The following is a 55,635-nucleotide window of genomic DNA, read 5'->3' as shown; positions in this document are numbered from 1 at the left end:
TGGGACGAGTGCGAGCCCGACAGGCACGTCACCCACGAGGCCCACGACCACCGGCACGGCGACGGCTGCGGCCACACCGGCGTGCTGCACGGCGACCACATCGACTATCTGCACGACGGCCACCGGCACGCCGAGCACAACGGCCACTGGGACGACCACTGAGTCGGTCCCGCCCCGGACGACGGCTCCTCGCTCTGCGCGCGCGAGGAGCCGTCACTCTCAGGCCGGGTCCCAGGGTGGTCCCGGTCACGTTTGGCTCACCGACTGGACGACATACCGACTGGTCGGCATCATGAGTCGGGTCCTGTTCACTCGTTCGTAGGAGCGATGCATGAGCCCCGACCACCCGCCCGGACTGGATCTCGACCGGCTGCGCGGGCTGCTCGACCGCGAGCGCCCCGGCCTGGTGACCGGTCCACTGACCGGAAGGCTGATCGAGGGCGGACGGTCGAACCTCACCTACGCGGTCTCCGACGGCGCCTCGAAGTGGGTCGTACGACGGCCGCCGCTGGGCCACGTCCTGGCCACCGCGCACGACATGAAGCGCGAGCACCGGGTGATCAGCGCGCTGTACCCGACCGAGGTGCCGGTCCCCCGGCCGGTGCTGCTGTGCGAGGACGAGGAGGTCCTCGGCGCGCCGTTCTACGTGATGGAGTTCGTGGCGGGCACCCCCTACCGCACCTCCGGCCAGCTCGTGCCGCTCGGCCCCGAGCGCACCCGGAACGCCGTGCTGTCCCTCGTCGACACGCTCGTCGAGCTGCACTCCGTGGACCCGGAGCAGGTCGGCCTCGCCGACTTCGGGCGCCCCGAGGGCTTCCTGGACCGGCAGCTGCGCCGCTGGGGCAAGCAGCTGGACGCCTCCCGCAACCGTGAGCTGGCCGGCATCGACGAGCTGCACGCCACCCTGGGCCGCCGGCTGCCCGACTCCCCCGCGCCCACCGTGATCCACGGCGACTACCGGCTCGACAACGTCCTGATCGGCGACGACGACCAGATCAAGGCGATCCTCGACTGGGAGATGTCCACGCTCGGCGACCCGCTGACCGACCTGGGCCTGCTGGTGATGTACAGCCAGCCGCTGGGCGCGCCCGACTCGCCGGTGTCGACGACCGCCGAGGCACCCGGCCACCCGGACCCGCGCGAGCTGGTCGAGCGCTACGCGGCCCGCTCGGGGCGGGACGTCACGCACATCTCCTGGTACACGGCGTTCGCCTGGTTCAAGCTCGCCGTGATCCTGGAGGGCATCCACTACCGGTACACGCAGGGCCAGACGCTCGGACAGGGCTTCGACCGCATCGGCGAACTCGTCCCCGTCTTCATCGACCACGGACTGACCACTCTTCAGGAAGGCTGACCGGCCATGGACTTCGCGTTCGACGCGCGCACCGAGGAACTGCGCGCCAAGCTGCTCGCCTTCATGGACGAGTACGTCTACCCGGCCGAGGCGGTCGCCGAGGAGCAGCGCGCCGCGCTCGCCTCGCCGTGGGACACCCCGGCCGTGGTCGGGGAACTGAAGGCGGAGGCGCGCAGGCAGGGCCTGTGGAACCTCTTCCTCCCCGACGCCGAGTACGGCGCGGGGCTCACCAACCTCCAGTACGCGCCGCTCGCCGAGATCACGGGCCGTTCCCCGCACCTGGCGCCCACCGCGCTGAACTGCGCGGCACCGGACACCGGCAACATGGAGGTGCTGGCCCAGTTCGCCGACGAGGCGCAGCGCAAGCAGTGGCTGGAGCCGCTGCTGGCCGGTGAGATCCGCTCCGCGTTCGCCATGACCGAGCCGGAGGTGGCCTCCTCCGACGCCACCAACATCACCACGCACATCGAGCGGGACGGCGACGACTACCTCGTCACCGGCCGCAAGTGGTACATCTCCGGGGCGATGAACCCGGACTGCAAGATCTTCATCGTGATGGGCAAGACCGACCCGGACGGCGCCGACATCCGGCGCCAGCAGTCCATGGTCCTGGTCCCGCGCGACACCCCGGGCGTCACCGTGAAGCGGGCGATGCAGGTCTTCGGCTACGAGGACCACTCGCACGGCGGCCACGCGGAGGTGGTCTTCGACCACGCGCGCGTGCCGGTGTCGAACCTGGTCGGCGAGGAGGGCGGCGGCTTCGCCATCGCCCAGGCCCGGCTCGGCCCCGGCCGGATCCACCACTGCATGCGGTTGATCGGCATGGCCGAGCGGGCGATCGAGCTGATGTGCCGGCGGGCCGTGTCCCGGACGGCCTTCGGGAAGGCGCTGGCGCAGCAGGGCGTGGTCCACAACTGGATCGCGGACGCCCGGGTGACCGTCGAACAGCTGCGGCTGCTGGTCCTGAAGACGGCCTGGCTGATGGACACCGTCGGCAACCGGGGCGCCCACACCGAGATCCAGTCCATCAAGATCGCCACCCCGCGCGCGGTCGTCGGCATCATCGACCGCGCGATCCAGCTGCACGGCGCGGGCGGTGTCAGCCAGGACTTCCCGCTGGCCGACCTGTACGCCGGGGCCCGGACGCTGATGATCGCCGACGGCCCGGACGAGGTGCACCAGCGCTCGCTGGCCCGCCGGGAGCTGAAGAAGTACCTGTAGGCGACGGGCCGTCAGGGCCGGTGCGGGCCTCCTCATGCCCGCACCGGCCTCTCGCCGTCCACCTCAGGCCGTCCGGCCCACCAGGAGCTGGTAGAAGATCGGCTCGCCGGTCGTCGTCACCCGGTGCTGGAACCGGGTTCGTTCCAGCAGTGCAAGACCTCCGTCGGCGGTCAGCCGCTCGACGGCGGCGCCGAACCCGTCCGGGTCCGATGCGTCCATCCACCGCTCGTCGATCGTGAAGGCCACGGGCGCCCCGGGCGGCAGGATCGCGAGCGCGTTCTCGAGCGCCCGCGGTGTGGCGTGCGTGCCGCCGAACGCACCGGCTGACACCAACCCGCCGAACGCATACGGGCGTAGTGCCGCGCGGAGTCCGTCGCCGCGCTGGAAGTCGCCGACCACGTAGTCGGCGTAGACCCCCGGCCGGTCGCGCAGACTCGCCTCGCGTGCCGCCGGCAGCGCGTCGACCCCGACGACCCGGGCCACGCCTCCGTGCCGCACGAGTTCGCCGACCAGTCCGGTGCCGGCGCCGACGTCGAGCACCGTCATCGATCCCGGCTCCAGCCCGAGGCTCGCCGCCGCGCGCAGGAAACCCTCCGCCGCGACCTGCGGCGACCTGCACCGGAGCCGGTCCTGGACGACATGCTCGTAGAGGCCGGGCACGGCGTAGATCCGCGTGTACTCGTGCAGGTGCACCGTCTCGTGCTCACTCAGCGCGATGTACTCGCCGTCGGTCACCGGCGGGCCGAGCAGTCGGACGCCCGCAAACGCATCTGCCATGCGGGCGAGACTATGCGCCCGTGTCCGTGCGCCGCCACCAGGAGGAGCAACGGCGGGAGAGCTCAGGGGCGCAGTGCTCGCAGCAGCAGGTCGGCCAGGTGGTCGGCGACCTCCTGGGGGGCCATGGGGCCGTCGGGGCGGTACCAGGTCGACAAGTGGTGCACCGAGCCGAAGTGGTAGTCGACGACGAGGTCGGCCGGGGTCGCGGTGGAGAAGACGCCCTCGCGCTGGCCCTCCTCGACGAGCGCGCGGAAGCGTTCGTGGTAGCGCCGGCGCTCGGCGCGCACCTGCTTGTTCTTCTCCGGGCTCAGGTGGTGCATGGACCGGAAGAAGATCGACGCGTCGTCGAGGTTCTCGATCGTGGTCACGACGACGTCGGCGGCCGCGCCCCGCAGCCGCTTCTCGATCGGCTCGTCCGCGTTCGCGAAGGCGTCGAGCCGTTCCTGCTGAACGCGCAGCACGCGCGCGTACACCTCGTGCAGCAGGTCGTCCTTGGAGCCGAAGTAGTGGTACAGGGCCCCCTTCGTGACGCCGGCCGCCTCCACGATCTCCTGCACGGAGGTGCGGTCATACCCCTGCTCCGCGAAGAGCCGGGTGGCGGCGGCAAGAAGCCGCTGCGGAACAGGAGCCCCGTCTCCGTCCGTCGTCCTGGGCACTGCCGCCACCTGCCTTTCTCGTATGTCCGCTAACTCTGTTGCGGCCGGGAACGAAGTTCCCGTCGGAGGATCTTCCCACTTGCCGTCTTCGGCAGGTCGGGCAGGATCTCCACCTGACGCGGATATTTGTAAGCGGCCAGTCTCTCCTTGCAATAGAGGGCGAGATCGTCCGGATCGGTTGCACTACCCGGGCGAAGACTGATGTAGGCCTTGACGGTCTCCCCGCGGTACCCGTCGGGCACCCCGACGACGGCCGCCTCACGCACCGCCGGGTGGGTGTACAGCACGTCCTCGACCTCGCGCGGCCAGACCTTGAAGCCGGACGCGTTGATCATGTCCTTCTTGCGGTCGACGACGTACAGCCAGCCCTGCGGGTCCATGAAGCCGATGTCGCCGGTGCGCAGTTCGCCGTCCGGGAAGGTCTCGGCGGTGGCCTCGGGCCGCCGCCAGTACCCGGGCACCACCTGCGGCCCGCGTACGGTGATCTCGCCCTGCTCGCCGAAGGGCACCTCGTTGCCCTCGTCGTCGACGATGCGCACGACCGTGTCGGGGCCGGGCACCCCGACGGCGAGGGTCCCGGAGACGGGGTCCACCGGCGCTTCGAGGCTCGGCGGCACGGAGGCGCACGGCGCGGTGCACTCGGTCAGGCCGTAGCCGTTCCTGATGTAGGGCCCGTAGCCCGCCCGGAACTTCTCCACCAGGGCCGGCGGCAGCGGTGCGCCACCGGACGAGATGTTGACGAAGGAGGCGAAGTGCTCCGGGGTGACGTCCGGGTGGGCGGCCAGGGCCATGAAGGCGGTGGAGGGGCCCACGGTGTACTGCGGGCGGTGCTCGGTGAACGCCTCCAGGACCAGGCTCGGCTCGAAGCGGTACGTCAGCACGAGCGTGCCCACACTGGTGAGGCAGGCGCAGAGCTGACAGACCATGCCGGTGATGTGGAAGAGGGGCGCGAGGGCGTAGTAGACCGGCGCCTCGGGCAGCGCCAGCCCGGTCCGCTGCCGTTCCGCGTTGTACATGATGTTGCTGTGCAGGTTGGTGGCGCCCTTGGGAGCGCCGCTCGTCCCCGAGGTGTAGCTGATCAGCGCGATGTCGGACGGTACCGGGTCGCGCCCCTCGGGAGCCTTGCCCCCGCGGCGGGCGACGGCCACCAGGTCCTCGGCGTCGGCGGCCTGCGGCAGCCGCTCGAAGGTCAGCACGCGCGCGTCGTCGCGCGTCTGGAAGTCCAGTTCGCTCGCGGTGAGCACGATCCGCACCGGCGAGTCGGCGGCCGTGTCGCGCAGATACGACTCCCAGGCCCGCTGCGAGCAGACCAGCGCGGTCACCTCGCCGTCCCGCAGGACGTGGGAGACCTCCCCCGACTTGTACATCGGGTTGACCGGCACGACGGTCGCGCCCGCCTTCCAGGCGCCGAGCAGCGCGAGCACGAAGTGCGGCGAGTTCTGCAGGATCACGGCGACCCGGTCGCCGCGCTCCAGGCCGCGCTCGGCGAGATGGGCGGCGACCGAGTCGCTCAGCTCGTCGACCTCGCGGAAGCTGAGCCGGGCGTCGAAGTAGGCGAGGCAGGTGCGGTCGGGCGCCTCGGCCACGGCGGCCCGCAGGGCGTGCACCAGCGAGGCGGGCGGATCGACCGGCCCGCGCTGGGCGTCGTTGAGCAGCGCCACCCAGGGCCGGGCGGCGTAAACGGACTCGGTCACCGACTCGCTCACCGGGTGGCCTCCCACTTCTGCTGGATGTGGTTCATGTTCGTCAGCCAGCGGTCCGGGTCGGTGGCCCGCGCCTGGTAGAAGTCGCCGACCTCGGGATGCGGCAGGATCAGGAACCGGTCTTCCGCCATCCCCTTGAACAGCGCGTCCGCGACGGCGTCCGGCTCGATCGCGGTCGGCTGGAGCACCAGGTCGCCCGCGCTGCCGGTGGCGGCGAGCATGTCGGTCCGCACGCCCTGCGGGCAGATGGCGTGCACCTTGAGCCCGCGGTGCCGGTAGGTGAGCGACAGCCACTCGGCGAAGGCGTACGCGGCGTGCTTGGTGACGCTGTACGGCGCGGCCCCGATCATGGTGAGCAGCCCGGCGGCGGACACGGTGGACACGAACCGCCCGCTCCCCCGCTCCAGCCAGTCCGGCACCAGCTCCTGGGCTGCCCGTACGTGAGCCATGACGTTGACGTCCCAGGCGGAGGCCCAGACGGCGTCCTCGGCCGCCTCGGACCCGCCGGAGCCGAGCCCGGCGTTGGCGCAGTAGACGTCGACGCTCCCGCCGAGCGCGTCCCGGGCGGCGCCGACGACGCCGGACGCGTCACCCGGCACGGCGATCCCGCCGATCTCCCCGGCGACGGCGGCCGCCTTGTCCCCGTCCAGGTCGTTCACGACGACGCGGGCGCCTTCGGCGGCGAACCGCCGGGCCAGGGCGGCCCCGATGCCGCCTCCCGCCCCGGTGACGACGACTCGGGCATCTTGCACGGCTCCCACCATCGGTCTCCTTCGACACGACGCGACCAGACTCGGCTCAGCACGGACACACTAACCGGTCGGTATGTTTGAGAAAAGGGCGACCGTCACACCCCCTAAGGGCGCGGGACCACTGTCGAACACGCGACGACTGCAACCCCCCAGGGGCGCGGGCCCACTGTCCGACACGCGACGACTGCACCCCCTAGGGGCGCGGGGAACTGCGCGACCAGCCACGCACGACCCGCACCCGGACGACCACGGAGGCCACCCCCATGCGCCCGTCCAGACGAAGTCTGCTCACCGCGGCCACGGCAGCGGCCGTTTCCCCCGTACCCACGGCGTCCCCGGCCGACGCCCCCGGCCGCTTCGAGACCGGCTTCGACCGCCTCTCCGCCGACGGCTACTCCCTCCTCGGCCGTCAGAAGGTCGGCATCGTCACCAACCCCACCGGCATCACCACCGACGTCCGCCACATCGTCGACGTCATGCACGCCGATCCCCGCGTACACCTCACCGCCGTCTTCGGCCCGGAACACGGTTTCCGCGGCACCGCCCAGGCCGGCGGCTCCGAGGGCCGCTACGACGACCCGGCGACCGGCCTCCCCGTCTACGACACCTACCTCAAGAGCGGCCGGCCCCTCGCCGACGTCTTCACCGCCTCCGGCGTGGACACGGTCGTCTTCGACATCCAGGACGTCGGCGCCCGCTTCTACACGTACATCTGGACGCTGTACGACTGCATGGAGGCCGCCCAGCTGGCGGGCCGGCGCTTCGTCGTGCTCGACCGCCCGAACCCGGTGACCGGCCGTACGGCCCTGGGCCCGGTCCTGCACAGGGAGTTCGCCAGTTTCGTCGGCCGGCAGCCGATCGCGCAGGCGCACGGGATGACGGTCGCCGAGCTGGCGAAGCTGTTCAACGCGGAGTTCCTGACCACCCCGGTCGAGCTGGACGTCGTGACGATGACGGGCTGGCGGCGCAACCGCTTCCACGACGCCTACGGACTGCCGTGGGTGCCGCCGAGCCCCAACATGCCCACCCCGGACACCGCCCTCGTGTACTCGGGAACCTGTCTCTTCGAGGGCACGAACCTGTCCGAGGGGCGCGGCACGACCCGCCCCTTCGAACTGCTGGGCGCGGAGGGCATCGACGCCCGGTGGGCGGCCGCCGTCAACGGACTCGGGCTGCCGGGCGTGCGGTTCCGGGAGGCGTACTTCGCGCCCACGTTCTCCAAGTTCCAGGGCAGGACGGTCGGCGGGGTGCAGCTCCATGTGCACGACCGGGCCGCCTACGACCCCGTACGCACCGGGATCGCACTCCTGGTGACCGCCAAGAAGGTGTGGGGCGACTTCGCCTGGCGGCCGGACGACTGGATCGACAAGCTCACCGGATCCACGACCGTGCGCACGATGACCGACGCGGGCGCGGGCACGGACGAGATCGTCGGCGCCTGGCAGGACGAACTCGCCGCGTTCCGCCGGATCCGAAAGGAATTTCTGCTCTACAGGTGAGGCGCGTTGTATGGCCAACCTTGCCCGGCGGCGGGACGATGCGCGCACATCGCACCGTTTCGGGGGACGAGGAGCCCGGTATGGCGGATCCTGGGATGAGCGTGGCTCCCTACTGGGAGCTGACCTTCGACGCCGACGGCGACCCGGACGGCGCCGAACGCGATCGGCTGCTGCGCGAGGTCACGGCTCATGGTGTCCATGACCTGATCGTCTTCGCGCACGGCTGGAACAACGACCGTTCGGGCGCGACCTCCCTGTACCGGCGGTTCTTCGCGCCGATCCCGAAGCTCGCGCCGAAGGCGAGGATCGGGTACGTCGGGGTGGTGTGGCCGTCGATGCGGTTCTGCGACGAGCCGATCCCGGACTTCCCGAAGTCCGTGGTGGCCATGGAGGCGGAGGAGAGACCGGCCCCCGTCCTCGACAAGGACACCCGGCACGCGCTTTTCGAGACGTTCCCGGGTCGGGCCACCGTGGTCGACCAGATCGCCCGGATGCTGGACCAGCGCCCGGGTGGCGAGTTGGAGGAGTTCGGCCGCCTTGTACGGCTGCTCGTCGAGGTCCTGCCGGGCGGGCCCCAGCCCCTGTTCGCGGCGGACACGCTCGCGGAGGGCGTCCCGCAGAGCGAGCCGGTGCTGTTCACCGGGGACACGACGGCCCTGTGCGAGGAGTTCGCGCAGCCGCCGGGCTCCCTCCGGCAGAATCCCGGCACGGCGGAGTTCGCGCTGCCCAACCCCTGGGACGGCGCGAAGGAACTGCTGCGGCAGGCGACGTACTACGCGATGAAGCGGCGGGCCGGGACCGTCGGGGAGCGTGGGCTCGGGCCGGTGATCGGGCAGCTGGCCGAGGCGGCCCCGGGGGTGCGGGTGCATCTGGTCGGGCACAGCTTCGGCGGCCGGCTGGTGTCGTTCGCGCTGCGCGGGCTGCCGGACGGGGTGCGCACGGTGAAGTCCGTGACGCTGCTGCAAGGGGCCTTCTCGCACTACGCGTTCGCCGCCCGGCTGCCCCACGACCCGCGCGCGGGCGGGGTGCTGCAGGGCCAGGAGAACCGGATCGACGGTCCCCTGGTGTGCTGCTACTCCCGGTTCGACGGGGCGCTCGGCACGATGTATCCGCTGGCCTCGCGGATGGCGGACGACTGCGAGTCGGTGCTGGGCGTGGACGTGGGCGGGGCGCTGGGCGTCAGGTGGGGTGCGATGGGGCACGACGGGGTGCAGGCGGTGCCGGGCACCCGGTCGCTGGACCTGGCGGCGGCCCTGCGCGGCCCGCTCGCCGCGTCGGGTTGCGTGAACGTCGACGCGGCGGCGGTCGTGAAGAGGGGTGACCCGCCGGCCGGGGCGCACAGCGACATCGTGCACCCCGAACTGGCGAGGGTGGTACTGGCGGCGGGGCGTATCGCGTGACCCCGCCGCCGTGGGGCATCAGCTCACCGGTGTGACGTGAACTCCACGACCTGCTGGAAGGTCGGCCGGTTCTGCCAGCTGATGTTGTAGTGCTTGATGCCGCCGAGGGTGCGCTGGACGATCGAGTCGGCGCACCACTGGTCGCCGGCCGAGCACAGGGAGTCCCCGGGGTAGACCGTGGACGCACTCGTACCGGCCGCCGTCTTCAGCGTGCTGATCAGGATGTCCCGGCAGGCGCTGAGGCTGCCGCCGCCGCAGTACTGCTGGGCGAGCGGCCCGGACACGGTCTGCCCGAGCACCGACCGGATGTCCTTGTCGACATAGCTCCACCAGCCGTACTGGAAGGAGCTTCCGGCGTGCGAGCCGGTCGGTCCGTGGGCGGCCGACGGGGTCTCGTCGATGTACAGGTTGTTGGTGAACGCGGTGTACAGGTCGTCACCGAGGCCGGGCTGGAACTCGGCCTTCACCAGCAGTGGCCACCAGGCGTCCAGGATCCGGACGGCGTCGGCGTTGGCGTAGGTCTTCGAACCGGCCGAGGTCTCGGTGCGCTTGCCGCCCGCGGTCAGCCAGGTCTGGAGCTTGGTGACGGCCGCGGCGGCCGTGGAGTCGGTCACCGTACTGCTGTTGATCACCTTCAGCAGGTCCGGCAGCACGTCCTCGGCCCGCAGGTCGGTGAGCGACGCGTCTGCCATGGCCTTGACAAGCGAAGAGCGGGTGACTCCCCCGGCCGCGACGAGTTTCTTCACCCGGTCGTCGAGCAGGTTGCCGCGGTGGACGGACCCGTCGCCCCAGCTCGCCGTCGTGTAGTTCAGCGCCTGTTTGTTGTTCCAGGAGATGTAGTAGTCCTGGTCGATGGAGTTGGGGTGCGCGGAGGCCGCGGTGTAGTCGGAAGTGTTGGTGGCCGGGTTCCAGTTCTGCCACTCGTAGGCCGCCTGGCCCCAGACCGGGAACTCGGGGTCGACCCCGCTCGCCCGCACCGGGTTGTTACCGCTGTTGTAGTACGCGGTGTGCGAGGAGTCGGCGTAGAACCAGTTGAAGGTGAAGTTGATGTGCTGCACCGCGCTCTGGAAGGTCTGGGGGCTCTTCACGTAGTCGGGGTCGTTGAGCATCTGGAAGCCGATGATCGAGTCGGCCTCGTGCATGTAGGAGGAGCGCAGGGTGGTGTAGGCGACCTTCTTCCCGCCGACGGTCGCGCGGTATTCGACGGGTCCGTACTTCGTCTTCCACACGCGCATGGTGTACGACCCGGCGGCGGTGCCGTCGGCGGTCGTCGGCTTCCAGGAGTTCTTCTGCTCGACCTCGTCCATGGCCGTGCAGGTGCCGTGGAACAGGTAGTGGTAGTCGTCCTGGCAGAGTTCGACGGCGTAGCTGTCGATGATGTCCTGGCCGGAGGTGGTGGCGGACCAGGCGTAGTCCTGGCCGCGGCCGAGTTCGACGTACATGCTCAGGCCCGCGAAGGAGGCGCCGCGGGCGCTGATGCCCGGGCCCTGGATCTCCTGGAGCATGAGCAGCTGCGGGGCGAAGTAGCCGGTCTGCGGTCCGAACACGGCGATCGGGTGGCCGCTCGCGGTGTACTTGCCGCTGACGACGAGGGCGTTGGACATCCCGCGCTTGGCCGAGCTGAGGGCGGTCGCCGTCGCCGCGGCGGAGGCTGCGGAGGCGCTCTGGTCGGCGCCGGTGCCGGTGGCGTCGTAGACCAGTGGCTCGGTCGTCACCGTACCGGCGTCCGGCAGCGCCTCGCCCTGCGGGTCGGACGGCTTGGTGCCGTACGGGAAGCTCTCGCCGTTGTGGACGGTGAGCGCGGCCTCGGGGTCGTTGCGCTCACGGAACGACTCCCAGACCTTGGTGCCCTCGGTCACCCCGTACTTCTCCTGGGCGGCGAGCAGCGAGATCGCGTTGTTGACCTCGCCGCCGCCGCCGGAGCCGAACAGCGTGCCGATCACGGAGGCCAGCGCCACCAGGTCGGTGATCTTGAAGTGGTCGATGGTGCCGGCGTTGGTGATCGAGTCCTTGTGACCGGTCAGGACGTACTCGCCGGGGAAGTAACGGCCGCTGTCGGAGGCGTCGATGTAGGAGTTGATGCCGGCGAGGTAGGCGTTGGCGTCGGCGAGGGCCTGCTGGCCGCGGGTGCCGTTGTTGGCCACGGCGTTGTCGATCTGCGCCTGGAGGTCGGCCTCGGTGTACGGGGCGTTGCGGTAGAACTCCTGCTCAAGGCCCTGGTTGGAGGCGACGCCACCGGCGAAGGTGGTGAGCTGGCCGCGCCCGACATGACGGAAGACGTCCATCAGCCACAGCCGGTCCTCAGCGGCGGCATACCCCGCGCCGAACTCGGTGCCGTATCTGGTGGTACCGGTGATGTGCGGTACGCCCGTCTTCTTGTCGCGGACGATCGTCACGTCGCTGCGACCCGCCGGACTCTCCGTGGAGGCGACTTGATCGGAAGCGACCCCGAACGACGAGTCGTTGAAGAACGTGTTGATCTTCGCGTCGGTGAGGCTGGAGTAACCCGTGGCCAGGTTGTTGTAGGGGCCGAGCTGGTCCTCGGCGTGGTCGGGCTGGATGCCGAAGGCCTGGTTGAGCAGGACCTGGGCGAGCGTGGCGTTGCCGTTCTCACCGGGCGGCAGGATGTCCGAACACTGGCCGCCGCAGTAGTCGTTGGAGGCCGTGGCCGCCGCGGCCGGGGTCGCCTGGGCCAGCGGGGAGAGCAGGCCGGCGATGAGCACGCATACGGATGCCGCTTTCAGGAACCCGGGGAGCTTGCGGGGAGTTCTCAGTTTGTCGAACAACGCGTGATGTCTGGTGCGCCGGGGCATGGCGACTCCTCACGACGGGGGTGGTGCCGGACGTTACCGCCGGTATCCCCGAGATTGAAGATGAACATGCGTCAAGTTTTGGAGTGGTCCCCCGCGTCGGCGGTGTCACCGGCCGTCGGTCAAGGCGGGCGGCCTTATGGACGGCATCGGAAATCGGATGGAGCCGATTCGAGTGTCGATACGTCTATACGGCAACGCCGCGCGAAGTCCGTGCGACGCCGCCGAAGTGACCGAAGTACAGGTGCAGGTGTGACGGAGGTGCAGGGCGATGGCCGGTTTCCGGAGTCTGGCGAGACAGGTGCGAGACCCACGGTGCGATCTGGCGCTACGGCGTTATTCGCTGCGCAAGTGCCTGGAGCGGTTCGCTCCCTACGGGCACCGCGCGACCTGGGACCATCTCTGCTCGCGGGCCGGGTTCGGTCCTGAGGACCGGTCCCCCGATCCAGCGCGTCTCGTGGGCGCACTGGAGGAGTTGGAAGAGGCGCGGGCGGTCTGGCTGGCCTACGAGGTCGAGTTCGCCGAGCGCCGCAAGAAGGAGAAGCACGACGGGCTGCGCCGCCCGGGCAGCGTGGACGACTGGCACCGGCTGACCTGGGGCGGATTCGGAGTGGCCTGGTGCGACGACCCACGGGTCCACCCCGACGAACCACTGGCCGAGGTGCTGCGACGGCTGATCGCCGGCCTGGAGCGCGAACCGGGCGCGGTCTGCCCGGTGTGCGCGGGGGAGCGCCTCATCTGGAAGTACGACCTGGACCACGAGCCCTCCGCCGGTCCGGTCTGCGCGGACTGCGGGATTCTGGTGCCGCGTCCGGTGCTCACGCCCGAGGCCCTGGCCTACGCCAGGCGCGGGCGACTGCTCATGTCGGCCTGACCACGTGGGGGTGCGCCGGGGATGCCGCACCCCCCAACTGCCGCAGAGACCGGCCGCCGTCAGTGACGACCGCCACCCTCACCAATGCCGTCGCCCGCCAGGTTCAGGGACGTTCCGGCAAGAGACGTGAACCCGCCCGGCGTTGGCCGAAGGCGTCGTCCGGGTTGGACAGCACGCAGGTGTCCAGCGAGAGGCAGCCGCAGCCGATGCAGTCGGTGAGGTGATCGCGCAGGCGGTTGAGCTGCTTGATGCGTTCGTCCAGTTCGGCCCGCCACGCCTGCGAGAGCCGGGCCCAGTCCTCCCGGGTCGGGGTGCGTTCCTCGGGGAGTTCGCTGAGGGCCTCGCGGATGGTGGCCAGGGGGATGCCGACGCGTTGTGCCGCCCGGACGAAGGCAACCCGGCGCAGCGTGTCGCGGGTGTAGCGGCGCTGGTTGCCGGTGGTCCGCCGACTGCTGATGAGCCCCTTGGCCTCGTAGAAGTGGAGTGCGGAGACGGCGGCGCCGCTGCGCGCGGACAGCTGGCCGACGCTCAGCTCTTGGATCTTCTCGGGAATCTGCGGCACCCCGCAGAGCCTACCGACCCACGGGGGCCGCGCTCCGTTGACAGGGAGCCCGCACCCGACCATGCTAAGCAGTTGCTTAGGTATGGACGCGCGACCGCGAGAGGGCCGGGAACATGGCAGAACCGAGGATCTTCACCTCCCCCGACGAGCTGAAGGCGGCCGTGGGCGAGCAGCTGGGCCACACCGACTGGCTGGAGGTCGACCAGAAGCGGATCGATCTGTTCGCCGAGGCGACGGGCGACCACCAGTGGATCCATGTCGACCCGGAGAAGGCGGCCGCGGGACCGTTCGGGACGACCATCGCGCACGGCTATCTGACCCTGTCGCTGCTCCCGCTCTTCGGCCCCCAGCTGATCAGCGTCGAGGGCGTGAAGATGGGCGTGAACTACGGCACCAACAAGGTCCGTTTCCCCGCCCCGGTCCCGGTCGGCTCCCGGCTGCGCGCCACCGCCACGATCACCGACGTGACGGACGTCACAGGCGGCGTCCAGGTGAGCGTCGCCTTCACCGTGGAGCGCGAGGGCGGCGACAAGCCGGTCTGCGTGGCGGAGTCGGTGTCCCGGTACTACCTGTAGGACGACCCGGCCCGCAGGGCTACTTGCCGGCTCCCACCATCCGCAGCACGAGGTCGGCGTAGAGCGCGCCGACCTGCTCGGGTGTGCGGGGGCCGTGCACGTTGAACCAGCGGGCGACGTCGATGCAGAGGGAGAGCACCGCGAGGGTGGTGCCGTGGATGTCGATGACGTCGAACTCCCCGGACTCGACGCCCTCCTGGATGATCCCGCGCACCTCGGCGTCGACCTGGCGGCGCAGCCCGAGGATCTCGGCGCGGGCGTCGGGGCCGAGGGCGTCCAGTTCGTACTGCACGACCCGGGCGGTGGTGCGCCGCCCGGCGTGCCAGCGGACGAAGGAGCTGACGCCGTCCGCGAGCCGCTCGGCGGCGGTGCCCTCGCGCCGGGCCGCCGTCTGGAGAATCTCCAGGGCCTTGTCGTGACCGATGCGGCTGATCCGGTGGAGCAGCTCTTCCTTGGTCTTGTAGTGGATGTAGAGGGCGGCGGGGCTCATACCGGCGCGGCCGGCGATGTCGCGGGTGGTGGTGGCGTGGTAGCCGCGCTCGGCGAAGGCCTCCACGGCGGCGACCAGCAGTCGCCGGGCCGCGTCAGGGGTGACCTCTTCCCACGGCTCGACCTCGCCGCCGGTCGTCTCCTCCGCCGTACTCATCGCTCGCTCGCCCCTCTCGATACCGGAGCTCCACCATACCGCCGAAGCTGAGCGAGCGCTTAGTGTGCCCGCTCAGAGCTTGTCACTCGACTCAGAGCTTCTCGAAGGGGTCGTGTTCGGCGAGCAGCTTCTCCAGCCGGGCCTGGTCGACGCGGCTGACGATCTGTCCGGCCTCCTGGCGGTCGCGGATGACCTTCGCGAGTGTGAAGGCGGAGGTGACGAGGTAGAGGACGGCGATACCGAGGAAGCCGCGCACCCAGGCGTCGGCGTGCAGCCGGAAGATGCCGATGACGGTGGCCGTCATGGCGATGGCGAAGGAGGCGACGGCCTGACCGTAGAAGGCGGCCGTGTTCTGTTGTCTGACCGGTGTGTCACTCATGGGTCGAGGATCGCCGAATGTGGGCCGCGCCACATCCGCCGAAGTACTCACCAGGTACTCAGACCGGCCGCGGGCGTATCCCGCTCAGAACGCCGAAACGCCTGTCAGCGCCCGCCCGATGAGCAGTTTCTGGATCTGGCTGGTGCCCTCGTAGAGGGTCATCACCCGGGCGTCGCGCAGGAGTTTGCCGACCGGGTACTCGTCGATGTAGCCGTAGCCGCCGAAGACCTGGAGGGCGTTGTTGGCGGCGCGCACGGCGGCCTCGGAGGCGAAGAGCTTGGCCTTCGAGGACTCGGTGGCGAACGGCAGGCCGCGGTCGATCAGATCGGCGACCCGCCAGGTCAGCAGCCGGGCCGCGTCCACGTCGACGGCGATGTCACTGATGAGCTCCTGGACCAGCTGGTGGCCGGCGATCGGCGTGCCGAACTGCTCGCGCTCCCCCGCGTACGCCACGGCCGCGTCCAGCGCCGCCTGGGCTATGCCGACACAGCCGGCGGCGACCGACATCCGCCCCTTGGCCAGCGCCGACATGGCGACCGAGAAGCCCTTGCCCTCGGGCCCGAGCATCGCGGCGGCGGGGACGCGGACGTCTTCCAGGACGAGTTCCGCGGTGGCCTGGCCGCGCAGGCCGAGCTTGCCGTGGACGGCGCGGCGGGTCAGGCCGGGCGTGTCGGTCGGCACCAGGAAGGCGGAGACGCCCTTGTGGCCGGGCGCGTCGGTGGAGCGGGCGAAGAGGAGGACCACGTCGGCCCAGGTGCCGTTGGTGATGAACATCTTGGAGCCGTTGACGACATAGTGGTCACCCTCGCGAACGGCGCGGGTGGTGAGGTTGCCGGCGTCGGAGCCGGTGCCGGGTTCGGTGAGGCCGAAGCAGCCGAGGTACCCGCCGGAGGTCAGCCCCGGCAGCCAGCGCCGCTTCTGCTCCTCGCTCCCCCAGGCGGCGACGGACTTGGCGACGAGGCCCAGGGAGACCGACACGATTCCGCGCACGGAGGAGTCCCCGCGGCCGAGTTCCTCGGTGACCAGGCAGTACGACAGGTGGTCGCCGCCGGAGCCCCCGTACTCCTCGTCGACGGTCAGACCGAGGAAGCCGACCTCGCCGAGCTTCTTCACGATCCCCCGGTCCACCTCCTCGGCGCGGTCCCAGGCGATCACGTGCGGGGCGATCTCGCGCTCGACGAAGTCCCGCGCGAGCTGCCGTACGGCGGCCTGCTCCTCGCTGAGTCCCAGGTCCACCATGCGATCACCCCACATTTAAATTAGCACTGCTAGTTTCTTGTTCCAGCCCTACTATGTGCGCCATGGCCCGACCGCGCAAGCCCCTCCTCAGCACCGACCGGATCGTCCGGGTGGCACGGGAACTCGTGGACGCGGAGGGTCTGGCGGCCGTGTCCACCCGCCGGCTCGCGGCCGAACTGGGGGTGAGCGGGCCCTCGCTCTACAACCACTTCGCCACCAAGGACGAGATCCTGGAGGCGGTCGCGGACTCGGTGAGCGCGCAGGTCGACCTGTCGATGTTCGAGGGCGGGGACGGGCGGGACTGGCGGACCGCGCTGCACGACTGGGCGGTGTCGTACCGGGCCGCGCTCCGCGACCACCCGAACATCGTCCCGGTCCTGGCCCGGGGCCCCGGCCGCCGGCCCGCCGGACTCCGGCTCGCGGACGCGGTCTACGGCGGGATGGTGGACGCGGGGTGGCCGCCGGCGCAGGCGACGTCGATCGGGGCGCTGATGCGGTACTTCGTCATGGGGTCGGCGCTGGGGTCGTTCGCCGGAGGGTTCGTGGACGACGCGAGTGCCTACGATCCGGCCGACTACCCCCATCTCGGGCAGGCGCATCTGCTGGCGGAACAGCAGGAGAAGATCGACGAGCGGGCGTTCGAGACGGGGTTGCGGGCGTTGCTGGACGGACTGGCCCAACAGTTCGCGGGAGCAAAAGAGACGGCGTAGCGAGCGACGGGACGTCCTGCGACCGCCCGCAGCCACCACGTGCCGCGTAAGGGGAGCGGGGGGCTGCGCGACCCGCCACCCACCCAGCCGTCCGAAATCCGCCAGCCCCGCCCCGTCCCTCCTCTCTAACCTCGGTGCCATGACGAATCCCGCGCCCCGCCCGCTGCCCGCTCTCGCCGCCGCCGTCACCGTCGTGCTGTGGGCCTCCGCCTTCGTGGCCATCCGGAGTGCGGGTGACTCCTACTCCCCCGGCGCCCTCGCGCTCGGCCGGCTGCTCTCCGGGTCCCTCGCGCTCGGGCTGCTCTGTCTCGTGCGGCGCGAAGGGCTGCCGCCCAGGTCCGCCTGGCGGGGTATCGGGATATCCGGCGTGCTGTGGTTCGGCTTCTACATGGTCGCCCTGAACTGGGGCGAGCAGCGGGTGGACGCGGGGACGGCCGCCCTCGTGGTGAACGTCGGCCCCTTGCTGATCGCCCTGCTCGGGGCCCGGCTGCTCGGTGATCCGATGCCACCCCGGCTGCTCGCGGGGATGGCGGTGTCGTTCGCGGGTGCCGTGACCGTGGGGCTGTCGATGGCCGGCGGGGGCGGCTCCTCGGTGCTGGGCGTGGTGCTGTGCCTGCTCGCGGCCGTCGCCTACGCGGCCGGCGTGGTCTCCCAGAAGCCCGCTCTGGCCCGGGCGAGCGCGCTCCAGGTGACGACGTACGGGTGTCTCGTCGGCACCGTGGCCTGCCTGCCGTTCACCGGGCAGCTGGTGCACCAGGTCGCCGGCGCACCACTGTCCGCGACCCTCGACATGGTGTACCTCGGGGTCTTCCCGACCGCGCTCGCCTTCACCACCTGGGCGTACGCCCTCGCCCGGACCACCGCGAGCCGGATGGGCGCGACGACATACGCCGTGCCGGCGCTGGTCGTGCTGATGTCCTGGCTGGCCCTCGGCGAGGTGCCGGGGCCGGTCACCCTGGTGGGCGGGGTGCTGTGCCTGGCCGGTGTGGCGGTCTCCCGGTCCCGGGCGCGAGCACGGACGCGGGCCCCCCGCACCGCGCCGGCGGCCGGGGAGCCGCGCTCCGAACAGGTGCCGTGAGGGTCAGAAGACGACCAGCGCCCGGCCGCCCTTGCCCGCCAGCATGTTCTCGAACGCCGCGGGGATGCCGTCCAGGGCGATCCGCTCCGTCACCAGCATGCCCAGGTCCAGGCGGCCGGCCCGGACGTGTTCGGCGAGCACCGGCAGGTCGCGGGCCGGGTCCGAGTTGCCGTAGACGCAGCCGGAGAGGGTGCGGCCCCAGTGGAAGAGCTCCAGGGCGTTGAAGGTGACCTGCTCACTCTTGCCGCCGATACCGACCACCGTCGTACGGCCGCCCCGGCGGGTGGACTCCCAGGCCGTGCGGATGCTGACCGCGCGGCCGGCGCACTCCACGGAGACGTCGACGCCCTGTTTGCCGGTGAGGGCGCGGATCGCGCGGGGTGTGGTGTCGGAGGCGACCACGTAGTCGGTGGCACCGGCGGCCCGGGCCAGCTCCTCCTTCGCCGCGGAGACGTCCACCGCGACGATCCGGGCCGCTCCCGCGATCCGGGCCGCCTGGACGGCGGCCAGGCCCACCCCGCCGACGCCGAACACCGCGACGGTCTCGCCCTCGCGGACCCGCGCCGAGTTGTGGACCGCACCGTAGCCCGTGAGCACCGCGCAGCCGAGGAGGGCCGCGTCGGTGAGCGGGATGCCGTCGGGAAGGGGGAGGACGCAGGACTCGGCGACCACCGTCTGCTCGGCGAACGCGGCGACGTTCAGGCCGGGGTGCAGGTCGGTGCCGTCCGCGGTACGGGCGTAGACGTCGGCGGCGCCGGCCAGCGCGTCGGCGCACAGCCAGACCTCGCCGAGGGAGCAGGCGTGGCACCTTCCGCAGGAGGGCGCCCAGTTGAGGACGACCGGGTCACCGGGTGACAGCCGGGTGACGCCCTCCCCCACGGCGACCACCGTGCCCGCGCCCTCGTGGCCGAGGACCGCCGGGACCGGCACCCGCATGGTGCCGTCGGACAGGGAGAGGTCGGAGTGACAGACACCGGCGGCGGCGAGTCGGACCCGGACCTGGCCGGGGCCGGGATCCGGGAGGTCGATCTCGGTGACCGCGAGCGGGGCGCCCACGGCGGGCAGTACGGCGGCTCGGACTGTGGCAGCCATCAGAGCGACCTCCTCAGAACTGAAGGGACTTGGTCTGGAGGTACTCGGCGAGGCCGTGCGCGCCGAGTTCGCGGCCGACGCCCGACTGCTTGTAACCGCCGAACGGCGCCAGGGGGTTGAAGCGGCCGCCGTTGATGTCGACCTGTCCGGTCTCCATGTGCCGGGCGAAGGCCACCGCCTCCGCCTCGTCCCCGGCCCAGACGGCGCCCGCGAGCCCGTAGACCGTGCCGTTGGCGATCCGGAGCGCGTCCTCCTCGTCCACGTACCGCAGGATCGACAGCACCGGGCCGAAGATCTCCTCCTGCGCGATCGTCATCTCGGGTGTGACGTCGGCGAACACGGTCGGGCTGACGAAGTAACCCTGCTCGCGCGGGGATTCGGGCCCGCCGGCGACCAGCCGGGCGCCCTCCGCGAGGCCCTTCTCGATGTAACCGCGCACCCGCGCCCGCTGCCTGGCGCTGACGACCGGGCCGATCCGGTCGCCGTACTTGGCGGCGGCCGTCGCCGCCAGCTCCACCGCCTCCTCGTACTGGTCGGTGTGGACCAGCATCCGCGTCCAGGCGCTGCACGTCTGGCCGGAGTTGGACATCACGTTGGCCACCCCGACGTTGACGGCCTTGGCGAGGTCGGCGCTCGGCAGGATGACGTTGGCGGATTTACCGCCCAGTTCGAGGGCCACCTTCTTCACGGCCGCGCCGGCCACCGCGCCGATCTGCCTGCCGACGGCCGTGGAGCCGGTGAAGGAGACCAGGTCGACACCCGGGTGCTCGGCGAGGGCCTGCCCGGCGACCGGGCCGAGGCCGGTGACCAGGTTGAACACACCGGCCGGGAAGCCCGCCTCGGCCACCGTCTCGGCGAACAGCTGGGCGGTGAGCGGGGTGTCCTCGGCGGGTTTCAGGACGACCGTGCAGCCGGCGGCGAGCGCCGGGGCGACCTTGGCGACGATCTGGTGCAGCGGGTAGTTCCAGGGCGTGATCGCGCCGACCACGCCGACCGGCTCCTGGTGGACGGTCGAGTTGCCGACCTTCTCCTCGAAGGGATGGGTCGCGGCCAGCTCGGCGTACGAGCCGGCGACCGCGATCGGCACTCCCGCGTGCACGGCCTGCGAGAACTGCGGCGGCGAGCCCAGCTCCGCGGTGACCGTCTCGGCGATCTCGTCCTTGCGGGCCGCCAGGACGTCGCGGAGCGCGCCGAGCCGGGCGGCCCGCTCGGCGGGCGGGGTGGCGGCCCAGGCCGGGAGGGCGGCACGGGCGGCACGCACGGCGGTGTCGACGTCGAGCGCGCCGCCCGCCGGGACCCGGCCGATGACCTGCTCGTCGACCGGGTTCACGACCTCGATCACGTCCTGGCTCTCGGCGGCGCGCCAGGCGCCGTCGATGTACAGGCCGTCGTGTGCCTTCATGCTGCTTCCTCCCGGCGGGGCTGGGTCTCCGGTCTCACAAACTAGCGGCGATAGTTTTTCGGCGCCAGAGATCGGCGCCGGAGACGCGTGCGTGGCAGGACCATCAGAAGTCCACCTGGGCGCGTTCGTCCACCCGCCCCACACTCTCCTGCGCGAAGGCCTTCTCGTAGGCCCGCCGGATCTCCTCGATCTTCCGGTCGCCGCCCTTCGCCGCCGACTCCGGATACAGCAGGGTCAGCTCGTACGACCGTTCCTTCTCGATCATGCCGTGCGCGTCCCGCCACTGCCCGCGCCCGCTCTGCACGGTGAGCCCGTCGGGGAAGTCGGGGGTGACCTCCTTGTCGACGAAGGCCGTGAACTGGCGGTCGGTGACGGCGGGTCCGCCGTCCGGCCGCGCGGTGCCGAAGAACAGCCGGGTCTCGACGTAGGCCTTTCCGCGCGTCGGTACGGCCGAGGGCCGGTCGTCGGCCAGCGCGGTGTACGCGGCAGGGGTGCCGGCGAGCAGAACTCCGGCCAGCGCAAGGGCCGACCGGTTACGGAGCGAATGAGTACGCATGCCCCCTTCTTAGGGGTTTTGCCCCTCCACGGTCCCGGATTCCCGACGGGATTCACTCGTCCAGGTCGGACAGCAGCGCCCCCTCAGGGGCGCGGGGAACTGCGCGACCAGCCACGACGGCGCGGCGGCCGCACACCACACGTCGGCGGTGCGGGCCACCGCCCGGTCACTCCGTCGCGGTCAGGTGGGCGAAGACCACCACGTTGCTGGTGTAGCCCGTCTTCCGGCTGAAGAGGCCACCGCAGGTGATGACGCGGAGTTCGGGACGCCGGGTCCGGCCGTACACCTCTTCGCTCGGGAAACCGGCCTTGTCATAGACCTTCACCCGGTCCACGGTGTACACGGCGGTACGGCCGTCCGCACGCCCGGCCTCGATGCGTTTGCCGGGCTTCACCTGGGCGAGCGCCGCGAAGACGGCGGGCCCCGTCCTGGTGTCACGGTGGCCGACGGCGACCGCGAGGCCGGACTCGCCCGGCGTGGCGCCGCCCTGGAACCAGCCGATCAGCTTCGGGTCGTCGACCGGCGGTGTCTCCAACTGCCGTGCCCGGTCGAGCCGGACCCCGATCACCGGCGCGTCGACGCCCAGGAACGGGATGCGCATCGACGTCGGCCGGGACCGGGGCAGCGGGCGGGGCGGGGGCCCGGGCCGGGCTCTGTCGGACCCGTCCCGGCCCGCGCCGGCGGCCGCCGAGGCGTCCGACCCGCCGGGGCCCCCGCACCGGACCACTGTCACCAGGACGATCGCCAGCAGGGCCGTCCTGGCGAGGCGGTAGGCGCGGGTCCGGTACCAGGGCCTGCGTCTGCGCCTACGCGGCGCCATGGGGCCGACGGCGGATCAGCCGGACGTACACCACGCCGCTGGCCGCGACCAGGCCCACGGCCGTGGCCGCGGCCACCGGCGAGAACGCGGCCGCCGTGTCGGCGAGGCCGCCGCCGCCCGCGTGCACACCGCCCTGCGGGCCGCTGTGATCGCCGCCCTGCCCCCAGCCCGCGTCACCGCGCTGGTTGTCCTCGATCTGCCCGTTCGGACCGCCCTGCCCGTTCGGACCGCCCTGCCCGTTCGGACCGCCCTGCTCGTTCTGCCCGTTCGGACCGCCCTGCTCGTTGTGGCCGTTCTGGTCGTTCTGCCCGTTCGGACCGCCCTGGCCCTGCGCCCCGTCCTGCTTGCCGTCATGGCAGTTGAGCCGGAAGACCTTCTCCTTCAACGCGCCGGACACGGTCCACGAGAGCTTGTACTGCCCGTCCGCCAGCCCCAGCGGGTCGGTGTGACCGGCACCTCCGGCGAGCTGGATGGTGCCGGCGACGGTGGCGGCGGTGGGCAACGGGGGCTGTGGCGTGATGGTGTAGGCGATACCGGGGAGGACGTCGAAGTTGACGGCGTCGAGATAGAACCTGCAGACCACCGGGTCGTCCTTCGACACGCCGAAGGGCACGCCCACCCGGTGGATCCTGATGTCGCCGTTCTCCCCTACGGCCGCCGCGTTCGGCGCCGCCACCCACGACGCGCCCGCCGCGGCGAGGGCGGTGAGGACGACGGTTGCGCCCGCACGGGGTCCGGCGGCGCGTGGAAGTGTGAGCGTGGGCATGCAAGCTCCTCCGAGTTAGACGATTTTCATACAAATCGACCTTTCGTCTGGACTGTCACCCATGCACTCCACGGCCCGTGGCATCAACCTCCGACGCGCCGTCAGATATCGCTCGTGCGGCGCAACGCCGGGCCCTTGCGCCGCGTCCGCGTCACCCGATCGGCCCCCTCGGGCCGCCCCACCGCCCCCGGCGAGCGCACCGCCACCCCCGCCGAGACCAGCAGCAACGCGCCCAGCATCACGAACGGCGCGGCCACCCCGGCCACTCCCGCCACCAGCCCCGCCCCGGCCGGCGCGGCCACCTGGCCCAGCCGGTTGCCGGTCAGCCGCAGGGCGAGCGCCGTGGACCGGGCGCCCTCGGGTGCGGCCTGGACGACCGTCGTCATCGACAGCGGCTGCCCGACCCCCAGACAGAAGCCGAGCGCGGCGAGCATCAGGGCCAGCGCCCACACCGGCACCGGCAGCGCGATCCCCGCGCACAGCACGGCCGCCAGGAAGCACGTCACGGTCAGCAGCACCGGCCGGCCGAGCAGGCGCAGCAACGGCGTGAGGACCAGCCGGCAGGCGATCGTCGCCCCCGCCCGGACGCTGAGCAGGACGCCGATCACCGCCGGTGCGATACCCCGGTGCTCGCCGACCACCGGGAGGTACGCGGTGAGGATGTCGGTCGCGGACAGGACCGAGAGGCTGACCAGCATGCCCGCCGGGACACCCCGGGCGCGCAGGATGCCGCCCACCGGGACGCGGTCGCCCTGCCCGGGACGGGACGCCACCGCCGTACGGTCCTCGATGCGCCACAGCGAACTGAACGCGACCGCCGCCCCCGCACCCGCCACCACGAGGGCGAGCGCGCTGCTGCCCGCCATGTCGGGGCCGCCGATCAGCGCACCCGCGGCGATCGGGCCGACCAGCTGGCCCAGCGACGCGCCGATCGTGAAGTGACCGAAGTTGCGGTCCTGTTCGTGCGGGGCCGACCGGCGGGCCACCAGCGACTGCGCGCCGATCACGAAGCAGAGATGGCCGAGGCCCATCACCCCGCTCCACAGGGCCATCGCCCAGAGGGAGTTCGCGAGGCCGCTGAGCGCACAGCCGCCGGATATCAGCACCACGCCGACGGGCAGCAGGGGTGCGCAGCGGCCGTGGTCGGTACGGCGGCCGAGCGGTACGGCCGCGAAGAGCGGGAGCAGGGCGTAGACACCCGCGATGACGCCGACGGCCCGTTCGTCGGCGCCGAGCGCGAGAGCCCGGTAGGAGACGGCGGGCCGGGCCATCGACACCGCGCCCTGCGCGAAACCGAAGGCGATGACGAGACGGAGCAGCCAGCCGCGGTTCCTGCCGGGCGCCATGGTGAAGTCCTCCAACGGATCGGTCAGATGATTCCGAACAGGATTCCTGCCCCCAGCACGACCAGGGATGTCAGCGCGGCCCACTTGACGACGAAGCGGGTGTGGTCGCCGAACTCGACCTTGGCCATGCCGACGAGGACGTAGACGGCGGGCACCAACGGGCTGGACATGTGGAGCGGTTGGCCGACGATCGAGGCACGGGCGATCTCCAGGGAGGAGACTCCATGGGCCTGGCCGGCCTCGGCGAGGACCGGGAGGATGCCGAAGTAGAAGCCGTCGTTCGACATGAAGTACGTGAGCGGGATGCTGAGCACGCCGGTGACGAGGGCCATGTGCGGGCCCATGCCGTCGGGGATGTTGCCGACGAGCCAGGTGGCCATGTGGTCGACCATGCCGGTGCCCTGGAGGACGCCGGTGAAGACGGCGGCGGCGAAGACCATACCGGAGACGTTGAGGACGTTCTCGGCGTGGGCGGCGAGGCGGGCCCGCTGGGCGGGCATCTGCGGGAAGTTGACGGTCAGGGCCAGTGCCGCGCCGAGCAGGAACAGCACCGGGATCGGCAGCCACTCCATGATCATGGAAATGAGCAGGGCGACCGTGAGCAGCGCGTTGAACCAGTACAGCTTGGGGCGCAGGGTCTCGCGGTGCGGGTCCAGGCCCTGGAAGCCGTCGTCCTCCTCCGGCCGGTCCGCCTCGGTCCCGGAGCCGGTGCCGGAGCCGGTTCCGGTGCCGCCGCCGCGCACCGCGGAGGTGCCCGAGCCAGCACCCGCGCCCGTACCAGTACCAGCACCCGCACCCGCACCCGCACCCGCACCCGCACCGACCAGTACGGTCTCCGTCTCCCTGTCCTTCTCCTCGACCAGCGCCTCCTCCAGCGTCAGCACGCCGAGCCGCTTGCGCTCGCGGCGGCCGAGGACATAGGCGAGGGCGATCACGAAGACCAGACCGGCGGCGAGCGCGGGGATCATCGGGACGAAGATGTCGCCGGCGTCGAGCTTCAGCGCGGTCGCGGCACGGGCGGTGGGGCCGCCCCAGGGCAGCGTGTTCATCACGCCGTTGGCCATCGCGGCGACACCGGTCATCACGACCAGGCTCATCTTCAGGCGCTTGTACAGCGGGTACATCGCCGAGACGGTGATCATGAAGGTGGTGGACCCGTCGCCGTCGAGGGAGACGATCGCGGCGAGCAGGGCCGTACCGACGACGATCCGCAGCGGGTCGGCCTTGCAGAACTTCAGGATCCCCTTGACGATCGGGTCGAAGAGGCCGACGTCGATCATCACACCGAAGTAGACGATCGCGAACATGAGCATCGCCGCGGTGGGCGCGAGGCTGGTGACGCCGTCGATGACGTAGTCGCCGAGCTTGGCGCCCTTGCCGACGAACACACAGAACAGCGCGGGGATCAGCACGAGCGCCGCGATCGGCGACATCTTCTTCAGCATGATCAGGACCAGGAAGGTCGCGATCATGGTGAAGCCGAGGATGGTCAGCATGAGTGGAATACCTAACGTTCGCCCTTGAACTCCCACCAGGGCCGGCGGTTCGATGACGTTAGGTCCCGTCAAACGTCGTTAACAAGACGTTGACACGCGAGCAATAAGCGCAAAACTCCAGGTCACGAGGGTGCGGCGGCCATGGGGCGCCCGGGGGCGCTCCATCGGCGACGGGCTCGGGCTCAGTCCAGGACGCGCGCCAGGTAGGCCCGCAGCAGCTCCCGGGTCTCCGCGATGATCGTCTCGTCGCCCTCCGGGTCCATCCGGAAGGACAGGTGGACCAGGGTGTCGGCGGTCTCCACGGCCACCAGGAACGTGCGGCGCAGGGCCTCGTCCGGGGCGCGGCCGAGGTAGTCGGAGAGCATGTCGGTCAGGCGGTCGGCGACCCTGCGGTTGGGTTCGGCGTGGCGGGCGCCGACCGGGATCTGGTTGCCGAAGTCGACCAGCGAGAAGCCGGGGGCGGTGCGCTTCATGGCCAGGTACTCGTCCAGCACCGCGTCCATCGCCGCCCGCCAGTCGCCCTTCGGCGCGTCCTTCAGCCGCTCGGCGACCCGCTCGGTGTAGCGCTCCAGGTTGCGCTGGGCGAGGGCGTCGGCCATCTGCCGCTTGTTGCCGAAGAAGCGGTAGACCGAGCCGATGGGCACCCCGGCGCGCACCGCGACGGCCCGGGTGCTCAGCTCCTCGTAGCCCACCTCGTCGAGGAGGTCGGCGCAGGCGTCGAGAATCCTGGTCAGCCGTTCCGCACTGCGGCGCTGGACGGGAGCTTTGCGAAGCGAGGGCGGTGGGGGCACGGGCTTCATGATGCCTTTCCGCAGGGATCAGGTGAACCTCGCCCCCCAGTACGGAGACGGATGGCCCATGCACTCATCCGAGCGGCGTGCCGCGGTCACCGGCCACGGCATCCGTGTGCATGGGGAAGGCCCCTGCCTCCGGAGAGCCGGCCGCCGGAGTCGGCGTGCCCGTCGGGGTCGCCTTCGCCGTCTCCGCGCCCGACGCCGTGACGTCCGCCGTGCTCTCGACCGGTTTGCCGTGTACGGCCCACACCGTGCCGTCGTCCGCGTAGAGCCGGGCGGTGATGTGGTGGGTGCCGTGCGGGACGAGCCGGGCGGGGAGGTGGTACGCGGGGCTGTGCAGCCGGGTCACCAGGTGGCCGTCCACGAAGAGGTAGGCGAGGCCGTGCCCGGCGACCGCCCGGGCCGCGGTGCCGGCCCGGGAGAAACGGAAGCGGTGCACGTCGAGCCGTACGTCCCAGCCCCCGGCGCGGTCGGGCGTGACCACCGTGCCCACCTCGGGCGCCTGCTTCTTGTCGATCTCCCGGTAGTGGCGTCCGCTCTCGTCCGTGTCGTCGAGGATCTTGCCCACCGGTGAGGGCGACCCCACCGGTGAGGGCGACCCCGTCTCCCGCTGCTCGTGCGCCTCCCCGGTCCCGCAACCCGCCGCCGCGACCAGCAGCAGCACGCAGACCGCGAGCGCGCCCGGCAGTCCACGCGTCCACGACATGCCCGGGAGCGTAGAACAGCGCGCCGGAGACCGGATCCCCCTGAAGTCGGGTTCTCGCCCTACCTCGCTGGGATGATCCCGGCCCTCTTGCACCCGTCCCCACTCAATCCTACGGTGATACATAGGAATTACGGACTCACCGGCCCAGGGAGCGATCATGAGCGATGGGGGTACCTCCCGCGCGAGCGTGTCCGAGCGTGAGGAAGCGCGGAAGACCGCCGAGGGACTGACGTATCTCTCGGGGTTCGGCAACGAACACTCCTCGGAGGCGGTACCGGGCGCCCTGCCCGAGGGCCGCAACTCCCCGCAGCGCGCCCCCCTCGGCCTGTACGCGGAGCAGCTCAGCGGTACGGCCTTCACCGAGCCGCGGGCCCACAACCGCCGCTCCTGGCTGTACCGGATCCACCCCTCGGCCGCCCACCCGGCGTTCACCCGGGCCGCCGGCGACGGGGCGCTGCGCACCGGACCCTTCACGGACGTCGCCCCCGACCCGAACCGGCTGCGCTGGAACCCGCTGCCGGAGCCGGCGCCCGGCACGGACTTCCTGGCCGGCCTGTGGACCCTCGGCGGCAACGGCGACGCGACCCAGCGCACCGGCATGGCCGTGCACCTCTACCACGCCGACTCCTCGATGGAGCGGGTCTTCTCCGACGCGGACGGCGAGCTGCTGATCGTCCCGGAGCGCGGCGGACTGCTGCTGCGCACGGAGTTCGGCCTGCTGCATGTGGAGCCGGGACATGTGGCGCTGATCCCCCGTGGGGTCCGCTTCCGTGTGGACCTGCTGGAGGCCACGGCCCGGGGTTATGTGTGCGAGAACTACGGCTCGCCCTTCCGCCTGCCCGACCTGGGCCCGATCGGCGCCAACGGCCTTGCCAACGCCCGTGACTTCCAGGCCCCCGTCGCCGCCTACGAGGACGTGGAGGGCCCGGTGGAGGTGGTCAACAAGTTCTGCGGCCACCTGTGGACCGCCACATATGACCACTCCCCACTGGATGTGGTCGCCTGGCACGGCACACATGTGCCCTACCTCTACGATCTCCGCCGGTTCAATGTGATCGGCAGCATCTCCTACGACCACCCCGATCCGTCGATCTTCACGGTGCTGACGTCCCCGTCGGACACTCCCGGACTGGCGGGTGTCGACTTCGTGGTCTTCGCCCCGCGCTGGCTGGTGGGCGAGAACACCTTCCGGCCGCCGTACTTCCACCGGAACGTGATGAGCGAGTACATGGGCCTGGTCGAGGGCGCCTACGACGCGAAGGCGGAGGGCTTCGTGCCGGGCGGTGGCTCCCTGCACAACATGATGTCGGCGCACGGCCCGGACCGGGAGACGTTCGACCGGGCGAGCACGGCCGAGCTGCGTCCGCAGAAGATCGACGACGGCCTCGCCTTCATGTTCGAGTCCCGCTGGCCGGTGACGCTCACCCCGCAGGCGGCGACCGCCGAGCATCTGCAACAGCGCTACGACGACGTCTGGCTGGGCATGGAACGCCACTTCCGGCCCTTGCACTGAAGATCCCCTACCGGTACGGATGGCCCGTGACCTCCTTCGCCCCGGACTCGATCGTCCTGAACCGAAAGCTGCCGCTCTGGTATCAGGTGTCGCAGTCGCTGCGCGCCTCGATACTCGGCCGCTCGCCCCGGGACCCGCTCCGGCTGCCCACCGAGGAACAGCTGGCGGTGCACTACGGCGTGAGTGTGCTGACCATGCGGCAGGCGCTGAAGGAGCTGGAGGACGAGGGCCTGATCAGCCGGCACCGGCGCCGCGGCACCTTCATCGAACCGGACGCCCGGCGGGGCACCCCGGTACGGCTCCTCGGCTCGGTGGACGCGATCGTGGCCCAGCAGTCCGGCATGACGGCCGAGCTGCTGGACCACGGCACGGCACCCGTGACGGGCGAACTCACCGAGTACTTCCCGGATCTCGACGAGGTGGCGACGTACCACCGCCTGCGCAGTGACGCACAGACGGGCGAGCCGACCAACCACGCCCGCAACCACGTCCGCCCCGAACTGGCCGAGCGCATCGACCCGAAGGACCTGGCCCGCCAACCCATGACCAAGGTGCTCCGCGATGTGGTCGGCGCGGACATCAGCCGTATCACGGACACGGTCGAGGCCCGGCTGGCCGACCCGGAGACGGCCCGGTTGCTCCAGGTCCCCCTCCTGAGCCCGATCCTGCACTACACGGGCGTCACCTACGACACCGCCGGCCGGGTCCTGGACCTGGCGGTCATCCACTACCGGGGCGACCGTTTCTCCTTCACGGTCACCCTCGACGCCACCTGAACTCGTCGTACGATGCCGGGCGTGACGCACGACGACGCTCCGCCGCTGGCGGACCTCATGCCGTGGTCCGTCGCACCACTCCGGCTCGGCCGGGGGTGGCCGACGGCCCCCGACCCGGCGACCCTCAAGGCCCGCTGGGACGCCCTCCTCAAGGCCGAGGGCGCCGACCGCGAGACCCTGTTCGAGCCGACGCGCGCCCGTACGGTCCACTCGGCCGTGGCCCAGCTGCCGGGGCAGCCGACCGGCACGGAGCTGCTGGCCCAGGCCTCGTCCCCCTGCCCGGACCCGGTCCGGGTGCTCTCGGCCCCTTTCGACGAGCAGTGGCTGATCCCGGACCACCGTCTGATCGACACGGCCCGCCCGGAGTTGTGGCGGACGGCGGACGACCAGCAGATCTTCGCGGTGGAGTCGGCGGAGGGCATGCCGTTGCTGGCGACCTCCCTCCTGCCCACCCTGCGCGCCGGCCGCGTCCGCCCCCTCTACCGCCGCCCCGGCGCCACGGAACCGAACCTGGCACCGGGCCTGCTGAGGCACCTGGCCGACCGCCTGGACCGCGCTCTCACCCCGCCGGACGTGCTGGCCTGGACCCTGGCGACGATCCGCCCGGACCACACGGTCCCGCTCACCGAGGACCCCGTCCTCTGGGCCGAGGGCGTGGAGTTGGGCCACCGGGCTCTGTGGCTGCTCCGGCGCGACGGCGGCCGACCGAAGCTCCCGGGCGGCCGGCGCCCCTACGTCCGGGCCCCCCTCCCCTCCCGCCCGCTCACGATCCGCTACGACCCCGCGGAGGAGGCCCTGTACATCGACGAGGGCCGCATCTCCCCGGTGCCACCGGAGGCGTGGGAGTTCGCGATGGGTGAGGTGAAGATCCTGGAGGCGTGGTTCGCGGCACGGACGACCCCGGCGGAACCGGGAACCCTGGCGGCGATCGTGCCGCGGACCTGGCCCCAGTCATGGACGTCGGACCTGCTGGAACTGATCACCGTCCTGACCCTGCTGGCGGAAGTCCGCGAGCAGCAGGCCGGCTTGGAGATCAAGGCACCGATCACCGCGGCGGAGCTGACGGCGGCGGGCGTACTCCCACCGTCGAAAACAGCCCGCCGACCGGCGTCGGTCCTGGACCACCACGAGGAAGGCCCAGCAGGTCAGTTCACGCTGCTGTGACCACCCTTCTCGGGCGCGCGGGCAGCCCCCGCGACCCGCACTCTACGACGACGCGAACCCGTCCAGAACCCTGTCCAGCGCCCGCCGGAAGACCGCCTCCAGATCAATCGGCCCCGCATCCTCGGCAAACGCCGCGGCCATCCGCGGATACGCCCCCGAGGCGATCTGCCCCCCGAGATAGGCGATCCGCACCGCGTTCTCCTGCTGCTCCGACCACGGCAGGCTCCGGACCCGCTCGGCCGTGTCGAGTTCGTTCCGCACATAGGTGGTCACCACGCCGTTCACCATGGCGATCAGCTCCAGCTTCGTCCCGTACGCCGCGTCCAGCGGATCCAGGCAGGCCAGACAGTGCTCCAGATACCGCAGCGCATGGGGGCTGAACCCATAGACCGGTGACATGAGACGTGGCATCCAGGGATGCCGGTACATCAACTCCCGCGTCTGCCCGGCGACCCGCACCATGTCGGCCCGCCAGTCCCCCGTCGGCTCCCACAGCTCGTGCTCCGCGCCGACCGCGTCAACCATCAGCTCGTACAAGTCCTCCTTGCGGGGGACGTAGTTGTACAGGGACATCGTCCCGCACCCCAACGCGGCCGCCACATGCCGCATCGACACGGCGTCCAGCCCCTCCGCGTCGGCGATCCGCACCGCGGCCGCCGCGACGTCGGCGCGCGTGAACGCGGGCCTCGGCCCCCGCCCCGCCCGTTCGGGGCGGGCCCAGATCACCTCGGGTTCGGCCCCTCGGACTGACATCGGTCATCACCTCGCCCACCATGCTAGTTACGTACACCGTACGTAGTGCGCTATGGTCGACCCATGGATACTACGTACGCTGTACTTAGTGAAGGTCTGGAGAAGCGCTTCGGCGCTGTGCACGCCCTGCGCGGCCTCGATCTGGCCGTCCGGCAGGGCTCGGTCTGCGGACTGCTCGGGCCGAACGGGGCGGGGAAGACGACGGCAGTACGGCTGTTGACCACGCTCCTCCGGCCGGACGCGGGCTCCGCCCGCGTCGCGGGGCACGACCTCGTCCGGGAGGCGGCGGCGGTGCGCCGCAGCATCGGCGTCACGGGGCAGTACGCCTCGGTCGACGGCGATCTCACCGGACGCGAGAACCTGCGTCTGTTCGCCCGGCTGCACCGGGTGCGGGGGCCGAACGACCGGGCGGCCGAACTGCTCGACCGCTTCGGCCTCGACGAGGCCGCCGACCGCAAGGCCGCCACCTACTCGGGCGGTATGCGCCGACGTCTCGACCTCGCGGCGAGCCTGGTCCGCCGGCCCGAGGTGCTGTTCCTCGACGAGCCCACCACCGGCCTCGACCCGGTCAGCAGGAACGGCATCTGGGACGCGGTGCGGGAACTGACCGCGGACGGTACGACCGTGCTGCTGACCACGCAGTACCTGGAGGAGGCCGACCGGCTCGCCGACGACATCGTGCTGATGGACGAGGGCCGGGTGGCGCAGACCGGCACCCCCGCCGAGCTCAAGGCACTCATCGGCTGGTACGCGGAGGCGGCGGTCGCAGATCCGGACGCGCTGGCGAAGGCCGCCGCCGTTCTCGACCACCTCACCGGAACCGAGCCGCGGTTCGACCACGACCGGCGCACCGTCGGCGCTCTCACCACCGACCCGACGCTCACCCTCCCCCGGCTGGTACGCGAACTCGACGCGGCGGAGGTGCCGTTGCTCGACGCGAGCCTCAGACCGCCGACCCTGGACGACGTCTTCCTCCGGCTGACGGGAAGTGCCGTATGAGCGCGCTCGCGTACGACGGTGCGGCGATGGTGGGCCGGCAGCTGCGCCGGGTCCGCAACAGCCCGGGCCTGGCGGTCCTCACCCAGATGATGCCGGTCAACATGCTGCTGTTCTTCGGCTATGTCTTCGGCAGCGCGCTGACGATGCCGGGCCCGGAGTACCGCTCCTTCCTGGTGCCGGGGCTGCTGGTGGCGACCGCGGCCGGCGGGGTGATGACCGGGATGTTCCAGGCCGCCCAGGACACCCACCGAGGTGTGATGGACCGCTTCCGGACCATGCCGGTGAGCCGGGCCGCCGTACCGCTGGGGCAGGCCGTGGCCGATCTCGTCGTCACCGCGGCGGGTACCGTGCCCCTGCTCCTGGTGGGCCTAGCCGTGGGCTGGCGCGTGGAGGGGTCGGCGGTCGCGGCCGTCGGCGCGGTGGGGCTGCTGCTCCTGTTCCGGTTCGCCTGCACGTGCGTCGGCATCTTCCTCGGTCTGCTCAGCCGCAGCGAGGAGGCCGCGGGTCAGCTCGGCGCGGCGTCCTTCGTCCTGCCGCTGCTCTCCGACGCCTATATCCCCACCGGCAACCTCCCGGGCTGGCTGCGCACGGCGGCCGAGTGGAACCCGATCAGCGCGGTGACGACGGCCCTGCGCGACCTCTTCGGCAACGCGCCCGTCCCGGAGGGCGCCGCCTGGCCGGTGGCCCACCCGGTCGCGGGCTCGCTCGCCTGGAGCGTGCTCCTGACCGCCGTCTTCCTGCCGCTGGCCGTACACCGGTACGGCCGCAACTGACACAACCCGGGGCACCGGCGGCAGCGGCGCGGCCGACAGCCGCGGTCGTGGCGGCGCTGCTGACAGAAGCGCCGGTCGCGGGACATGATCCCGACCATGGACCGTCTCCCGCTGCCCCTGGAGGGCATCACCGTCGTCGCCGTCGAACAGGCCGTGGCCGCGCCCTTCGCCACCCGGCAGCTCGCCGATCTGGGTGCGAGGGTCGTCAAGGTCGAGCGGATCGACGGCGGCGACTTCGCGCGCGGTTACGACACCGCCGCCCAAGGGCTCGCCTCGCACTTCGTGTGGTGCAACCAGGGCAAGGAGTCCATCGCGCTGGATCTGAAGGACCCGCGCGGCCTGGATGTCGTGCGCAGGCTCGTCGCGGACGCGGACGTCTTCGTGCAGAACCTCGCGCACGGGGCCGCCGCCCGGCTCGGTCTCGACGCGGCCACGCTGTGCGCCGCGCACCCCCGCCTGGTCGCCGTGGACATCTCCGGATACGGGGCGTCAGGACCGTACGCCGGCAAACGCGCGTACGACATGCTGGTGCAGTGCGAGGCGGGCCTGGTGTCGGTGACCGGGACGCCGGAGCAGCCGGTGAAGGCCGGGATCCCGGCGGCGGACATCGCGGCGGGCATGTACGCCTTCTCGGGCGTCCTCGCGGCACTGGTGCGGCGCGGGACGACCGGCCGGGGCGGGCCGGTGGAGGTGTCGATGCTGGACGCGCTGGCCGAGTGGCTGGGGCATCCGCTGCACCACACCCTGCACGGCGGGACCCCGCCGGAGCGCACCGGTCTGGCGCATGCGGTGATCGCGCCGTACGACGCCTATCCGACCGGGGACGGCGGGCGGGTGCTGCTGTCGGTGCAGAACGACCGGGAGTGGCGGCGGCTGGCCGAACAGGTGATCGGGCGGCCGGAGTTGGGTTCGGATCCGGCGTTCGCGACGAACCCGGCGCGGGTGGCGAACCGGGCGCGGACCGACGAGCTGGTCGCGACGGCCCTCGGGACGGTCGGCACCGATGAGGCGGTGGAGCGCCTCGAAGCCGCGGGCATCGCGTGCGCGCGGCTGCGGGACCTGCACGAGGTGGCGGAGCATCCGCAGCTGGCGGCCCGGGAGCGGTGGCGGGAGGTGGGGTCGCCGGTCGGGCCGCTGCGTGCGCTGCTGCCGCCCATCACGCTGCCGGGCGGGGACGAGGCGCGGATGGGGGACGTGCCCGCGCTCGGACAGCACACCGAGGCGCTGCTGCGCGCCGTGGGGATGACGGACGCCGAGACAGCAGCGCTGCGCCGGGACGGTGTGGCTGCCTGAGCGCGAGCCTGGCGGTCAGTGCTTGTCGCTGCCGCCGAACAGCGAACGGCGCAGCCGACGCAGTGGCGCGAAGAGGGAGACGCGGCTGACCCGCGCACCCCGGTCGCTGCGCTGCGCGGGTTCACGCGCGGTCAGCTCACGCATCAGCGACGTCGCCTCGACCGCCTGCTGCTGCGGTATGGCGGGACCCGCCAGCACCGACAGATGGCGGTCGAGGCGCGAACTGGTGGCGCCAGTCCCGCAGGTGATCGCAGGAACCCTCGCCCTGCTGCGTGTTATCTGATCCATGTCACTCCCCACCCGTACGAGTCCACCCGGCCCGGGCAGGGTAACCCTATCGCCCCGATGGGGCACTCGTGTATCGCGGTCACAGGATTCACCTTCCCCGCAAGGCTGTTGACGATCCCTCTTCGACTACTCTCCGAATCCGACCGATTTCAGGGCGAGTTGGACAACCGGCTGGCTGGTGGGCTGCGCCGAGCCCCCCGCGGGCTCGACGGTTACGGCGAGTGATGTGGCGGACTTGTCGAGACCCGTGGCGACCAAGGGCGTGTCGGCCTTGAAAAGCCCGAGGGAGCGCGGTTGCACATGGGGGCGCATCAGCCAGAGCTGGTGCACGCGCCCCTTCGACAGGGCGCCGTATCCGCTGAGCGTGACGACGGCCTGCCCCTCCGATGCGGAGACCACCGCGCCGATACTTCGGCCCTGGGCGTCCTTGCCGCTGGTCGCACGGGCGTCGGTCGCGGCCAGAACGTGGGCGATCTCACGCGACTGGGCCCGCTCCGCGTCCAGTTGGTCCTGGGTCCGGCCGGCCTGCACCGCGAAAAGGGAGGCGACGACCAGCGCGGCGGCCGCGGTGGCGGTGGCGAACGGCACGAACAGGGAACGCTGCCGTCTGCGCGGCGGCGGAGGCTGCACGCCCCAGACGTGCGGCGGCAGATTGGGGACGTGCTCACGGGCGGGGGCCGGTGCCTGCGGGGTGGCGCGTACCGCGGCCAGGACCCGGTCGCGCATCGCGAGGGGCGGCGGGGCGGCCGTGGACCAGGCCAGCCGTACCGCGTCCTCGGTCAGCGCCCGGACCTCGGCGGCGCACCGGTCGCAGTCCTTGAGGTGCTTCTCGAAGCGGCGCCGTTCGCCGGGCTCCAGGGCGTCCAGGGCGTAGGGTGCGGCCAGCGAGTGCAGGTCCTCGCGGTGCAGCAGGCGGCCGACCAGGCTCATGCGGCACCTCCCAGGCAGTCGCGCAGCCGGGTGAGTCCGTCGCGCATCCGTGTCTTGACCGTGCCCAGCGGCAGTTTGAGCCGCTCGGCCACCTCACGGTACGTGTAGCCGTCGTAGTAGGCGAGGGTGACCGACTGGCGTTGGAGGGCGGTGAGGCGGTCCAGGCAGCGGCGTACCCATTCGCGCTCCAGGCCGGCCTCCACCTCCTCGGCGACCTGGTCGAAGGCGGGTTCGCCCGCGCGCAGCGCCTCGCGCTGTTCGCGTTCGCCCGCCGCGCGGGCGCTGCGCACCCGGTCGACGGCGCGGCGGTGGGCGAGGGTGAGGATCCAGGAGAGGGCGCTGCCCCGCTCGGGGTCGAACTTGGGTGCGGAGCGCCAGAGTTCGAGGAGCACCTCCTGGGACACCTCCTCGGACTGGGCGGGGTCGCGGACCACGCGTCGTACGAGCCCGAACACCGGACCGGACACCAGTCCGTAGAGGTCCTCGAACGCCTTCTGGTCGCCGGCCGCGACGAGCACCAGCAGTTCGTCCGCCTGCACCCCGTTCCCCCTTCTGTGGCCGCACCCGGCCCGTCCTCCCACACCAGGCATTCGCAACTGACACACCTCCGGCAGAAGTACGTATGCGGGAGGCAAAAACGCGGGTCGAGCAGGAAGAAAAGATTTTTTTCTTCGGACCAATCCAAACGGCCCTCCTGCTCCGTATACCCGTCCGTCAAGCAAGTTGGGACCGAGGGACGGACGGCATGACACCTCTAATCTCCAGGAGTGGCGCGGGGCGCAAGGGCCTTGTCTCGCTCATCTGTGGGGCACTGGCCACCGGCGGGATCACAGCCGCCAGCGTCGCCGCGCTGGAACCGGGAGCGGCCTCTGCCTCCTCCCACCGGGAAGCCCCGCTCATCTCGGGCACCCCCCAGTACGACAACACCGACCTGTACGCGTTCGTCAGTCCGGACAAGCCCGACACGACGACCATCGTGTCGGACTACATCCCCTTCGAGGAACCGGCCGGCGGCCCGAACTTCTACCAGTTCGCCGACGACGCCCAGTACGACATCCACATCGACAACAACGGTGACGCGCTGGACGACCTGATCTTCCGCTACACCTTCCACACCCAGATCAAGAACAAGAAGACGTTTCTCTACAACACGGGTGTGGTCAACAACCTGACCGACCCCGACCTGAACGTCACGCAGTCGTACGACCTCGACCTCATCAAGCTGAAGAAGGGGAAGCAGCAGTACAAGACGACGATCGCCGACGACATCCCGGCGGCCCCGTCGAACGTCGGCAAGGCGTCGATGCCGGACTACGCGAAGCTGCGTTCGCAGGCCATCTACAAGACGACGAACGGCGGCGCGACCTTCGCCGGGCAGGCGGACGACCCGTTCTTCGCCGACCTGCGCGTCTTCGACCTGCTGTACGGCGGCAACCTCTCCGAGGTCGGCCGGGACACCCTCAAGGGCTACAACGTCAACACGATCGCCCTCCAGGTGCCGAACTCCCTGATCCGGCAGTCGGCTTCGCGTCCGACCGTCGGCATCTACGCGACGACCCAGCGCAAGAACGCGCAGGGCTACTACGCGCAGGTCTCGCGCCTCGGCAACCCGCTGGTCAACGAGGTCGTCAACCCGCAGAAGGACAAGGACAAGTTCAACGCGTCCCAGCCCAAGGACGACGGGCAGTTCCTGAAGAACGTCACCAACCCGGAGCTCCCGAAGCTCATCGAGGCGATCTACAACATCAAGGCGCCGTCCGAGCCCCGCAACGACCTCGTCAGCGTGTTCCTCACGGGCGTCAAGGGCCTCAACACGGAGCAGCCGGAGGCGACGCCTTCGGAGATGCTCCGCCTGAACACGTCCATCAAGCCCACCGCCAAGCCCAAGCGGCTCGGTGTCCTGGACGGTGACAACGCGGGCTTCCCGAACGGGCGCCGGCTCACCGACGACGTGATCGACGAGGCGCTGCAGGTCGTCGAGGGCGAGCTGGTCGGGTCCAAGAACGACCTGGGCGACGCCGTCGACAAGAACGACAAGAGCTTCGAGAAGTACTTCCCGTACGTGGCCGAGCCGACGTCCGGTTCGCGCGGCGCGCTCGCCAAGGCCGCCGGGAGCAGCACGAAGAGCGCCCTGGGTGACGCCCTGACCGGCTCCGACAGCGGCAGCGACACGACGCTGATCGCCGGTTCCGCGGCCGCGGGTGCGGCGGGCGTGCTGCTGATCGGTACGGCGTTCGGCTGGTGGCGCCGTCGGATGCAGCGGCCGTACTGAGCGCCGTCGCGATTCAGGTAGTGGGGTGACTGCGGGCCCGGTTGTGGCTGGTCGCGCACACGCGGCGGTAGCCGCATATCCAACGCAGTCCCGCGCCCCTTACGGGGCGCTGCATGCAACCCATTGACTGGCGCGGCCCGCTCCCCACCCAATCCCCCACGGCAGCGGGCCGCGCCACCCCATGCGACATCTATGTAGGAGAGGGCATGGCCCCGGGTACGAACGACAAGCAGACCGCCGACCCGAAGGACGACGAGCGGGTCACCGCCCTGCGCCGCTTCGCCGCCGCGGGGCGGAACTGGCGGCGCGCCCAGCTCGCGGGCTCTGCGGTGCTGTTGGCGATCGCACTGACCGGCGGAGCGATCGCCTTCGGGGCGTCCGGGGACGGCGGTACGCCGATGGCCGCGTCGAGTGCCGTGTCGCCGGCGCTGCTCGCGAGCGGGGATCTCGACAGCAGCATCGCCTCCCTCCAGGCCCATCTCCGCACCCAGCCGAAGGACTCCGACAGCTGGGCCACCCTGGGCCTGGCCTATGTCGAACAGGCCCGCACCAAGGGCGATCCGTCCCGCTACCCGCAGGCCGAGAAGGCCCTCGAGCGCGCGCTCCGGATCACCCCGGGCAACGACCAGGCACTGGCCGGCCAGGCCGCGCTGGCCGCCGCCCGGCACCAGTTCGCTCAGGCGCTCACCTACGCCGACCAGGCTCTCAAGCAGAACCCGTACAACGCGGGCGCCCTGTCCTCCCGTATCGACGCCCTGGTCGAACTCGGCCGCTACGGCGATGCGGCGAAGGCCGCCGACCTGGCCGACCAACGCAAGCCGGGCGTACCGGTGTTCACCCGGTACGCGTATGTGCGGGAGCTGCGGGGTGACGTGAAGACGGCCCGGCAGGTGCTGGAACAGGCACTGTCCACGGCCACCTCGAAGGGCGACATCGCCTACGTGGCCGCGCAGCTCGGTCTGCTCGCCTGGAACCAGGGCGACTACAAGAGCGCGCTCGACTACTACGCCCGCGCGCTGGCCGCCGACGAGAACTACCTCCCCGCGCTGGAGGGCCGGGCCCGCGCCCAGGCGGCGAGCGGCGACCGGGCCGCCGCCATCAAGGGCATGGAACTGGTCGTCTCCCGCTACCCCCTGCCCCAGCCGCTCGTGGAGCTCGGTGAGTTGTACGAGGACCGGGGCGCCGAGGGCGACAAGGCGAAGGCCGAGGACCAGTACGCGCTGGTCGAGGCCTGGATCGCGCTCGCCCGCGCCAACGGCGTCAACGCCGACCTCGACACCGCCCTCGCGGCCGCCGACCACGGCGACAAGGCCGAGGCGCTGAAGGCCGCCCGCGCCGAGTGGGCCCGCCGCCACACCGTGCACACGGCGGACGCGCTGGCCTGGGCGCTGCACGTGAACGGCAAGGACAAGGAAGCGCTGCCGTACGCCCGCCGGGCCACCGCCACCGGCTACCGCAACGCCTCCTTCATCTACCACCTGGGCATGATCGAGCTGGCGAACGGCGACAAGGCGGCCGGCTGGGCCGCCCTCACCAAGGCCCTCAAGCTCAACCCCGGCTTCTCCCCGCTGGGCGCCCGTACGGCCCGCAAGGCGCTGGAGGCCTCGAAGTGAACCTCCGCCGCGCCACCGCCCTCTTCGTCATGGCCTGCGGCCTCACGCTGCTGCCGGCCACGGCCGCGAGCGCCCACCCGCTCGGCAACTTCACCGTCAACAAGTACGACGGTCTCGTCGCCGCCCCGGGACAGCTCCGCGTCGACCATGTCGAGGACCTGGCCGAGATCCCGGCGACCCAGGCCAAGCCCGACCTGAAGCGGCTGGGCACGGCCAGGTGGGCCGAGCAGCGCTGCGCTACCGCGGCGGACGGCAGCACACTCACCGTCGACGGCAGGGCGACCGCGCTGACCGTCGCGACCAGCCACGCCGAACTGCGTCCCGGCCAGGCCGGTCTGAACACCCTGCGCGTGGAGTGCCGCCTCACCGCGCCCCTCCCCAAGGGCAGCACGATCACCCTCTCCTTCCACAGCGCGGGCACCGACACCGGTCCCGGCTGGCGGGAGATCACGGCCCGCGGCGACCGGATGACGCTGACGGGGACGGACGTACCGAAGACGTCCGTCTCCCACGAACTCACCAGCTACCCCAAGGACCTGCTCTCCTCCCCGGCGGACATCACGACCGCCGCCGTACACGTACGGCCGGGCGGGCCGGCCCTCGCCGAGGAACGGCAGGACACCCCGGGCGCCGCGATCCTCCCCCGGGGCGTCGACCACTGGACCCAGGCCCTCACCGACCTGGTCGCCCGCAACCACCTCAGCGTCGGCTTCGCGGCGCTCGCGCTGTTCATCGCGATCGGCCTCGGCGCGATGCACGCGCTGGCGCCGGGCCACGGCAAGACGCTGATGGCGGCGACGGCGGCGGCCCGCGGCGGCCGCGCCCGCCTCCGCGACGTCCTCCCGCTGGCCGCGTCGGTCACGGTCACCCACACGCTGGGCGTGGTGGCCCTGGGCGTCCTGGTCACGGCGGGCTCGGCGGCCACCCCGTCGGTGATCGCCTGGCTGGGCATCGCGAGCGGCCTGATGGTCCTGGCGGCGGGCGCGAACCTGACCCGGAGGGCGTGGCGGAACCGGGCCCACGAGCAGGCGCACGCCCACGGCCACCAGCACCAAGTGGCCGAGAAGCGGGAACTCGCCCTGGTCGGAGGGCACGGGCAGGGCCATGTACACGCCCGCACGCACGACCACGGCGACAGTCACGCCCACGCACATGAGCGGGACCACACGCACGAACACGACCACGACCACGACCACGACCACGGTCATGCCCACACGCACGACCACGACCACAGCCACGCCGATGGTCACAACCATGGTGGTGACGCCCGGCCACACGCATCCGCCGCAATGGCGGCTGAGGCCGACGGAGGGTCCGGGGGCGCGGCCCACAGTCACGGCCACACCAACATGCCGCACAGTCACGGCGGGTTCACCCACACCCACGACACGGCCCCCACCCTCCGCGGCACCCTCCTCCTCGGCTTCGCCGGGGGCCTGGTCCCCAGCCCCTCCGCCGTGGTCGTGCTCGTCGGTGCCGCGGCCCTCGGGCAGGCCTGGTTCGGGCTGCTTCTGGTCGTCGCCTACGGCGTCGGTCTCGCGCTGACCCTGACCGCCGCCGGATTCGCCGTCGTCAAGCTGGGTACGGGAATGACCCGGGTGTTGGACAAACGCCCTCGCTGGACCACCCATCCCATGGCCACACTGGTCCGCAGGACCACCCCGCTCGCCTCGGCGCTCGTGGTCGTGGCCCTGGGCGCCGGATTGGTACTCAAGGGCGCCGCATCCGCACTGCTCTGAGTTACGTTTGTGATGAATAGCGCGAGCTGCCGTGGGGAGCACCCGTGACCGAAGAGCCGGGCCGTGAGCGAGTGATCGCGGGCCGCTACAGACTGCTGTCCCCGCTCGGCGAGGGCGGCATGGGCACCGTGTGGCGGGCCCGCGACGAGGTGCTGGGCCGCGAGGTCGCCGTCAAGGAGGTGCGGGCACCGGCCGGGCTGCCCGGCCCCGACGTCGAGCGGATGTACGCCCGCCTGGAGCGCGAGGCCTGGGCCGCGGCCCGGGTCGCGAACCGCAATGTGGTGACGGTGTACGACGTGGCGATGGAGGGCGGACGGCCCTGGATCGTCATGGAGTTGATCCGTGGGGTGTCCCTCGCCGACGTACTGGACACCGAGGGCCCGATGTCCCCGCAGCGGGCCGCCGGCATCGGCGCCGAGGTGCTGTCGGCGCTGCGGGCCGCGCACGCCGCCGGGGTGCTGCACCGGGATGTGAAGCCGGCCAACGTGCTGCTGTCGAACGACGGACGGGTGGTGCTCACCGACTTCGGGATCGCCACCGTCGAGGGCAGCTCGGCGCTGACCATGACCGGCGAGGTGATCGGCTCACCCGAGTTCCTCGCCCCGGAACGGGCGTTGGGGCGCGCGTTCGGCCCCGAGTCGGACCTCTGGTCGCTCGGGGTGCTGCTGTACGCGGCGGTGGAGGGCACCTCCCCGTTCCGGCTGGACACCCCGCTGAACACGCTGCGTGCCGTGGTGGACGAGGAACTGCCGCCGCCGTACCGGGCCGGCCCGCTCGCGCCCGTCATCGAGGGGCTGCTCCGCAAGAACCCGGCCGACCGGCTGTCGGCCGAACAGGCCGAGCAGGACCTGCGGTCGGTCGCGGCGGGCGGTACCCCCGCTGTCGGGGGCCCGCCCGGCACCGCCGCCACCGTGCCGGTCCCGGGGCGGTACGACGCTCCGACCCGCGTCGCCCACCAGGCTCAACCTCCGTCTCCCACACCGCCGTTGCCCACTACCACCCCCACGGACACCCGGCCGCCCGGGTCCGACCGCGACGGCAACCGCAGGGCCGGTACCGTGCTGATCATCGGGCTGGTGCTGGTCGTCCTCGCGCTCGGCGGGCTGACGTACGCCCTCCTCAACCGTGACAACGGCGATGACGGCGACACCAACGCCGGCGCCGGCCAGTCGGCCAGCAACCTCAGCTCCCCGGCGCCCAGCAAGAGCAGCAAGAGCAGCGAGGCGGAGTCCAAGACCCCGTCGCCGTCCGCGAGCAGCAGTGCACCCGCGCAGAGTGTGAAGGTCGGCGTGGCCGGATCCCGCACCGACTACTCGGGGAGCTGCCCCCCGTCGGCCGCACAGGCCCCGACCTTCACGGCGACGTTCACGGTCGGGAGCGTGCCCGCGGAGGTGCAGTACCGCTGGGTGCTGAAGAAGGGGTCGCTCGAGGACCAGGGGTGGAAGACGCTGTCCTTCCCGGACGGCGGCGGGAAGACCCGGCAGACCACGGTGACCGTGACGACCTGGTCCGAGAGCGGGAAGCTCAAAGACGCGATCGCCGTCGAGGTGCGCAGCCCGGTGACGGGCACGTCCGACTCGGTGCCGTTCTCGGTGACCTGCACCAAAACGACGGAGACCCCGACCGGCGGGGCCTCCTCTTCGCCTTCGCCTTCAAGCTCGTACTGAGTGCCCGCAGGCCGTTACCGACGTACCGAAGGTCACGCGTTGCTGGTCAGGACCGGCAGATAGCCGCCTGAGTGGCCGGCCGCGGTGGGGTGGTACGACTCGCCGATGTCCAGCCAGTTGACGCTGTGCAGCCAGGAGCTGCCGGAGCAGATCTCGTGGCCGGAGAACGTGGTGCGGACGTCGCCGAAGACGAAGCCGTGGTCGGCGGCGCGCTTGGCGATCGCGGTGTCGATGTAGTCGGCGGCGTTGTTGATGGCAGAGCGCTTGGCCGCGGAGAGGCCGAGGCAGGTGGTGCCCAGCTTGTAGAAGCGGGGGTAGCCGATGACGACGACCCTGGCGTTGGGGGCCTTGGCGCTGATGGCGTCGTACACGTCGTCGAGCTTGCCGGGGAGTGTGGAGTCGACGTAGGCCTCGGCGGTGCTGATCCGGGACAGGCAGGTGCTGTCGGAGCTGAGCACACAGGTCGTCATGACATCGGCGAAGCCCGCGTCGTTGCCGCCGATGGTGATCGAGACCAGGGCGGTCGAGGAGCTGAGCGTGCCCAGCTGGCCGGAGAGCACGTCGCCCGTGGTGGCACCCGAACAGGCCAGGAACGAGAACGAGGACGGGCTGTGGGCGGCGTTCCACAGGTACGGGTAGGCGTTCGTGCTGCGGTCGCAGCTGCCGCTCGAGCTGATGTAGCTGCCGGCACCGACACCGGACGAGTACGAGTCACCGAGCGCCACATAGCCACCGGTCGCGGCCTGCGCTTCGGTTGCGGCCCCGGCGAGAGCGAGGCCGGTGGCGAGGAGGAGTGAAGTCACGTATGCCGTAATTCGGGAACGTCTCATGGAACCTCCCTTTAGCAGGATCTCTGCCACAACTGTCGTACCAACTACGCGTGTTGACGGGAAGTGTCCATGCCAAAACTTTTCGGGCCCTCAACCAGTCCCCACCGGACCGATCCTGTGCGTTACCGGTGCGTTTGATTGCGTGTCCATGACAGCTCCGTGACAGGTCGTCAACTCCCTTGCCCTTTGCCTCGGGAAAACCGATTCTTTACTCGGTCCGGGAGCGGAACGCGACGCTCCAGGGCCGTGTGCGCGAAGCCGCACACCCCCACATCCGCGCGCGCCTGACCCGGACGCGCGCTGCCTGGAGGAGGACTCCCTCGTAATGGCACATCTGCGTACCCAGAAGCTGCGGTTCGCCGCCGTCACCACCGTGGCGGCCGCCGCCCTCGTCGGCGGACTCACCGCACTCCCCGCCCAGGCCGCACCCGCCACCGGCAGGGTGCTGCACGCCGGCTCCCCCACGGCCGTCAAGGGCAGCTACATCGTCACCCTCAAGAACAGCGCGGGCTTCAAGGCCTCCTCGACCGAGGGCAAGGGCCTGATCAAGGAGTACGGCGGGACGGTCCGCAAGACGTTCGGCAAGGCGCTGAACGGCTACTCCGCCAAGCTCTCGGCGACCCAGGCCGCGAGACTCGCCGCCGACCCATCGGTGGCCGCGGTCGAGCAGAACCAGACGGTCCACCTCACCGACACCACCCAGTCCAGCGCCCCCTGGGGCCTGGACCGCATCGACCAGGCGAGCCTTCCGCTGTCCGGCACCTACACCTACCCGGACACCGCGGGCAGTGGGGTGACCGCCTATGTGATCGACACCGGTGTGCGCATCACCCACACCCAGATCAGCGGACGTGCGTCCTACGGCTATGACGCGGTCGACGGTGACACCACCGCCTCCGACGGCAACGGCCACGGCACCCATGTGGCGACCACCATCGCGGGCTCGACCTACGGAGTGGCCAAGAAGGCGAACATCGTGGCGGTACGGGTGCTGGACAACAGCGGCTCGGGCACCACGGCCGGCGTGATCGCGGGCATCGACTGGGTGACCTCGAACCACACCACCCCGGCGGTCGCCAACATGTCGCTCGGCGGCTCGGCCTCCACCTCACTCGACACCGCGGTCGCCAACTCCATAGCCAGCGGGGTGACCTACGCGATCGCGGCCGGCAACAGCAGCGCCAACGCCTCCTCGTACTCCCCGGCCCGGGTCGCGACCGCGATCACGGTCGGCGCCACCACCAGCTCCGACGCCAAGGCCAGCTACTCCAACTACGGCTCGGTCCTGGACATCTTCGCGCCCGGCTCCTCGATCCTGGCGGGCTACAACACCAGCGACACCGCCACCGCCACCCTGTCGGGCACCTCGATGGCGACGCCGCACGTGGCAGGGGCGGCCGCCGTATACCTCGCGGGCCACACCTCGGCCACCCCGGCCCAGGTCGCCACGGCACTGGTCAACGGAGCGACGTCCAACGTGCTCACCAGCGTGGGCACCGGCTCGCCGAACAAGCTCCTGAAGCTCGTGTCGTAAGGAAATCCGAACGACTTGTTCCCCGGAGACAACAGGTGTCTCCGGGGAACGGTCATGTCCGGAGACCCGCTTGACGCCCCCCGTTCTCCTGCGCGACATTGAAGCCCGGCATCCGACGCCTTGGGGGGCAAAGTCGGCCATGCAGACCATACGGCTCAAGACACCATCGCCAGCCGGCGACGAACGGGCACGGCCAGGACCGGGGAGGGACCTGGGACCGCTGCTCGCGGGCGCCGCGACCGCCGTCGCCGGTACCGGCGCGCTGCTCGCACTGACCGACTCGGGCTCGCCACTGCGCGGCCCGTTCACGCTGCTCTTCCTGATCGCCGCGCCGGCCGCGGCGATCGGTCTGGCGCTGCGCGGGCTCGACCCGTTCGCCCGGGTGCTCACCGCACTGGCGGGCGCGGTCGCCCTGGACATGCTGATCGCACAGGGCATGCTGGCCACTCATCGCTGGTCCTGGCGCGGCGGAGTCGTCGCCGTGACCGCGTTCAGCATTCTGCTGCTTCTGCTGGTACGGCTGCGACCAGTGGAACGAATTCTCAAACGGACATCCCGACGGACCGGGAAAATCCGTTCGAGTTGAAGAACAAGGTCGGCCAAAGTTTCGTAACGGCCAAACCAACAAAAACGTGAGGCTCACTTCCAGGCCTTGCCATACTGGTCCAATCATCAATACCGTCGTACATCTCACCCGCATCGGATCGTCAGCAAGCGGCTCTAGGGGAGGGCTCAAGGACCGCGATGTTCCGGAGCGGGGCGCGGTAGGGGGGTGCCGTGCTCGGTGACCGCAATGACCACCGTCGTTTCGAGTGTGACCACTGTTGTTTCCGAGCCGTGCCGCGCGACCGGGTGCCGTTTTCCGGCAGACCGGCCAGCTTTGCCAGCTCACCTGCGGATACGGAGACCCGTTTTCCGTGCCACGGGTGAGAACCCCCCTTTCGAACCGGACACAGAAGCGGGCCGCCCAGGGGCGGGCGGTCCACCGGACGAGAGGGACAAGACTCATGAGTTCTGTTCTGCGCCAGCCGGCCTCGGACCAAGATCCGTTAATGGCTGCCGAATACCGACCGATCTCCTCTCACCTGGCGATCACACCGCCGGTGAGCGTGGTGATCCCCGCCATGAATGAGGCGGAGAATCTCCCCTACGTCTTCAAGACACTTCCCGGCTGGATACACGAAGTGGTTCTTGTGGACGGCAATTCCACCGACGACACCGTGGAAGTGGCCCGCGAGTTGTGGCCCGGCGTGAAAGTCGTCGAACAGAGCGGCAAGGGCAAGGGGGATGCCCTGATCACCGGGTTCGAGGCGTGCACCGGCGACATCATCGTCATGGTGGACGCGGACGGCTCGGCCGACGGCCACGAGATCGTGTCGTACGTCTCCGCCCTGGTCTCGGGCGCCGACTTCGCCAAGGGCTCACGATTCGCCAACGGCGGCGGCACGGACGACATGACCTTCATCCGCAAGCTCGGCAACTGGGCGCTGTGCACGATCGTCAACCGCAAGTTCGGCGCCCGCTACACCGACCTCTGCTACGGGTACAACGCCTTCTGGCGGCACTGCCTCGACAAGATCGACCTCGACTGCACCGGCTTCGAGATCGAGACCCTGATCAACGTCCGGGTGGTCAAGGCGGGTCTGAAGGTCCAGGAGATACCCAGCCACGAGTACCTCCGCATCCACGGCACCAGCAACCTGCGCGCCGTGCGGGACGGGTTCCGGGTCCTCAAGGTGATCCTCGGGGAGCGCTCCAACCGGCGTGCGCTGCGCCGGCGGGTGCGGCACTCCCCGATGCTCACCACGGGCCGGGGAGAGTCGTCTTGAGCGATCCCGACATCTCCGTCGTGATCTGCGTGTACACCGAGGACCGCTGGGAGGACATCCTCGCGGCGGTCTCCTCGGTGCGCGCCCAGTCGTATCCGGCGCTGGAGACCCTGCTGGTCGTCGACCACAACCCGGTGCTCCTGGAACGGCTCACGAAGGAGTACAAAGAGGCCGCTCAGGTGCGGGTGCTCGCCAACGCGGGCCCCCGCGGCCTGTCCGCGGGCCGCAACACCGGTATCGCCTGCTCCTACGGCGAGGTGATCGCCTTCCTCGACGACGACGCCGTGGCCGAACGGGACTGGCTGCGCCGCTTCGCCGAGGGGTACGCCGACCCGAAGGTGATGGCGGTCGGCGGCCGGACCATGCCCGTCTGGGCCTCCGGCCGCCGCCCGCACTGGTTCCCGGAGGAGTTCGACTGGGTGGTCGGCTGCACCTACCGGGGGCTGCCGGCGGGCCGGGTCCGGGTCCGGAACGTCCTCGGCGGAAACGCTTCTTTCCGGCGTACCGCCTTCGACGCGGCGGGCGGCTTCGCCACCGGCATCGGACGCGACGGCGACAAGCGCCCGCTGGGCTGCGAGGAGACCGAGCTGTGCATCCGGCTCAGCCGGGCCCGCCCGGACGCCGTGCTGCTCATCGACGACCGCGCGGTGATCCACCACCGGGTGCCGCGGGCCCGTGAGCACTTCGGCTACTTCCGCACCCGCGCCTACGCCGAGGGTCTCTCCAAGGCCCTGGTCGCCCGGAGTGTGGGTGCCGGCAAGGGACTCGAGTCCGAACGCCGGTACACCACACGTGTGCTGCCCGCGGGGGTCGCTCGTGGCCTGCGGGACGCACTGCTGGCCCGGCCGGGGGGCGCCGGCCGGGCCGGGGCGATCGTCACCGGGGTACTGACGGCGGCGGGCGGCTACGTGGTGGGAAGCGTGCGGGCCCGGCGCGGCGGGGCGACCTTCACCGTCGCCGCGATCGAGGGGGACCTCATGGCCGGAGCGGAAGGGGGACGTCATGACTGAGGCGCCGGTGCCGATCCTCATGTACCACTCGGTCGCGACCGCGCCGAACGAGGCCACCCGCGCGCTGTCGGTGGCCCCGGAGGCGTTCGCCGAGCAGATGGCGCTCATCGGCGACCTGGGCCTGACCCCCGTCAGCACGGCCGACCTGGCCGGAGGCTGGCGATCCGGCGGCCCGCTCCCCGACCGGCCCGTCCTGATCACCTTCGACGACGGCTACGAGGGCGTGCACCGGCACGCGCTGCCCGTCCTCGCCAAGCACGGTTTCGCGTCCACCCTGTTCGTCTCGACGGGCTGGATCAGGGGCGCGTACGACACCGGAGGCGGCCTGGACGCCATGCTCGACTGGGACCAGGTGCGCGAACTCGCCGACGCCGGCTGCGAGATCGGCGGGCACAGCCACACCCATCCGCAGCTCGACCAGCTGGCCGACGACCGGCTGCGCGAGGAGCTGGTGCGGTGCCGGGAGATCGTCACCGAGCAACTGGGCACCGATCCGGCCTCGTTCGCCTACCCGTACGGCTACTCCAGCCGCCGGGTCCGGCAGGCCGTGCGGGACACCGGGTACGCCCAGGCGCTCGCCGTCGAGAACGGCCTCGCCCGTCGCCGCCAGGGTCCGTACGCGCTGCACCGCATCACCGTACGCCGCAGCACGGACGCCACGGAGTTCGCACAGCTGCTCGAAGGCCGTGCGATCGCCCGCAACTTCGCCAGGGACCGTGCCCTCACCAAGGGGTACGCCGTTCTCCGCAGAGCCCGCCAGGTCCGCCGGAAGGCCATCCGTTCCCGTGTCTGACACGACGACCACCACAACCGAGGCCACGACCCACGACACCGCGGCGCCCGAGCAGTCGGGGCGCCGCCTTCGGCTGCCCGGCAGAGGCAGCTCGTCCGGCGGCAGCCCGCTCTTCCGGAACGCCTACGCGCTCATGCTCAACACCGGCATCTCCGCCGTGCTGGGCCTGGGCTTCTGGCTGGCGGCGGCCCGCTACTACTCCGAGTCGGCGGTCGGCCAGGGCTCCGCCGCGATCGCCGCCATGAAGTTCCTCGCCGGGCTGACCGCGGTCACCCTGACCGGCGCGCTGGCCCGCTTCATCCCGGTGGCCGGACGCCGTACCGGACAGCTCATCTTCCGTACCTACGCGGGCAGTTCGCTGATCGTGGCGATGGCGGCCGGCGTCTTCCTCATGACGCTCGGGGTGTGGGGGCCGTCGTACCGCTTCCTGCACGGGCCGGTCAACGGGCTCGGGTTCGTCGTGGCGGTGATCGCCTGGAACGTGCTCACGCTCCAGGACGGCGTGCTGACCGGACTGCGCAACGCGCCCTGGGTGCCGGTGGGCAACACCGTGTTCTCGGCGGTCAAACTGGGCCTGCTGGTCGCCTTCTCGGTGGCGATCCCGCTGACCGGCGTCTTCGTCTCCTGGGTCGCCGCCATCGCCACCTCGGTCGTACCACTGGGCTGGCTGGTGTTCCGGCGCCTGGTGCCCCGGCACATCAAGGCGACCGAGAAACACGCCAAGCCGCCCACCCTGAAGGAGATCGGCAGGTTCCTGGCCGGCGACTACACCGGTTCGCTGTTCTCCCTCGCCGTGGTCTACCTGATCCCGGTGATCATCGCTTCGCAGGTCAGCTCCGAGGACAACGCGTACTTCTACATCACCACCACCATCGGCGGTACCACCAACCTGCTCGCCATCAACATGGGCGCCTCGCTGACCGTCGAGGGCTCGCACGACCCGGCCCGGCTGGCCGGCAACACCCGGGCCGCGCTGAAGCGGATGGCCCGGATCATGATCCCCATCTGCGCGCTGCTGTTCTTCGGGGCGCCCTGGATCCTCGGCGTGTTCGGCGCGGGCTATGCGGACGCCGCGACCCCGCTGCTGCGCTGGTTCGCGGTCGGCGCGCTGCTCAGGGTCGTGATGGAGACGTACTTCGCGGTGCTGCGCGCCCAGAGCCGCACGGCCGGACTGGCCTGGCTGCAGGGCCTGCTGTGTGTGCTGGTGCTCGGCCTGACCCTGCTGCTCCTGCCCCGGATGGGGCTGACCGGCGCGGGCGTGGCCGAGATCTCCAGCCTCGCGGTGATCGTGACGATCGCGGCGCCCAAGCTGTGGCGGACGCTCCGGGCGGCCCCGGCCGACGTCCCGGAGGACGCGGCACCGGACGGGGACCTCGCCGACCTGGGGGCCCGCGAGGCCCCGGCCACCACTACGGCACCGCGCAGGCGGGGCCCGGCCTGGGCGCTGGACACCGACACGCTCGCCCTCGGCATCCATGTGGACTTCGACCACGTGGAGCGGCGGCCGGACGTCCGCCCGGGGCCCGGAACCCCGCCCACGGGCACGCCCGTCGTCCTCCCGGACGACCGGCCCACCCGGGCGCTGCGGCCACCGCGGAACCTGGGGCTGCCGGTGGAGGCGAGGGAGCCGGGCGCGGAGGCCTCGCTCGGGCCGGCCGAGGCCTCACTGCTGAAGGAGGCGGAGGTCGACGCCCCGTTCGGGGAGGCGGTCGTACCGGAGGAAGAACCGGTGCCGGCCGAGCCTGCGGAGGAACCGGCGGCAAAGCCCGCGCTGTCGCTGCGGGCGCGGCTGGTCCCGACCCGCCAGGGAGTCGTCCTCGGCTGTCTCCTGATCGCCGCCCTCCTGCTCTACTGGGTGCCGGCCGCCCGGCTCGACGACGCCGACCTGGACCGGATGGGCGGGCTCGGGCTGATCTCGGTGCTGCCGCTGCCGACGCTGGTCGGGGCGGCGCTGCTGATCACGGTGTTCGCCGCGCTGCTCTGGCTGGGCCGGGAGCACAAGGCGCTGTTGCTGGTCACGCTGCTGGCGACGGTCGTGTCACTGCACGCCCTGCCCGCCGTGATCGAGACGGAACCGCGCTTCCCGACCGCCTGGCAGCACCTCGGGTTCATCGACTACATCGACCGCACCGGGTCGGCCGTACCCGACCTGGACGCCCGCTGGAGCTGGCCGGGCTTCTTCGCGGCGGCTGCCTTCATCGGCCGGGCGTGCGGGGTCACGGACTTCACCGAGGTCATCCGCTGGTGGCCGACGTTCGTCCAACTCGCCTATCTGGCTCCGATGTTCCTGCTCGTACGATCGCTGCGGGCGAGCTGGCGGGCGAAGTGGACCGGCATCTGGATCTTCGTGCTGTGCGGCTGGGTCGGCCAGGACTACTTCTCCCCGCAGGGCTTCACGTACCTCCTCTACCTGATGTTCGTGGCGATCCTGCTCGTCTGGTTCCGCGCCCCGCACGTCATATGGACGAAGTTCCGGCCGGGCGAGGCCGAGGTCGAGCCGACGGACCGGCGCCAACAGGCCGTGCTGCTCGTGGTGCTGGTCGGCCTGTACGCGGCGACCGTCCCGGCGCACCAGCTCACCCCGTTCGTGATGCTGGGTGTGCTGGCGGCCCTGGTCCTGATCGGCAGGTCCGAACTGCGGGGCCTGCCCATCCTGTTCGGGGTGGTCGCGGCGGTCTGGCTGGGCTTCATGGCCGAGCCGTACTGGTCCGGGCACTTCAACGACCTGTTCGGCGGGGTCGGCGGGGTCGGCAGCAATGTCTCGACCTCGGTCTCCGGCCGTATCCAGGGCGGCAGTTCGACCCACAAGCTGGTCCTGTACGTCCGGGTCCTGCTGGCCGGCAGCATGATGGCCTTCGCCGTCTGGGGCTGGTGGCGCCGCCGCTTCCACAGGTACCGCGAGCGGTCCCTGCTGGTCCTGACCTTCGTCCCGTTCCTGGGCTTCGGCATGCAGTCGTACGGCGGCGAGATGGCGCTGCGGGTCTTCATGTTCGCCCTGCCGGGCGCGGCCCTGCTGGCGGCTCTCGCCCTGTTCCCGCGCACCGGCGCCACGGCGAAGGAGCGGGAGAAGGACAAGGTCAGCCTGGCGCCGGTGGCCGCGCTCATGGCCGGGTTGCTGCTCATGGGCGGCTTCCTGGTGGCGCGTTGGGGCAACGAGTCCTTCGAGCGGGTCCGGCCCGGCGAGGTCGCCGCCATGGACTACGTCTACGCCCATGACAAGCCGACGGCACGGCTGCTGTGGCTGAGCAACGACACCGTCAACGACGTGACCCCGGCGATTCCGTGGGGCGCGAAGGACATGGAGCGGGTCGACTACGTGCCGACGCTGGCGCCGACCGACCCGGTGCTGGTGTCGAGCCTGGTCAAGGCGCTCAAGGACGCCGGCCCGAACTCGTATCTGATGATCAACAGGAGTCAGGTCGTCTATCTCCAGATGGACGCCGGTTACTCGGCGACCTGGGAGAGCCGGCTGATCCAGAACCTGGACGACCGGCAGGATCTGACGAAGGTCCTGGTCAACGACGACGTGACCATGTACAGGCTGCGGACGCAGCCCGCGGGCGCGGTGGAGAGTCCGGATCCGGGGCCGATCGGGCCGCGGATCACCTGGACGCCGTGGTCGGTGGTCGGCGGTCTCGCCGCCGCGGCCCTGATCCTGCTGCTGACGGCACGCGAGGTGGTCCGGGTCGCGGTCCGGCCGGGGGTACGTCAACTGCGGTGGCTGCAGGGCAGCTTCTGGTTCTCGCTGCCCCTGCTCGCGGTGCTGCTGGCGTCGCTGGCGCAGCGGTTCCTGACGCTCAAGTAGGCGGGTCGAAGTGGCTCACCAGGCTCACCTGGTGAGCCACTTCACCTCGTACCCCTTCAGGTCGAACCGCTTCCCGTCCACCTGCGCGCTGATCGTCCGGCCGAGGGTGTTGACGACGAGCACGGTCCTGTCGCTGGCGAGGACACGCACGTTGGGCGCGTCGTCCTCGGCGACGGAGACGGTCTCGTACCGGGTCCCCGGCGGGAACGCCTTCCCGAACCTCGACACCAGGCCGTACATGGGGAGTCGCCGTCCCCCGTCGGCGCTGTCGGTCGTGGTCCACAGACAGCCGGCGCAGTCGCCGCCCTTCTCGTCCTCCGGGTTCCAGTAGAAGCCGGAGTCGGCGCCGCCCCTGACCATGGCGATCATGCCGGCGGCCTGGACGGCGACCCGGTGCGGTTCGGTCCAGCCGTCGCGTTCGTCGCTGCCGTCGGCGGGCTCGACGTAGTACTCGGCCCACCACAGCGGCAGGTCATGGGTCTGCTTCCGCACCCACTCGCTCACGTACGTCAGCTTGTCCGTGGCCGCGAACTCGTTCGGCAGCAGGTCGTCGTCGTTGGTGTAGCTGGACCCGTCGACGACCACGAAGTCCGCGCCCGCCTTGTGGGTGTTCCAGTAGTCGAAGGCGTCGATGACCCGCTGGTCCATCACGCCCCAGGCGCCCTTGAGGGTAGGTGAGGCGTTCTCGGTCTGGCGCGGGTCGAAGCTGTCCATGACGAGATACGGCCCGCCGACCATGATGTCCTTGTTCACGGCCTTCAACGCCTTGTAGACGAGGTTGTAGAGCCGGGTGTAGCCCTCGTAGTCCCAACGGGCCTCGTCGTTGTTCCAGAAGCCCTTGAACTCGTTCCAGACGAGGAAGTGCCGTACGTCCGGATAGCGCCTGGCGACGGTCGCGGCGAGGTTCGCGTAGTCCTGGTAGTGGTCGGGGGTGGGGGCGGTCTCCAGGGCGGCCTGGCTCCAGTCGGTGTTGTTCACACCGGCCTTGCCGCCCTTCATCCAGTCCGGCGAGCAGCACAGGGTGATCACCGGGGTGCCGCCCGACCTGCGCATGAAGTCGACCCGGCGGTCCAGGGCACCGAAGTCGTAACGGCCCTTCACCGGCTCGGGGTTGTCGGCGCCCCAGCCCATGACGGCCTGGTCCTGGGGCAGCCCGCCGTCCTCGGAAAGCAGGTTCTCGACCCGGTCGGTGGCGGCCGCACTGCCCTCGTCGGCGCTGTACTGGGTGTGGGTGAAGCCCCAGCCCACGTATGGCTTCGTCGTCTCCGGCGGGGTGGCCGGCGTGCCGTGCACCTTGTCGCCGTCGCGGGTCGTGCCCGCGGTGCCGCCGCCCCCGGGCAGCGTGTTGATCAGTGTCACGATCAGGGCGAGAGCGGCCACGCCCACACCGAGCAGGGCGGTGAGCCGCCACCGCCGAGCCCCCGAATTCCACTCATGACGTCCCATCAAGGACAACAGTAATGGCGGAAATCGCCCCGGGGGCAGGTATCGGGGATCGACAGCTGTGTAACAGGGCCAGGGGGGCACTCCGGATACTCCGGAAGCTCGGCGCACACCCGACACTCTGCGCCCACTTCGGAAAACGGGTGCGCGGCGGGCCCCGGTGTCGGATCATGGCGGCATGTCTGCCAAGCCGCACGAGTCGCTGCCGATCCGGCTCAACGTCGACGACTCCGACTCACCGTCCGACGTCGTCGACGCGCTGTTCCTCGGCCGCTTCGCGACGGGCGAGCAGCCGTACTCGCACGCGGCCAACATCGACCGGGTGCGCACCGGGGCGACCCTGCTGCCGAAGGAGGCGCGGGTGCTGCGGGTGGCCCGCGACGACGACCGCAGCGCGACGCTGGCGGAGGGCGACGGCTGGACGCTGCTGGTCTCCCGCTGGAACCGGGGCGCGGACGTCACCGTCACCGCGACCACCGCCGAACTGGCCGCGAAGGTGCTGAACGAGACGACGGACGGCGCGGCGGACGAGCCGGAGCCCCAGCCGGACAACGTGACCATGGGGTTCTGGTACGTCTCCCCCAGGCGCGGCCCGCACCGCACCACCCGGCAGATCTCCGCCGGCACCTGGGACGAGGTCCGCGCCAACTACACGGCACCGGTGGCGGACGCGATGGACCGTCTGATGAAGACGACACCCGAGGACATCGCCGGCCGTCTCCTGCTGCTGCACGGGCCGCCGGGCACCGGCAAGACCTCCGCCCTGCGCACGCTGGCCCGTTCCTGGCGGGACTGGTGCCAGGTGGACTGCGTCCTCGACCCCGAACGGCTCTTCTCCGACGTCGGCTATCTGATGGACATCGCGATCGGCGAGGAGGACGGCGCCGGCAAGGGCCGCTGGCGGCTGCTCCTGCTCGAGGACTGCGACGAGCTGATCCGCGGCGAGGCCAAGCACACGGCGGGCCAGGCCCTGTCGAGGCTGCTGAACCTCACCGACGGTCTGCTCGGCCAGGGCCGGAACGTCCTGGTGGGCGTCACCACCAACGAGGACCTGGAGCGCCTGCACCCCGCCGTGGTCCGCCCCGGCCGCTGCCTCGCCCGTATCGAGGTGGGCCAGCTGACCCGCCCCGAGGCGGTGAACTGGCTCGGCGCGGAAGAGGGCGTGGGCCGCGAGGGAGCGACCCTGGCGGAGCTGTACGCACTGCGCCGGGGCACGGCGCCGACCTCGGTACCGGGCGCACGGGAGGACGCGGACGCGGGGCTGTACCTGTAGTGCTTTGATGGGGGTATGCCCCTGTTCGTCGGGACCTCGGGCTGGCAGTACAAGGACTGGCGGAACGTCCTGTACCCGGCCGACGTGCCCATGCGCCGGTGGCTGGAGGAGTACGCGGCGCACTT

At 71.1% G+C, this 55,635-nt stretch carries 51 protein-coding genes (2 of these 51 cut by a window edge); 27 read left to right on the top strand and 24 right to left on the bottom strand.

Translation table 11 applies throughout. The features are described 5' to 3' along the window. From ACGFZQ_RS20910 to ACGFZQ_RS20900, 3 genes are all read left to right on the top strand, one after another. Nucleotides 1–162, top strand: the 3' portion of a protein-coding gene (locus tag ACGFZQ_RS20910) for a hypothetical protein (protein ID WP_382533767.1). Its footprint begins 135 nt before the window's first position; 162 of the gene's 297 nt are visible here — the last part of the coding sequence; its start codon lies beyond the left edge, outside the window; the stop codon is at nt 160–162. A 169-nt stretch (nt 163–331) separates the two neighbouring features. Further along, the gene (locus ACGFZQ_RS20905; RefSeq protein ID WP_393841586.1) at nt 332–1,354 is read left to right on the top strand and encodes a phosphotransferase family protein; all 1,023 of its coding nucleotides are present in this window, start codon (nt 332–334) and stop codon (nt 1,352–1,354) included. Nucleotides 1,355–1,360: 6 nt separating this feature from the next. Continuing rightward, entirely contained in the window at nt 1,361–2,575 is a 1,215-nt protein-coding gene (locus ACGFZQ_RS20900) for an acyl-CoA dehydrogenase family protein (RefSeq protein WP_393841585.1), read from the top strand. 63 nt (nt 2,576–2,638) lie between these two features. Here ACGFZQ_RS20900 and ACGFZQ_RS20895 read toward each other — a convergent pair whose 3' ends face one another. From ACGFZQ_RS20895 to ACGFZQ_RS20880, 4 genes are all read right to left on the bottom strand, one after another. Beyond that, nucleotides 2,639–3,352, bottom strand: coding sequence for a methyltransferase domain-containing protein (locus tag ACGFZQ_RS20895; protein ID WP_393841584.1), 714 nt, complete (start codon nt 3,350–3,352; stop codon nt 2,639–2,641). A gap of 62 nt (nt 3,353–3,414) precedes the next feature. After that, on the bottom strand, nt 3,415–4,008 hold the full coding sequence (locus tag ACGFZQ_RS20890; protein ID WP_351739947.1) for a TetR/AcrR family transcriptional regulator: 594 nt from the start codon (nt 4,006–4,008) through the stop codon (nt 3,415–3,417). A 29-nt stretch (nt 4,009–4,037) separates the two neighbouring features. Then, a complete protein-coding gene (locus ACGFZQ_RS20885) occupies nt 4,038–5,702 on the bottom strand; it encodes a class I adenylate-forming enzyme family protein (protein WP_393841583.1) in 1,665 nt (554 codons plus the stop codon). A gap of 8 nt (nt 5,703–5,710) precedes the next feature. Continuing rightward, on the bottom strand, nt 5,711–6,475 hold the full coding sequence (locus ACGFZQ_RS20880; RefSeq protein WP_393841582.1) for an SDR family oxidoreductase: 765 nt from the start codon (nt 6,473–6,475) through the stop codon (nt 5,711–5,713). A 251-nt stretch (nt 6,476–6,726) separates the two neighbouring features. Here ACGFZQ_RS20880 and ACGFZQ_RS20875 point away from each other — a divergent pair, with 251 nt between their 5' ends. Continuing rightward, the gene (locus ACGFZQ_RS20875; protein ID WP_393841581.1) at nt 6,727–7,962 is read left to right on the top strand and encodes an exo-beta-N-acetylmuramidase NamZ domain-containing protein; all 1,236 of its coding nucleotides are present in this window, start codon (nt 6,727–6,729) and stop codon (nt 7,960–7,962) included. Between the two features lie 80 nt (nt 7,963–8,042). Next, nucleotides 8,043–9,362 carry a serine-threonine protein kinase gene (locus ACGFZQ_RS20870; protein ID WP_393841580.1) on the top strand — a complete coding sequence of 440 codons (1,320 nt, stop codon included), beginning with the start codon at nt 8,043–8,045 and terminating at the stop codon, nt 9,360–9,362. 23 nt (nt 9,363–9,385) lie between these two features. On the opposite strand, the gene ACGFZQ_RS20865 is transcribed toward ACGFZQ_RS20870, so the two are convergent. Next, the gene (locus ACGFZQ_RS20865) at nt 9,386–12,175 is read right to left on the bottom strand and encodes a penicillin acylase family protein (protein WP_393841579.1); all 2,790 of its coding nucleotides are present in this window, start codon (nt 12,173–12,175) and stop codon (nt 9,386–9,388) included. A gap of 268 nt (nt 12,176–12,443) precedes the next feature. Between ACGFZQ_RS20865 and ACGFZQ_RS20860 the strand changes: the two genes are divergently transcribed. Beyond that, nucleotides 12,444–13,046: a hypothetical protein gene (locus tag ACGFZQ_RS20860; RefSeq protein WP_393841578.1), complete on the top strand. Its 603-nt coding sequence runs from the start codon at nt 12,444–12,446 to the stop codon at nt 13,044–13,046. A 103-nt stretch (nt 13,047–13,149) separates the two neighbouring features. Here ACGFZQ_RS20860 and soxR read toward each other — a convergent pair whose 3' ends face one another. After that, nucleotides 13,150–13,608: a redox-sensitive transcriptional activator SoxR gene (gene soxR / locus ACGFZQ_RS20855; protein ID WP_393841577.1), complete on the bottom strand. Its 459-nt coding sequence runs from the start codon at nt 13,606–13,608 to the stop codon at nt 13,150–13,152. 113 nt (nt 13,609–13,721) lie between these two features. Here soxR and ACGFZQ_RS20850 point away from each other — a divergent pair, with 113 nt between their 5' ends. Then, complete coding sequence (locus tag ACGFZQ_RS20850; protein ID WP_351739968.1) at nt 13,722–14,183, top strand: MaoC family dehydratase; 462 nt, start codon at nt 13,722–13,724, stop codon at nt 14,181–14,183. Between the two features lie 19 nt (nt 14,184–14,202). Here the strand turns inward: ACGFZQ_RS20850 and ACGFZQ_RS20845 are convergent, their stop codons facing one another. From ACGFZQ_RS20845 to ACGFZQ_RS20835, 3 genes are all read right to left on the bottom strand, one after another. Then, on the bottom strand, nt 14,203–14,829 hold the full coding sequence (locus ACGFZQ_RS20845; RefSeq protein ID WP_393841576.1) for a TetR/AcrR family transcriptional regulator: 627 nt from the start codon (nt 14,827–14,829) through the stop codon (nt 14,203–14,205). Between the two features lie 91 nt (nt 14,830–14,920). Further along, nucleotides 14,921–15,208, bottom strand: coding sequence for a YiaA/YiaB family inner membrane protein (locus ACGFZQ_RS20840; protein WP_351739973.1), 288 nt, complete (start codon nt 15,206–15,208; stop codon nt 14,921–14,923). Nucleotides 15,209–15,292: 84 nt separating this feature from the next. After that, entirely contained in the window at nt 15,293–16,444 is a 1,152-nt protein-coding gene (locus tag ACGFZQ_RS20835) for an acyl-CoA dehydrogenase family protein (protein ID WP_393841809.1), read from the bottom strand. 65 nt (nt 16,445–16,509) lie between these two features. Between ACGFZQ_RS20835 and ACGFZQ_RS20830 the strand changes: the two genes are divergently transcribed. Next, the gene (locus ACGFZQ_RS20830) at nt 16,510–17,157 is read left to right on the top strand and encodes a TetR/AcrR family transcriptional regulator (protein WP_351739975.1); all 648 of its coding nucleotides are present in this window, start codon (nt 16,510–16,512) and stop codon (nt 17,155–17,157) included. 139 nt (nt 17,158–17,296) lie between these two features. Then, nucleotides 17,297–18,235, top strand: a complete 939-nt coding sequence (locus tag ACGFZQ_RS20825) for a DMT family transporter (protein WP_393841575.1) — start codon at nt 17,297–17,299, stop codon at nt 18,233–18,235. A gap of 3 nt (nt 18,236–18,238) precedes the next feature. On the opposite strand, the gene ACGFZQ_RS20820 is transcribed toward ACGFZQ_RS20825, so the two are convergent. From ACGFZQ_RS20820 to ACGFZQ_RS20780, 9 genes are all read right to left on the bottom strand, one after another. Beyond that, nucleotides 18,239–19,327 carry a zinc-binding dehydrogenase gene (locus ACGFZQ_RS20820; protein WP_393841574.1) on the bottom strand — a complete coding sequence of 363 codons (1,089 nt, stop codon included), beginning with the start codon at nt 19,325–19,327 and terminating at the stop codon, nt 18,239–18,241. A 13-nt stretch (nt 19,328–19,340) separates the two neighbouring features. Beyond that, nucleotides 19,341–20,729, bottom strand: a complete 1,389-nt coding sequence (locus tag ACGFZQ_RS20815; RefSeq protein WP_393841573.1) for an aldehyde dehydrogenase family protein — start codon at nt 20,727–20,729, stop codon at nt 19,341–19,343. Between the two features lie 103 nt (nt 20,730–20,832). Then, nucleotides 20,833–21,285: a DUF3574 domain-containing protein gene (locus ACGFZQ_RS20810; protein ID WP_393841572.1), complete on the bottom strand. Its 453-nt coding sequence runs from the start codon at nt 21,283–21,285 to the stop codon at nt 20,833–20,835. A gap of 166 nt (nt 21,286–21,451) precedes the next feature. Next, nucleotides 21,452–22,105 (bottom strand): class F sortase, encoded by a 654-nt coding sequence (locus ACGFZQ_RS20805; RefSeq protein WP_351739988.1) that lies wholly within the window; start codon nt 22,103–22,105, stop codon nt 21,452–21,454. Further along, nucleotides 22,092–22,871: a hypothetical protein gene (locus ACGFZQ_RS20800; RefSeq protein ID WP_393841571.1), complete on the bottom strand. Its 780-nt coding sequence runs from the start codon at nt 22,869–22,871 to the stop codon at nt 22,092–22,094. The genes ACGFZQ_RS20805 and ACGFZQ_RS20800 overlap by 14 nt, the downstream gene beginning before the upstream one ends. A gap of 101 nt (nt 22,872–22,972) precedes the next feature. Then, complete coding sequence (locus tag ACGFZQ_RS20795; protein WP_393841570.1) at nt 22,973–24,217, bottom strand: MFS transporter; 1,245 nt, start codon at nt 24,215–24,217, stop codon at nt 22,973–22,975. Nucleotides 24,218–24,240: 23 nt separating this feature from the next. Continuing rightward, the gene (locus ACGFZQ_RS20790; protein ID WP_393841569.1) at nt 24,241–25,713 is read right to left on the bottom strand and encodes a CitMHS family transporter; all 1,473 of its coding nucleotides are present in this window, start codon (nt 25,711–25,713) and stop codon (nt 24,241–24,243) included. Between the two features lie 182 nt (nt 25,714–25,895). Beyond that, a complete protein-coding gene (locus tag ACGFZQ_RS20785) occupies nt 25,896–26,513 on the bottom strand; it encodes a TetR family transcriptional regulator (protein WP_393841568.1) in 618 nt (205 codons plus the stop codon). Nucleotides 26,514–26,577: 64 nt separating this feature from the next. Further along, nucleotides 26,578–27,213, bottom strand: coding sequence for a hypothetical protein (locus ACGFZQ_RS20780; protein ID WP_393841567.1), 636 nt, complete (start codon nt 27,211–27,213; stop codon nt 26,578–26,580). A gap of 157 nt (nt 27,214–27,370) precedes the next feature. Between ACGFZQ_RS20780 and hmgA the strand changes: the two genes are divergently transcribed. From hmgA to ACGFZQ_RS20765, 3 genes are read left to right on the top strand one after another with little or no spacing between them, the layout of a single operon-like run. Next, entirely contained in the window at nt 27,371–28,726 is a 1,356-nt protein-coding gene (gene hmgA / locus ACGFZQ_RS20775; RefSeq protein WP_393841566.1) for a homogentisate 1,2-dioxygenase, read from the top strand. A 26-nt stretch (nt 28,727–28,752) separates the two neighbouring features. After that, on the top strand, nt 28,753–29,502 hold the full coding sequence (locus ACGFZQ_RS20770; RefSeq protein ID WP_393841565.1) for a GntR family transcriptional regulator: 750 nt from the start codon (nt 28,753–28,755) through the stop codon (nt 29,500–29,502). Nucleotides 29,503–29,514: 12 nt separating this feature from the next. Beyond that, a complete protein-coding gene (locus ACGFZQ_RS20765) occupies nt 29,515–30,666 on the top strand; it encodes a type ISP restriction/modification enzyme (RefSeq protein ID WP_393841564.1) in 1,152 nt (383 codons plus the stop codon). A gap of 42 nt (nt 30,667–30,708) precedes the next feature. Here the strand turns inward: ACGFZQ_RS20765 and ACGFZQ_RS20760 are convergent, their stop codons facing one another. Beyond that, nucleotides 30,709–31,419 carry a TetR/AcrR family transcriptional regulator gene (locus tag ACGFZQ_RS20760; RefSeq protein WP_351740010.1) on the bottom strand — a complete coding sequence of 237 codons (711 nt, stop codon included), beginning with the start codon at nt 31,417–31,419 and terminating at the stop codon, nt 30,709–30,711. 63 nt (nt 31,420–31,482) lie between these two features. Between ACGFZQ_RS20760 and ACGFZQ_RS20755 the strand changes: the two genes are divergently transcribed. From ACGFZQ_RS20755 to ACGFZQ_RS20745, 3 genes are all read left to right on the top strand, one after another. Then, nucleotides 31,483–32,418 carry an ATP-binding cassette domain-containing protein gene (locus tag ACGFZQ_RS20755; RefSeq protein WP_393841563.1) on the top strand — a complete coding sequence of 312 codons (936 nt, stop codon included), beginning with the start codon at nt 31,483–31,485 and terminating at the stop codon, nt 32,416–32,418. After that, nucleotides 32,415–33,191 (top strand): ABC transporter permease, encoded by a 777-nt coding sequence (locus ACGFZQ_RS20750; protein ID WP_393841562.1) that lies wholly within the window; start codon nt 32,415–32,417, stop codon nt 33,189–33,191. Before ACGFZQ_RS20755 ends, ACGFZQ_RS20750 begins: the two co-directional genes overlap by 4 nt. A 96-nt stretch (nt 33,192–33,287) precedes the next feature. Beyond that, complete coding sequence (locus ACGFZQ_RS20745; RefSeq protein ID WP_393841561.1) at nt 33,288–34,484, top strand: CaiB/BaiF CoA transferase family protein; 1,197 nt, start codon at nt 33,288–33,290, stop codon at nt 34,482–34,484. A gap of 15 nt (nt 34,485–34,499) precedes the next feature. Here ACGFZQ_RS20745 and ACGFZQ_RS20740 read toward each other — a convergent pair whose 3' ends face one another. The 3 genes from ACGFZQ_RS20740 to ACGFZQ_RS20730 all read right to left on the bottom strand — a co-directional run bounded on the left by ACGFZQ_RS20740 (nt 34,500) and on the right by ACGFZQ_RS20730 (nt 36,241). Next, nucleotides 34,500–34,772 carry a hypothetical protein gene (locus tag ACGFZQ_RS20740; RefSeq protein WP_393841560.1) on the bottom strand — a complete coding sequence of 91 codons (273 nt, stop codon included), beginning with the start codon at nt 34,770–34,772 and terminating at the stop codon, nt 34,500–34,502. A 126-nt stretch (nt 34,773–34,898) separates the two neighbouring features. Beyond that, nucleotides 34,899–35,702 carry an anti-sigma factor domain-containing protein gene (locus ACGFZQ_RS20735; RefSeq protein WP_382533706.1) on the bottom strand — a complete coding sequence of 268 codons (804 nt, stop codon included), beginning with the start codon at nt 35,700–35,702 and terminating at the stop codon, nt 34,899–34,901. Continuing rightward, complete coding sequence (locus tag ACGFZQ_RS20730; protein ID WP_393841559.1) at nt 35,699–36,241, bottom strand: sigma-70 family RNA polymerase sigma factor; 543 nt, start codon at nt 36,239–36,241, stop codon at nt 35,699–35,701. Before ACGFZQ_RS20730 ends, ACGFZQ_RS20735 begins: the two co-directional genes overlap by 4 nt. A 206-nt stretch (nt 36,242–36,447) precedes the next feature. On the opposite strand from ACGFZQ_RS20730, the gene ACGFZQ_RS20725 reads away from it, so the two are divergent. From ACGFZQ_RS20725 to ACGFZQ_RS20710, 4 genes are all read left to right on the top strand, one after another. Beyond that, complete coding sequence (locus ACGFZQ_RS20725; protein WP_393841558.1) at nt 36,448–37,974, top strand: DUF4331 domain-containing protein; 1,527 nt, start codon at nt 36,448–36,450, stop codon at nt 37,972–37,974. A 206-nt stretch (nt 37,975–38,180) separates the two neighbouring features. Next, nucleotides 38,181–39,587, top strand: coding sequence for a tetratricopeptide repeat protein (locus ACGFZQ_RS20720; RefSeq protein ID WP_393841557.1), 1,407 nt, complete (start codon nt 38,181–38,183; stop codon nt 39,585–39,587). Between the two features lie 29 nt (nt 39,588–39,616). Next, entirely contained in the window at nt 39,617–41,326 is a 1,710-nt protein-coding gene (locus ACGFZQ_RS20715; protein ID WP_393841808.1) for a sulfite exporter TauE/SafE family protein, read from the top strand. A gap of 44 nt (nt 41,327–41,370) precedes the next feature. Beyond that, a complete protein-coding gene (locus tag ACGFZQ_RS20710) occupies nt 41,371–42,993 on the top strand; it encodes a serine/threonine-protein kinase (RefSeq protein ID WP_393841556.1) in 1,623 nt (540 codons plus the stop codon). Nucleotides 42,994–43,025: 32 nt separating this feature from the next. On the opposite strand, the gene ACGFZQ_RS20705 is transcribed toward ACGFZQ_RS20710, so the two are convergent. After that, complete coding sequence (locus ACGFZQ_RS20705; RefSeq protein WP_351740036.1) at nt 43,026–43,823, bottom strand: SGNH/GDSL hydrolase family protein; 798 nt, start codon at nt 43,821–43,823, stop codon at nt 43,026–43,028. A gap of 325 nt (nt 43,824–44,148) precedes the next feature. Between ACGFZQ_RS20705 and ACGFZQ_RS20700 the strand changes: the two genes are divergently transcribed. The 6 genes from ACGFZQ_RS20700 (at nt 44,149) to ACGFZQ_RS20675 (ending at nt 52,794) form a co-directional block, all read left to right on the top strand. Next, nucleotides 44,149–45,357, top strand: a complete 1,209-nt coding sequence (locus ACGFZQ_RS20700; RefSeq protein ID WP_393841555.1) for a S8 family peptidase — start codon at nt 44,149–44,151, stop codon at nt 45,355–45,357. A gap of 139 nt (nt 45,358–45,496) precedes the next feature. After that, nucleotides 45,497–45,943 carry a hypothetical protein gene (locus ACGFZQ_RS20695; RefSeq protein ID WP_351740041.1) on the top strand — a complete coding sequence of 149 codons (447 nt, stop codon included), beginning with the start codon at nt 45,497–45,499 and terminating at the stop codon, nt 45,941–45,943. A gap of 421 nt (nt 45,944–46,364) precedes the next feature. Further along, nucleotides 46,365–47,186: a glycosyltransferase family 2 protein gene (locus ACGFZQ_RS20690; protein ID WP_393841554.1), complete on the top strand. Its 822-nt coding sequence runs from the start codon at nt 46,365–46,367 to the stop codon at nt 47,184–47,186. Next, a complete protein-coding gene (locus tag ACGFZQ_RS20685; RefSeq protein ID WP_351740045.1) occupies nt 47,183–48,196 on the top strand; it encodes a glycosyltransferase family 2 protein in 1,014 nt (337 codons plus the stop codon). Before ACGFZQ_RS20690 ends, ACGFZQ_RS20685 begins: the two co-directional genes overlap by 4 nt. After that, nucleotides 48,189–48,989 carry a polysaccharide deacetylase family protein gene (locus ACGFZQ_RS20680; RefSeq protein WP_393841553.1) on the top strand — a complete coding sequence of 267 codons (801 nt, stop codon included), beginning with the start codon at nt 48,189–48,191 and terminating at the stop codon, nt 48,987–48,989. The genes ACGFZQ_RS20685 and ACGFZQ_RS20680 overlap by 8 nt, the downstream gene beginning before the upstream one ends. Next, on the top strand, nt 48,982–52,794 hold the full coding sequence (locus tag ACGFZQ_RS20675; protein WP_393841552.1) for a lipopolysaccharide biosynthesis protein: 3,813 nt from the start codon (nt 48,982–48,984) through the stop codon (nt 52,792–52,794). The genes ACGFZQ_RS20680 and ACGFZQ_RS20675 overlap by 8 nt, the downstream gene beginning before the upstream one ends. Before the next feature lie 24 nt (nt 52,795–52,818). Here the strand turns inward: ACGFZQ_RS20675 and ACGFZQ_RS20670 are convergent, their stop codons facing one another. After that, nucleotides 52,819–54,240 (bottom strand): xylan 1,4-beta-xylosidase, encoded by a 1,422-nt coding sequence (locus ACGFZQ_RS20670; protein ID WP_393841551.1) that lies wholly within the window; start codon nt 54,238–54,240, stop codon nt 52,819–52,821. Between the two features lie 175 nt (nt 54,241–54,415). Between ACGFZQ_RS20670 and ACGFZQ_RS20665 the strand changes: the two genes are divergently transcribed. After that, nucleotides 54,416–55,510 (top strand): DUF5925 domain-containing protein, encoded by a 1,095-nt coding sequence (locus tag ACGFZQ_RS20665; protein ID WP_393841550.1) that lies wholly within the window; start codon nt 54,416–54,418, stop codon nt 55,508–55,510. 15 nt (nt 55,511–55,525) lie between these two features. After that, nucleotides 55,526–55,635: the beginning of a DUF72 domain-containing protein gene (locus ACGFZQ_RS20660; RefSeq protein ID WP_393841549.1), read on the top strand. The gene runs 661 nt beyond the window's last position; the window shows 110 of its 771 coding nt (coding positions 1–110); its start codon is at nt 55,526–55,528; its stop codon lies off the right edge, out of view.

It is taken from the genome of Streptomyces sp. NPDC048254, from assembly GCF_043201895.1.
Taxonomy (GTDB): domain Bacteria; phylum Actinomycetota; class Actinomycetes; order Streptomycetales; family Streptomycetaceae; genus Streptomyces.
The sequence above is the reverse complement of the archived record's forward strand: the minus strand, read 5'-3'. Positions and strand labels throughout refer to the sequence as shown.

Excerpts from the sequence above, each read along its gene's own strand:
- ACGFZQ_RS20745 (WP_393841561.1), top strand. The coding sequence starts at position 33,288 with ATGGACCGTCTCCCGCTGCCCCTGGAGGGCATCACCGTCGTCGCCGTC.
- ACGFZQ_RS20795 (WP_393841570.1), bottom strand. The coding sequence starts at position 24,217 with ATGGCGCCCGGCAGGAACCGCGGCTGGCTGCTCCGTCTCGTCATCGCC.
- ACGFZQ_RS20830 (WP_351739975.1), top strand. The coding sequence starts at position 16,510 with ATGGCCCGACCGCGCAAGCCCCTCCTCAGCACCGACCGGATCGTCCGG.
- ACGFZQ_RS20850 (WP_351739968.1), top strand. The coding sequence starts at position 13,722 with ATGGCAGAACCGAGGATCTTCACCTCCCCCGACGAGCTGAAGGCGGCC.
- ACGFZQ_RS20905 (WP_393841586.1), top strand. The coding sequence starts at position 332 with ATGAGCCCCGACCACCCGCCCGGACTGGATCTCGACCGGCTGCGCGGG.
- ACGFZQ_RS20865 (WP_393841579.1), bottom strand. The coding sequence starts at position 12,175 with ATGCCCCGGCGCACCAGACATCACGCGTTGTTCGACAAACTGAGAACT.
- ACGFZQ_RS20860 (WP_393841578.1), top strand. The coding sequence starts at position 12,444 with ATGGCCGGTTTCCGGAGTCTGGCGAGACAGGTGCGAGACCCACGGTGC.
- ACGFZQ_RS20880 (WP_393841582.1), bottom strand. The coding sequence starts at position 6,475 with ATGGTGGGAGCCGTGCAAGATGCCCGAGTCGTCGTCACCGGGGCGGGA.
- ACGFZQ_RS20670 (WP_393841551.1), bottom strand. The coding sequence starts at position 54,240 with ATGGGACGTCATGAGTGGAATTCGGGGGCTCGGCGGTGGCGGCTCACC.
- hmgA (WP_393841566.1), top strand. The coding sequence starts at position 27,371 with ATGAGCGATGGGGGTACCTCCCGCGCGAGCGTGTCCGAGCGTGAGGAA.
- ACGFZQ_RS20750 (WP_393841562.1), top strand. The coding sequence starts at position 32,415 with ATGAGCGCGCTCGCGTACGACGGTGCGGCGATGGTGGGCCGGCAGCTG.
- ACGFZQ_RS20840 (WP_351739973.1), bottom strand. The coding sequence starts at position 15,208 with ATGAGTGACACACCGGTCAGACAACAGAACACGGCCGCCTTCTACGGT.
- ACGFZQ_RS20790 (WP_393841569.1), bottom strand. The coding sequence starts at position 25,713 with ATGCTGACCATCCTCGGCTTCACCATGATCGCGACCTTCCTGGTCCTG.
- ACGFZQ_RS20825 (WP_393841575.1), top strand. The coding sequence starts at position 17,297 with ATGACGAATCCCGCGCCCCGCCCGCTGCCCGCTCTCGCCGCCGCCGTC.
- ACGFZQ_RS20805 (WP_351739988.1), bottom strand. The coding sequence starts at position 22,105 with ATGGCGCCGCGTAGGCGCAGACGCAGGCCCTGGTACCGGACCCGCGCC.
- ACGFZQ_RS20740 (WP_393841560.1), bottom strand. The coding sequence starts at position 34,772 with ATGGATCAGATAACACGCAGCAGGGCGAGGGTTCCTGCGATCACCTGC.
- ACGFZQ_RS20820 (WP_393841574.1), bottom strand. The coding sequence starts at position 19,327 with ATGGCTGCCACAGTCCGAGCCGCCGTACTGCCCGCCGTGGGCGCCCCG.
- ACGFZQ_RS20755 (WP_393841563.1), top strand. The coding sequence starts at position 31,483 with ATGGATACTACGTACGCTGTACTTAGTGAAGGTCTGGAGAAGCGCTTC.
- ACGFZQ_RS20760 (WP_351740010.1), bottom strand. The coding sequence starts at position 31,419 with ATGTCAGTCCGAGGGGCCGAACCCGAGGTGATCTGGGCCCGCCCCGAA.
- ACGFZQ_RS20705 (WP_351740036.1), bottom strand. The coding sequence starts at position 43,823 with ATGAGACGTTCCCGAATTACGGCATACGTGACTTCACTCCTCCTCGCC.
- ACGFZQ_RS20785 (WP_393841568.1), bottom strand. The coding sequence starts at position 26,513 with ATGAAGCCCGTGCCCCCACCGCCCTCGCTTCGCAAAGCTCCCGTCCAG.
- ACGFZQ_RS20765 (WP_393841564.1), top strand. The coding sequence starts at position 29,515 with ATGCCGGGCGTGACGCACGACGACGCTCCGCCGCTGGCGGACCTCATG.
- ACGFZQ_RS20690 (WP_393841554.1), top strand. The coding sequence starts at position 46,365 with ATGAGTTCTGTTCTGCGCCAGCCGGCCTCGGACCAAGATCCGTTAATG.
- ACGFZQ_RS20665 (WP_393841550.1), top strand. The coding sequence starts at position 54,416 with ATGTCTGCCAAGCCGCACGAGTCGCTGCCGATCCGGCTCAACGTCGAC.
- ACGFZQ_RS20815 (WP_393841573.1), bottom strand. The coding sequence starts at position 20,729 with ATGAAGGCACACGACGGCCTGTACATCGACGGCGCCTGGCGCGCCGCC.
- ACGFZQ_RS20700 (WP_393841555.1), top strand. The coding sequence starts at position 44,149 with ATGGCACATCTGCGTACCCAGAAGCTGCGGTTCGCCGCCGTCACCACC.
- ACGFZQ_RS20715 (WP_393841808.1), top strand. The coding sequence starts at position 39,617 with ATGGCCTGCGGCCTCACGCTGCTGCCGGCCACGGCCGCGAGCGCCCAC.
- ACGFZQ_RS20875 (WP_393841581.1), top strand. The coding sequence starts at position 6,727 with ATGCGCCCGTCCAGACGAAGTCTGCTCACCGCGGCCACGGCAGCGGCC.
- ACGFZQ_RS20845 (WP_393841576.1), bottom strand. The coding sequence starts at position 14,829 with ATGAGTACGGCGGAGGAGACGACCGGCGGCGAGGTCGAGCCGTGGGAA.
- ACGFZQ_RS20810 (WP_393841572.1), bottom strand. The coding sequence starts at position 21,285 with ATGCGTACTCATTCGCTCCGTAACCGGTCGGCCCTTGCGCTGGCCGGA.
- ACGFZQ_RS20735 (WP_382533706.1), bottom strand. The coding sequence starts at position 35,702 with ATGAGCCTGGTCGGCCGCCTGCTGCACCGCGAGGACCTGCACTCGCTG.
- ACGFZQ_RS20895 (WP_393841584.1), bottom strand. The coding sequence starts at position 3,352 with ATGGCAGATGCGTTTGCGGGCGTCCGACTGCTCGGCCCGCCGGTGACC.
- ACGFZQ_RS20870 (WP_393841580.1), top strand. The coding sequence starts at position 8,043 with ATGGCGGATCCTGGGATGAGCGTGGCTCCCTACTGGGAGCTGACCTTC.
- ACGFZQ_RS20780 (WP_393841567.1), bottom strand. The coding sequence starts at position 27,213 with ATGTCGTGGACGCGTGGACTGCCGGGCGCGCTCGCGGTCTGCGTGCTG.
- ACGFZQ_RS20800 (WP_393841571.1), bottom strand. The coding sequence starts at position 22,871 with ATGCCCACGCTCACACTTCCACGCGCCGCCGGACCCCGTGCGGGCGCA.
- ACGFZQ_RS20720 (WP_393841557.1), top strand. The coding sequence starts at position 38,181 with ATGGCCCCGGGTACGAACGACAAGCAGACCGCCGACCCGAAGGACGAC.
- ACGFZQ_RS20900 (WP_393841585.1), top strand. The coding sequence starts at position 1,361 with ATGGACTTCGCGTTCGACGCGCGCACCGAGGAACTGCGCGCCAAGCTG.
- ACGFZQ_RS20695 (WP_351740041.1), top strand. The coding sequence starts at position 45,497 with ATGCAGACCATACGGCTCAAGACACCATCGCCAGCCGGCGACGAACGG.
- ACGFZQ_RS20680 (WP_393841553.1), top strand. The coding sequence starts at position 48,189 with ATGACTGAGGCGCCGGTGCCGATCCTCATGTACCACTCGGTCGCGACC.
- ACGFZQ_RS20725 (WP_393841558.1), top strand. The coding sequence starts at position 36,448 with ATGACACCTCTAATCTCCAGGAGTGGCGCGGGGCGCAAGGGCCTTGTC.